Raw genomic sequence first — 48,152 nt, forward strand, 5'->3', positions numbered from 1 at the left:
GGACGGGAGAGTGGCGAATCCGCCTATCCCCCAATAGGTATCGGCTCTGAAACCCATGTTGGCCCCGTGGACGTGACCATGACCCCCACCTCGGCGGTGCGACTTGGCCCGGTAGGCGGCCAGATAGCGCTGCATGGATGACGCCGAGAAGTGCCGCCAGTTGGTCACGCGGACGACGCCGAGCACCATGTGGGCATCGGCCTCCATCTGGCGCACCAGCCAATCGGCGTCGACCCGGCTGTCCGCGTCGGTGGTGGCGTACCAGATGCGCGCCTCGTCGGATACTTCGATGCCACACACCGAACGCGCGTAGGCGAAGCCGGCAGCCCGCGACGCCCCGACGTTCTTGGCGTCCACCTCGACGAAATGGACGTCGTCGCCGAATCGGCCTGCCAGATCGGCACTTCGGTCACTGCAGGCATCCAGCACGACGATCGTCAACACGGGCATGGCTGCACATGCCGCGGCGGTGAGAATCGCCTTCAGGCACAGCGGAAGACTCTTCGCCTCGTCGTGTGCCGGGATGACGACCACCGCACTATCGAAGGTCTCTGCGCTGGGTTTCACCCTGACCACCTACCCGACCGGATGCTACCGAAACCACATCGAGCTAAAGGGAGCTAAAGGTGCGGCGCTTCCTTGATCTTGCTGTCCTCCTTGCCGGCGGTCTGACAGAAGGTCTGAACCGACAACTTCGTTCCGGTGATCTCGAGCTGGGCTGCGTCGGTGCCCTTCTCGTCCTTCAGCATCTTCGACACTGCGGTCTGCTGGTCGGCGTCGTTGGCCGCCATGTAGTCCTTGCACGAGGTGTCGCCACCCTCGACCTTCGCACCGCAGCCGCTCAGGGCACTCAGGACCACGCCCGCCGCCATCACGCTCGTCATCACCTTCACGCGCTTCAAGGTCAAATCCTCCTGCATGGTTGCTGTGACCGCCATGGTCCACGTCCATGTGCCCCAACGGGGCCGCGTCGAAACGTCTGGCTGCACCGACCGGCACGGTTCAGCCCGCTATGACGCCTTCTACCCCGACTTGCCGAACTCGTCGACGACGGGCTCATCGTCATCGCCGCGGTCATCTTGTTCACGACCTTCTGAGCCGGGTCACGAAACGTCGACACGCCCATCAGTGCGGGCTGGTCGAGAAGCAAGGACGGTAGGGTGTCGTCCTCCATCGCCTGCTCGGAAACGTCCTTAAAAACGTCGTTGACGCGGTTGAGGTCCGATGACGCGGGGACGGGGATGTCTACGACGGCACGCGCCCAATCCTTGGCCAGGTTAGGCGTTTTCGCGATCTGCCCGTTGGGCACGGTGAGCATATCTCCATCACTGGTCCGCAACTTGGTCACCCGCAGCGTGACGTCCTCCACGGTTCCCACCGCGTCATTGTTGGCGGCGACCGTGAGCTGGACGAGATCACCGAGGATCCGGCCCGCGAGGTGACGTATGACGCGGGTCGCCACGATCGCGACGAAGATCACCACCACGATGTGCACGCCCCTGGTGAGAAGCCAGTGGCCGAACTCGGACGACCACAGCCCGTCCCAAGTCTCTCTGAACTGAAGTGCGTTGTTGGTGTTGGTCATAACGAGATTCACCCTGACTCGAGCCAGTGTTCCGGTCTCCTTCGTAGCCGTCGTTCCGTGCTCCGTCAGCGTTCCCGACCGCCACGGCGACAAACACCTCGATGGCGGAAACTCGGCGCATTCTGCGTTTCACCCGGGCAGGCATGGGAATTCGGCACGCGGTCGCCGTCTTCGAGAATCCCGGCGACCTCGCCGCTCGACTCGACGAGTCGCCGATCGGCCGTCTCGTCGCAAGCGCGTCCGACGGCGGGTGAACGCCGTACCTCAATCCTTCCCCTTGCGAACGGCTTCCGGGTGATGCACCGCCTCACCGCCGCTCTTGTCGCTGCGGAAGAGATACTGCGGATCGTCCTTCGACGCGCGGACCGTGCGCTTGGCCGCCTTCGTGTCGCTGGTGATCTTCTTCTCGACCTTGTCTTCGGCCGTACCGCCGTGGCTCTTCCATCCAACCTCGTCGCCCTTTGAGAATTCGTCGATCTGCCATGCCGCGGTATTACCCACCGTCGGGGCAATGAAAGCTCCGAATTCAGTGGGTGAGGATCGATCGCCGCCGCGGGGTGGCGTCGTGGAAGGATGGCCGGGTGGACGTGCGCACGAGGAACAACGTGACGTTCGCTGGCCCCGAGTCGGGAACGACTGTGATGCTGGCTCACGGGTTCGGCTGCGACCAGAGCCTCTGGCGTCTGGTCACCTCCAGGTTGCAGGACCAGTTTCGGCTCGTCCTGTTCGACCACGTTGGATCCGGGCAGTCCGAACCAGGAGCGTGGAACGCCGAGCGCTACTCGTCGCTGCAGGGTTACGCCGACGATGTTCTCGAGATCGTCGAGAGGCTCGATCTGACGGACGTCGTCTTCGTCGGCCACTCGGTCGCCGCCATGATGGGCGTGCTGGTCGTCGCCAAGGATTCGACTCGCGTCGCGAAGCTGGTGCTCCTGACGCCGTCGCCCTGCTACCTCGACCACGACGACTACACCGGCGGTTTCTCGCGCGCTGACATCGACGAGCTTCTCGAGTCGATGGAGAGCAACTACCTCGGCTGGTCACGTGCCATGGCCCCGAACGTCATGGGCACACCCGATCGACCGGAGCTACAAGCGGAACTGACCGATGCCTTCTGCCGCAACGACCCCGCGAGGGCTCGGGTGTTCGCCCGCACGACGTTCCTCTCCGACAACCGCGCCGATCTTCCCCTGGTCCGCATACCCGCGCTGGTGATCGAGTGCACACACGACACCTTGGCGCCCCGTTCGGTCGGCGCGTACACGCACGAGCACATCGCGGGCAGTGAACTCGTCACGATCGACGCCACCGGGCACTGCCCGCAGCTCAGCGCACCCGACGAGACCGCGGCAGCGATTGCCGCGTTCGCGGTCGCTCCGTGACGGGCGGCATCGACGACCTGCAGGACGCGTTCGACAACGCGCCATGTGGCTACGTCGTCACCACTCCCGACGGGGAGATCCGCGCGGTGAACGCGACCATGGCGTCGTGGCTGGGGCGTCGGCGAGAGGCACTGATCGGCACTCCGTTCACGACGTTGCTCACCGTCGGCGGCCGCATCCACTACGAGACGCACTTCGCGCCGATGCTCTTGGCGTCGGGCGTCCTGAGTGGCGTCACCGTCGACCTCGTCGCGTCGGATGGGCGGCGGATCCCCGTTCTCCTCACGGCGAACGTCAAGGCGGGCCCCAAAGGGCGCCCCGCCCTCGTCCGCATCATCGCCGACGACGCCACCGACCGTCGGTCCTACGAACGTGAACTGCTCGCCGAGCGCAGGCGCGCCGAGGAGGAACGCGGCCGGGCCGTGAGTCTTGCCGAGACGCTTCAGCTTTCGCTTCTTCCGCCGTCGTTGTCTCCGCCGCCCGGTCTCGAGGCCGCGGCGCACTATTACAGTCCCTCGGCCGGCGACGTCGGCGGCGACTTCTATGACCTGTTCCCGCTGTCCCGTGAGAGGTACGGCTTCTTTCTCGGTGACGTCTGCGGAAAGGGGGTCGCCGCAGCCACCTTGACGTCACTGACCCGCTACACGTTGCGGGCCGCCGCCGTGAACGACCAACATCCCGTCGGTGTCCTGCAGACCCTCGACAGCGTCCTCAAGCAGGACACCCACGCCGAGAGGGGATGGTTCTGCACCGTACTTTTTGGCTTGATCACCCTGTGCGCCAACGGTTTCGACGTCGAGATCGCCACCGGTGGTCACCCACCACCCCTCCTGCTACAGCGCGAAGGTAGCGCGCGCTACGTGCCGACCGACGGCGGTCAGGCCGTGGGACTGTTCGCCAAGCCGACGTTCACGTCCGTGCGGATCACGTTGGTGCCCGGCGACACCCTGGTGGCCTATTCCGACGGGTACACCGAGGCACGCACGGGTGTCGGATCGGAACGCTTCGACGACGAGGGCGAGCTCCTGCGGTTCGCCACGACGCATTCACCCAACGACGCGCACGGAATCGTGGCGGCCATGCAAGCCCTCGTCGACGATCTCGGTCCCGGGGTCGAGGACGACGCCGCCGTTCTCGCCCTCGGGGTGCCCCGCAACTAGTCGAGCTCGAAGGTCATCGTCACCGTCGTGCCCGTCGAGGTCCCATTGAGGGTGACGTCGCCACTCACGGCCCGCATCAGGGGCACCCCTCGGCCGCGCACCCGAGGGTTGACATCGGGCAGCTTCCACGAGCCGAAATCGGTGCAGCGGATGCAGATTCCGCGCCCCTTCGCTTCGGCGTACACCAGCATGCGCCCCGGTTCGGTGGCGCGATACCCGTGTTCGATGCTGTTGGTGCACGCCTCGTTCACGACGAGCACGATGTCCCCGGCGAGGTCGTCGGGGATGCCGGTCGCCCTCAGCCACCTGGTGATCTGGCCTCTGACGTCGCTCAGCTGATCGGGCGTCGCCAGCACGTCGATCTCCAGCGGTGCGGGTGGCCGTCGATAGACCACGATCGCGACGTCGTCGTCGAACCCGTCCTTCGGCGCCAATTGGCTCAGCACGGCGTCCGCGACGACCTCCGCCGGGGATTCGATGGTTTCGCCAAGCACTTGGCCCGCTTGGTGAATCCCGTTGTCGATCAGGTCTTCTCGACGCTCGACGAGTCCGTCGGTGTACAGCATCAACGTGGCACTCGGCGAGAGGAACTTCGAAGCCTGCGGTCGTGGGCCCGACTTCTGCACCCCCAGCGGCACCGAAGTGGCGCCCGTCAGCGTTTCCGGTGTCCCGCCGGGCACGGCGAGCAGAGCGGGAACGTGGCCCGCGCTGCTGTAGGTCATCTCCCCCGAGTCGGTGTCGATGATGCCGACGAAGACGGTCGTGCAATACGCACCGGCGATGAGCGCCGCCGCCGAGTCGAGTTCGTCGAGGATTCGGCCGGGGGCGGCTCCGTTGATCAGCAACACCCGGGCCGAGCTGCGAAGTTGCCCCATCACCGCGGCCGCCGACAGGCCGCTGCCCACGCAGTCGCCGACGATGATGCCGATGTGGTGGTCACCCACGGCGAGCACGTCGTACCAGTCGCCGCCGATCTCGAACGGAGAGACCGCCGGGTCGTACCGGACCGCGAAGCCGACCGGTGGCTTCGTCGTCGGCGTCATCGTCCGCTGCAGGGTCAGCGACGCCTCCCGGGCGTTCTCGAACTGGCGGACGTGCTGAACGGCCAAGCTCAGGTGCCCGACGAGAGCCGTGACGAGCAGCCGATCGTCCTCCCCGACGAAGCGCGGTGTGCGATGTTGCAGCCACAAGGCGGTGGGCCCCGACCCGGACAGCACCACCATCAGCCCCAGCCAGGGCCCGGACGGCTCCGCCGTTCCGATCGCCCGCACCGACAGCGGGGGCCAATCCAGCGCCTCCTCGAATCTCGCCTGCAGTAACGGGTCGAGATCGCCCCAGCTGGTCGGTTCCGGCGACTCCGCAACCTGAACCTCGGGATCGGTACCCGACTTCGTCCACATGACGGCGATGACCCGCTGGAGATCGATCGCCGTTCGCAACTCTTCGAGCACGATGTCCAGCACTTCGGCGACGCTGGTGGCTACTCCCACCGCGGTGGCCAGCCGCACGACTGCATTCTCGCGGGCAGCCAAGGCCCGCGCCGCCGTGACGTCGCGGATCGTCCCGACGTACGCGTCCCGGTCGTCGCCGTCTGCAGTGACCGAGTTGATGCTCACCGCCGCCCACGTGATTCGACCGTCACGGTGTCGAACCGGCGTTTCGGACTGAAGGCTGCCGTTCTCGACGAGTTGGGAAAGCCGCCCGCTCGCGGCGTCCTCGTCGACCAGCCACGGGTAGGGCCACTCGTAGGGCAACCCGTCGGACCCGCAACCGGTGATGGCGGCGAAGGCCTCGTTGACCTCGATGACGGTGCCCGCGCGGTCGACGACGAAGAACCCCTCCTGCAAGGAGTTCACCAACGCGGTGCGGAACGCGGTGCGGTCCTCGAGCTCGTCGGCCCTGGCGCGTTGCTGCTCATAGCGCTTGGCCCGGTCGATGAACCCGCGGGTGGCGGCGTCCAGGGCGGCCAGCGTTCGGAGGAGGAACGGCAAGGCAGTCATGGCAGACGACGCGGGCGTCTCCTCGAGGAGTTGGAAGTGACTCTCGACGATCGCCGCAGTGCTGACCCGGTCCTGTGAGGCCCTGCGGCCGAGATCGTGGCCCGCCGCGAGACTGGCCTCGCCGCCCTTGTCGAGATGCCGTCGCAGCGCTGCGGAGTAGGCGGCGAGGAAGTCGTCAGCGACCATCAGGTGGAGCCCCGGCGGCGGGCAACCGGAACCAGCGCGTCAACGATCACTTGCGTGTGTTCCCGGAGAATGCCATTTGCAACCGTTTCTGCCGAAGTTGCACGCTCACACCACTCGGCGAGTCACTGATCTTGACATTAACCTCACGGGTGAAGCAGTCGCCGCAAACCGGTTTCGTGTCCAGCGGAACGATCGCGGGCACTAGGCTCATCGTGCGCGACGACGATGATCAACGAGGTTCGTTAGGGAGGGATGGCCGTTGTCACCAGCCGATGCGATCTCGACGTCGGTCGAGCGACGGGACGGGTACACCGTGTTGTCGGTGGACGGGGTGGTGGATCTCGCCACCTCACCGTCACTCGAGGAGGTCTTGGCCGATCTTCTGGGCGAGCGGCCGAACGCACTGGTCATCGACTTGACGGCCGTGACGTTCCTCGCGTCGGTTGGCCTGCGGATACTTGCCGAGACCCACGAAGGAATCGGCGGCACGGGAAAATTCGCGGTGGTGGCCAGCGGACCGGTCACCGCCCGCCCCATCCAGTTGACCAAGCTCGACGAGTTTCTGGCGCTGTATTCGACGGTCGACGACGCCGTCGCCGCCCTCCGCGGCTAGGTCGGGTTTCGACGGGCCCGCTCGGCGCAGTGTCCGCGGTAGCGGGGCGTCCCCGGTACTGTCACGTGACTGTCAAGCAGGGGCAGCACCTCATTGCGACGTTCGAAGGATGTGGTTGCCGGTGGGTTCCCTGCGCGGCCCCGACCCGACGGGTGGGGCAGCGGTCGGCGTCCAGACTCGGCCCCTTTCGTTGCTCCTGGTCGAGGACGACCGCGGAGACGCCCTGCTCGTCGAGGAACTGGTCACAGACGCCGACATCGACATTCGGATGGCCTGGGCTTCGTCGATGGCCGAGGCGGAGCGCGAACTGGCCCGGCTGCGGCCCGATTGCGTGCTGCTCGATCTGAATCTGCCCGACGCGAACGGGATCGTCGCACTCGACCGGATCACGAAGTGCGACCCCGACATTCCGATCGTCGTGCTCACTGGCCTGAACGACGAACACTTCGGCACCTCGGCCCTCGCCTCCGGCGCGCAGGACTATCTGGTCAAGGGTCGCGTCGACGCCGACGTGCTGCGCCGGGCCCTGCTCTACGCGATCGAACGCAAGAGGGCCGAGCTCACGTCGGCGGATCTGCGCTCCAGCGAGCTTCGAGCCCAGGAGAACGCGCGCCTCGAGCGCGGCCTGCTGCCGTCACCGCTACTCCTTGACGACCCGGGCGTCGACATCGTGGCCAAGTACCGCCCGAGCCGGGAGAACGCCCTCCTCGGCGGCGACTTCTACGACTTCGTCCAGACCCCGGACCGGACCGTGCACGTGATAGTCGGCGACGTCTCCGGGCACGGACCCGATGAGGCTGCCCTCGGCGTCGCGTTGCGCATCGGCTGGCGGGCGCTCACGTTCGCCGGCCTTCGCGGGAACGAACGCATGCGCCAGCTGGAGCGAATCCTTCACGCCGAGAGTCCTGGCAGCGCCATCTTCGCGACGGTGCTCAGCATCGCCATCTCTCCCGACGACCTCGGCTTCACCGCGGTCCGCGCAGGGCATCCCGGCATGTTGGTGCACGGCGCGGGCTCGGTGGAATGGCTCGAGCCACCCGCGGGACCGGCCCTTGGCATCGGCGGCACCAAGTGGCCGCTGACTAGATTCGAACTGCCGGCGGGACACGGTCTGGTGCTGCTGACGGACGGATTGTTCGAGGGGCACGCCGGAGTCGGCAACGAGCGACTGGGCGAGGACGGCCTGCTCCAGTTGGCGCGGTCGAAGGCGAATCTGCCGGGTGAGGCGTTCGTCGATGCGCTCATCGAGGGTGCCGAGGAACGAGCAGGACTACACGGAGGGCTCTCCGACGACGTCGCCGTCGTGCGAGTGGAACGGACCGTGCGGTGACTGAGGCGGTGACGAAGGGGGTGATCCCACCGAGCGAATCGCCGGCTCCGCGACGCGTTTCCTGGCTCACCGTGCAGGGCTGGCAGACCCTGGTGCTGTCCATCATGGGCGTACTCGTCCTCGGTGCCGGGATAGCGGGTGCGCTGTTGTTGCACCGGTACGACGAGGTGTCCCGCGAACTGATCGACGAAGTGCAGCCGTCGCGTTCGGCGGCGTATCGGCTGCAGGCGGCGCTGCGCGACCAGGAGACGGCGATCCGGGGGTACGCGATCTCCGCCGATCGCCAATTCCTGGACCCGTACTACGCGGGCCGGGAAGCCGAAGCCACGGCAGCGCAGGAGATTCGGCAGCGCGCAGGCGATCGCTCCGCGCTGATCGACGATCTCGATGCGATCGAACGGGCGTCCGCGTCGTGGCGCTCGTCGTTCGCCGAACCACTCATCGCCAGTGTCGAACCCAATACTCCGGCCGTGCTCGACGCCGGTGTCGCCGAACGCGGCAAGACCGAATTCGACCGGCTTCGCGGACTCTTCGACACCCAGAACGACCACCTCAGCGAAGCCCGCGCGGCGGGCATACAGAACCTGGATGAGATTCGCTGGTGGCGCAACGGTGTTCTCGGGGCCATAGTGGCGGTGCTGGTGGCGATGGCGGTCGCTCTCGCGATCGTGATGCGAACTGCGGTCACCCGCCCCCTGGCCTCGCTCGCGGCGTCGTGTCGGCGGATCACCAAGGGCGACTTTGCGGCGAAAATCGTCCCGCAGGGGCCGAAGGACATCCGCGCCATCGCCGTCGACGTCGAGAACATGCGGCAGCGAATCGTGGTCGAACTCGACGCATCGCGCTCGGCCGAGTCGCAATTGAACGAGCGGACCATCGAGTTGCGCCGGTCGAACGCAGAGCTCGAACAGTTCGCCTACGTCGCATCGCACGACCTGCAGGAACCACTGCGGAAGGTCACGGCGTTCTGCCAGCTGCTCGAGAAGCGGTACGGTGACAAGGTCGACGAACGCGGCATCGAGTACATCGACTTCGCCGTCGACGGCGCCAAGCGCATGCAGGTGCTCATCAACGACCTGCTCACTTTTTCGCGCGTCGGCAGGCTCAACGCGGCGCAGACCGAGGTCGATCTCGACACCGCGTTGAACGATGCGATCGCCAACCTCACGGTGGCGATCGAGGAGTCAGACGCCGAGATCGTCCGTCCCGCCGAGCCGCTGCCCCGCGTCGTCGGGGATCCAACCGTGCTCGCGATGCTGTGGCAGAACCTGATCGGCAATGCCATGAAGTTTCGGCGGGACGGCGTCGCGCCCCTTATCGCGATCGAGTGCCGACGGGACGATGACGAGGACCTATGGTTGTTCACCTTCTCGGACAACGGCATTGGCATTGCGCCGGAATTCGTAGACAAGGTGTTCATCATCTTTCAGCGCCTGCACGGGCGCGAGGCCTACGGTGGAACGGGCATCGGTCTGGCACTGTGCAAGAAGATCGTCGAGCACCACGGCGGCTTGATCTGGATCGACACGTCCTACACCGAGGGAACCCGGTTTCGCTTCACCCTGCCCGTGCCCAAGCCCACCGCCGCCTCGGACGACCAGTCCGCGGCAACCCTGGAAGGAACACCCGAATGACACCTGCCGGTCGCCCGATCGACGTTCTGTTGGTGGAGGACGACCCCGGTGACGAGCTCATCACGCGGGAGGCCTTCGAGCACAACAAGATCAAGAACAACCTTGCACGTCGCACATGACGGCGAGGAGGGGCTGGACTTTCTCTACCGGCGCGGCGCCTTCGAGAACGCGCCGACGCCCGACCTGATCCTGCTCGATCTGAACCTGCCGAAGTACGACGGCAGGCAACTGCTCGAGAAGATCAAGTCCGACCCCGACCTCAACCACATCCCGGTCGTCGTGCTCACCACCTCAGCCGCTGAGGAGGACATCCTGCGCAGTTACAAACTGCACGCGAATGCGTACGTCACGAAGCCCGTGGATCTCGACCAGTTCATGAACGCGGTTCGTCAGATCGACGAGTTCTTCGTCCAGGTGGTGCGACTTCCGCAGGGCTGAGCCGTCAAGGGCTGCATGCTCATTGGAGATCTAGACCTCCGCGTCCAGCCCGAGCAGTCGCGGGATGAGCTCGACCAGATTGGCGCGTAACACGTCGTCGTCGAGGTCGGTGACGATGGGGTTGACCACGGATCCCGGTGGCCGCCGACATGATCGCCGCGGCAACCCTGGCCTGCGTGTCGTCCCGCTGGTCGAGGAGCACGCCGTAGAGCCTGCTCATGAACCGTTGGAACGGCGGGTGTTCAACGAGGATGCGCACGATGACGGGGTCGCTGGTCAGGGTGCCGACCCATTGACGCCGGGTGACTGCCCGATCGATCAGCTGGATCAACAGGGTCCTGCGGGCCTGCTGACGCCGTTCGTCTGCCTCCGCGGCGACGAGCGCGTCCTCGAGGATGGCCAACTCGTTCTCGGTGACCGCGATGACGATCTGGTTCTTGGACTTGTACTGGTGGTAGACGGCGGCCTTGGTCACCCCGATGGCGTCAGCGATCATCTGCAGCGAGGTGCCGCTGACGCCGTGGGCGCCGATGAGGTCCAGGGGCGGCGGTCAGGATGCGTTGCTGAGGACGAGTCCGCACGATCGTGCTGAATGGCCTGTCAACCAGTTCATCCTCGGTCCCCACCCGGCCAGATTAGTCGAGGCGGTCAGTTGCACTCCGCGCCAAGACCCTTCGCCGGTGACGATCCGCCACGCATTTGCCGGTGCGACGAGTGAATCACAGGAGGTGTGGGTACCGTCACGTCCATGAAGCTGATCTCGCCGACCGACTCGATGTTCCTCATCGGCGAATCCCGTGAACACCCGATGCACGTCGCGGGCCTGCAGCTGTTCAAGCCGCCCGAGGGCGCCGGGCCGGAATTCATCCGCGACATGTACGAGACGATCGTCGAGGACGACGACTTCCAACCGACGTTTCGCAAGCATCCCGGTAGGTTGCTCGGCGGCATCTCCAACCTCGCGTGGGCGTTCGACGACGTTGTCGACATCGACTACCACCTCCGCCGCTCGGGGCTTCCGCGGCCCGGCCGGGTGCGCGAGTTGCTCGAGTTGGTCTCGCGGTTGCACGGCACCCTGCTCGACCGGCACCGGCCATTGTGGGAGGCGAGCCTCGTCGAGGGCCTCGAAGACGGGCGCTTCGCCGTCTATACGAAGGTTCACCACTCGCTGCTGGATGGAGTCTCGGCCCAGCGCCTCATGATCCGGTCGTTGACGTCCGATCCCGACGACCACGAGATCCGGGTGCCGTGGACGCTCGGCCCGAAGCGCAGGAGCAAGGATTCCGGCGGGGGCCAATCCACTCTGCAGTCGATCACCGGCACCGTCGGAGCACTGGCGTCGCTGGCGCCGTCCGGTCTCTCGATCGCCAAGGCCGCGCTGCTGGAACAGCAACTCACCCTGCCGTTCCGTGCGCCCAAGACGATGTTCAACGTCCCCATCGGGGGAGCCCGGCGGGCGGCCGCGCAGTCGTGGCCGCTGGCGCGGATCCGGGCCATCAAGTCCGCCGCGGGCGTCACCGTCAACGACGTCGTGCTAGCCATGTGCTCCGGCGCGCTGCGCGCCTATCTCATCGAGCAGGATGCGTTGCCGGACACGCCGCTGGTCGCCATGGTGCCGGTCAGCCTGCGCGGGGACCACGAGCAGGACGCCGGCGGAAACATGGTCGGCACGATCCTCTGCAACCTGGCCACCGACATCGAGGACCCGGCCAAGCGACTCGACGCGATCAGCACGTCGATGCGTGACAACAAGAAGGTGTTCGCCGACCTTCCGCGGACACAGGCTCTCGCACTGTCGGCCTTCCTGGTGTCCGGCATCGCACTCGGCGTGGTGCCGGGATTCGTGTCGACGGCGCCGCCGCCGTTCAACATCGTCATCTCCAACGTGCCCGGTGCGCGAGAGCCGATGTACTGGAACGGCGCCCGCCTCGACGGCAACTATCCACTGTCGATCGCGCTGGACGGCCAGGCCCTGAACATCACGCTGACCAACAATGCCGACAATCTCGACTTCGGCCTCGTCGGCTGCCGGCGCAGCGTGCCACATCTGCAGCGACTGCTGATGCACCTGGAGGACTCGCTCACCGACCTCGAGAAGGCCGTCGCCGTCTGAGGCCGAGGACGCGCCTCAGTACTTGCCGAAGACCAGCACCACGTTGTGCCCCCCGAAGGCGAAGGTGTCACTCACCGCATGGCGGTAATCGGACCGTCTGGGCCGGCCGGTGACCACGTCCAGGTCGATCCGCTCGTCGAGCTGCTTCAGGTTCAAGGTCGGGGGCACGACGCCGTCGCGTAGCGCCTGCACGGTCAGTACCGCTTCCACGGCGCCGGCGGCTCCAAAGGTGTTGCCAAGCGCAGCCTTGGGCGCATACACCGCGGGGTGGTGTTCACCGAACGCCTTGCGCAGGGCGGTCGCCTCGACGAGGTCGCCGTCCACGGTGCCTGCCGCGTGCGCGTTGACGAGGTCGATGTCGCCGGGTGCGAGGCCCGCCAGTTCGATGGCCCGCACGAGGGCGTGGGCCTCCTGTTCGGCGTCGGGGTCGGAGGCCATGACGTCGAAGCCGTCGGAGGTGGTCGCCGCTCCGAGCATTCGGGCCAGGATGCGTGCGCCCCGCGCCTTGGCGTGAACCTCGGTCTCCATGATCAGCAGCGCGCCGCCCTCACCGAGGACCATGCCGTGCCGGTCCCGGTCGAACGGTCGACAAGCGCCCGCAGGATCGTCGTTGTCGGTCGACATCACGCCGTCGATCTGGGAGTACGCCGCGATGGGCACGCCCTCGATCGGCGACTCGACGGCGCCACAGATGACGACGTCGGTGTCGCCGAAGACGATCTGCTGCCACGCCTGGGCGATCGCACCCGCGCCGGAGGCGTCGGCCATCATCGGCGCCTGTACGCCGCCACGGGCGGCTCGATCCAGGCCGATCGCCGCGGCGGGCCCGTTCGGCATGAACATCTGGACGGCCAGGGGCGACACTGCCTTGAGCCCCCGGTTCCGCATCTCGAGGTAACCGAGGATCATCTCCTCCCCGTTCCCGAAGCCGGCGCCCACCGACACTGCGAGCCGGGTGGGGTCCATTTCGGGCGCACCACAGTTGGCCCACGCGCGGCGACTCAGCACCACGGCCATCTTCTGCAGGTAGGACAGGCGGCGCAGTTCCACCCGGCTCAATTCGGTGTCGAAGTCCTCGAGTAGCTGGCCGCCGATCGTGACCGGCAGTCCGAGCTCCTCGACGAACGAACCCGACAGTTGGCGGATGCCGCTGCCGCCGTCGAGCAGCGCAGCCCAGGTGTCTTCGGCGTCGCTCGCGAGCGCGTTGGTCATCGCGAAACCCGTGATGACCACGTCAGGAAAGTCGCTCAGCATGTGAACCTCCCTTTCGAGTGTGGAGACCGATTCTCCCGCCCGCACTGGCGGAGGCGCACACGGGGATGGCATTCCCCGCGTTCGGCCCATCATCCTGACACCCGCGGACGGCCGAGCCGCTACGGGAATTGCTCGCGGCAACGCCTACCAGCGGTACCGACCGAAGCCATCCCTCGACTCGAGGCCAGTCACGTTTGCGGGTCGCCACTTCCCCGCTCCTAGCGGGCTGGTCCTGAGCAAGACTGCCAGGTGACACCTGCTCAGCCAGGCAGTCCCTGCTCTTCCACGGGCAGAGGCGCGGGACCCTTGATGCTGGGCTCCGCCATGGGAATTGGACGGGTGCCAGGTGCAGTGGTGACGGTACTGGTGGTCCCCGTCGACATCGTCGAATCGGCAACGGCACCCGGTGCAGCCTGGGCGATGGTCGCCCCGACGATCCCGAGCGTGACCATGGCGCCTCCGGCGATGGCGGCGAACGTCCTCCTTCTCCAACGTGCACTAGTTCATCGACTAGCTCGACGAAGAGAAGGTGCGTTTAATTCGAAGTCCGTCAGCGCGAGTGCGCTGTCACCACACGCGAACCCAGTCGACGAGCATGTCCGCCGGATAGGTACCAACGCTGGGATCGCCGCCACCCGAGCCGGCGACCGCGAGGTTCAGCATCGGGGTCAGCTGGTAGCCGGGGTCGTTGAACGGCCAGTCGTCGAGGGAGTTGGCGGGAACCGAGAAGTAGGGCTCTGCGCCGTCGACGTAGTCGCGCCAGAAGTACATCCCGGCGTCGTTCCACGTGCAACGCCAGACGTGCCACGCGTTGTCCACGTCGAACGGCTGGGTGGCGAACGACGTCCCGTCCAATCGAGCGTGGACGGTGCTTCCCGACGGCCAGTTGCCGTTTCCGTACCACTCGACGAGGTCGACCTCACCGCCGCGAACGGGATCGTTGTTCAGCAGCCACCAGGCGGGCCAACACCCCAGCGTCAGGCAGTCGAACTTCACCCGCGCTTCCCAGGTGAGGCCAATACCGCCCCTCCAATTACCGGTGAGCTTGCCGCCGAAGTACTTGCCGTTCTCCCTCGTGGCGCGGATGACCAGGTTGGACTTGCCGTCGAGGAAGACGTTACTGCGATCGTTGCGGTACTGCCCCATGTTCTCGGGGCGGTCCCAGAACACCGGATTCTTGATCATCTCGCGGGCTGTCGAGATGGTCCACTTCGACGGATCGGGAGCCGAACCCGCCGGGCCGTCGAACTCGTCGTGAAAGAGGAAGGCCGGCGTGGCCGTCTCGGGCGGCGGCACCAGCGGGGGCGTCCGAGTTCCCGAGGGCAGCGCGCCGGCCACGGGAGCGGGGATGGCTGCGGCCAGCAGGCCGAGCCCCGACATGAACAGAAGGTTGCGACGATCCATCTCTGGCACAGCGACACAATAAAGCCCAAACGTCGAATCACGCGCGATTCGCGACAGCCGAATAATTCGGCGGCCCGGCACTGCGGTCCGCAACAGGGCTCTTCAACGCCCCGACCGTGGATCCTCCTCGAACTCGATATCACCGGCGATGTCAAGACTTCGGCGTCACAGCCGGAGCACCGCAACGGCGTTGGCTTCGGCGGCGCACACGAGAACGCTCACGCGGTGGGCTCGTGTCGTGCGACAGTTCCCCGATGACGGGGAGCGTCGCCGTGATCGGGGCCGGACCGGGCGGGCTGGTCGCAGCACGATGGCTGCAGTCGCAAGGGTTCGAGCCGACGATCTTCGAACGGGATTCAGTGCTCGGCGGGCAGTGGGCGGGGTTGCCCGGCCGCAGCGGCGTGTGGCCCGGCATGCACACCAACACCAGTCGCGTCCTCACGGCGTTCAGCGACCTCGAGCCCCAGAGCGACGCGGTCTTTCCCTCGAGCCGCGACATCCTCGACTACCTGCACCGGTATGCCCAGACGTTCGGCCTGATCCCACGCATCCGGTTCGACACCAGGGTCGACCACCTCGGCCGGTACGACGGGGGATGGCTCGTGCGTCACGCCGGTGCCGACGAGCAATTCGACCGAGTCGTGGTGGCCACTGGCAGGTTTCATAACTCCGTCATCCCAACCGTCGTCGGGCTGGACACCTTCGGTGGATCGGCCGGGGTGTCGTCCACCTATGACTACCGGGGCCCCGGTTCCCTTCGCGGCAAGCGGGTCCTGGTGGCCGGCGCCGCCGTCAGCGCCCTGGAGGTAGCGGCCGAACTCGCCCAACTCGGCGCCGCCAGGGTGGTCGTCACCCAGCGGCGCCAGAGATACGTTCTTCCCAAGTTCGCCGCCGGCGTCCCGTCAGATCACCGGATCTTCACGCGATACGGAGTGCTCGCGAGCGAGACCCTGCCCGCAGCGGAGATCGACCGGCAGCTGAAGGAGATCGTCGTCGAGGCGGGGGGCAGCCCGGAGCAGTATGGGGCACCGGCACCCGACCCGTCCCTGTTCGCCGCCGGGGTCACGCTCAGTCAGCAGCACCTGCCGCTCGTCGCGGAGGGCCGGATCACGGTGCGGCCGTGGATGACGTCGATCGCGGGCACGACGGTGACCTTCGCGAATGGGACCGCCGACGACTTCGACGGCATCGTATGCGGCACCGGTTTCGAGCTCGGCCTGCCGTTCCTGAGCGAAGAGGTCAGGACCGTCCTCGACCTCGACGCCGTGCACCTGGACGCCGACCGGTACACGTTTCACCCCGATCTCCCGGGGCTGGCGTTCATGGGAATGTGGGACCAGTCCGGCGGATACTTCGTGCCGCTGGAGTTGCAGGCCAGGTGGATCGCCTACGCGTGGAGCGGCGCAATTGCCGCGGCGACCGATACCGAGCAACGCAGCGCGGTCGACGCGTACCGCGCTCGGCGGGGAGCAACGCAGAAGAGCCGAATGAACTTGGCAGCGCTCACCTTCGCGCGCGCCGCAACTGTCGAGCCTCACCTGGACAACTGGCCCGACTTGCGTCGCGCCCTGTTGTTCGGCCCCCTCGCGCCGAGCTGCTTCCGCCTGGAGGGCCCCGACGCGCAGCCCGACGCCCCGGCACGATTCGCGCGCGACGCCGCCGCCTTCGGCGCCATCACCTCCAACGAGCCAACCGAACGCGAACGTCGCTACTGGTCGCTGGTGGAGACCCAAGCCGCCGGTCGGCGCGACTAGTCGGAGAGGTGGCGCAGCTGCGCGGTGAACATCCACCGCTGCTTCTCCAGCCCCTCGAGGACGGTGTGCAGAATGTCGGCACTCGTCGAATCCTGCGCGTCGACTTCGTCGTGTACGGCACGAATGACGTTGACGACGGCCAAGATTCGTTCGGCGATCACCGCGACCGCTCGCTCGACGCTGACCTCTCCCTCGGGAAACTCGTCAAGCGTGCTCGTACTGGCGACCGTGCCAGTGCGCCCGTCCGGCACCGCTTCGAGTGCACGCATGCGCTCGGCCACGGAGTCCGCGTACTCGCGGACGGTATCGACGACCTCGTCGAGCTCCAGATGAGTGGAACGGAACTGCGGACCCACCAGCGTCCAGTGCGCCTGCTTGGCCTGGTTCTGCAGCTCCAAGAGCCCGACGAGGATTGCCTGTAAATCGGCGGCGAGCGTCGGCGAGGCAACGAACTCGTTGGTGAGGACTTCGTGGTTGGTAGTGGTCATGGCTCTACGATACGCCGTGTTTTGATCTAGTCAATAAACGGACAAGCTTATTATATTGGTTAGGTCATGCTAAGCTCGCCTCATGAGCGTCGGCGATGCGATCACCCGCTACAAGCAGGAACTCCGAGGTGCCGCACTGCGTGCGACGTCGGGTCGGGTGGCGGTGCTCAGGGCGCTCGAGACGTCTCCGCACTCGAGTGCCGACACCGTGTTCGACCTGATCTCAGGTGACCTCCCCGGCACCTCGCCGCAGGCGGTGTACATGGTCCTCAACGACCTGACGCGAGCTGGGCTGACTCGGCGATTCGAGCCGGCGGGTTCGGCGGCCCTCTACGAGCGCCGCGTCGGCGACAACCATCATCACCTCGTCTGCGAATCGTGCGGAGCGGTGCACGACGTGGACTGCGCCGTCGGCCGGGCGCCCTGCCTCACCCCGAAGGACGCCGGCGCGTTTCACGTCCGCGAGGCGGAGGTCACCTTCTGGGGCCTCTGCGAACGGTGCCAGTCCGACTGACCGATCTCGTCCGCCCCATCGAGGGTCGGGACTACGGTTGGCACGGGGTATAGCCCGTCCAACGACACAAGAGGATCTCGACACATGACGGTGACCGTCGGGATTGGACCGGTCGGCTTCGACGACGTGGTTGCAGTCGCCCGCGAGGACGCCCAGGTGGTGCTCTCCGAGGAGTCCGCGGCGGCCATCCACGCCAGCCGCATCGCGATCGAGGCTCTCGCCAACGAACCCATGCCGGTGTACGGCGTCTCGACCGGCTTCGGCGCGTTGGCGACGCGACACATCCCCAAGGAGAGCCGCACTCAGCTGCAACGCAGCCTGATCCGCTCGCACGCGGCGGGCTCGGGGCCGGAGGTCGAGCGCGAGGTCATCCGCGCGATGATGCTGCTGCGCCTCTCGACGCTGGCCACCGGACGCACCGGCGTCCGCCTCGACACCGCACGGGCCTACGCCGGCCTGATCTCGACCGGACTGACGCCGGTGGTGCACGAGTACGGCAGCCTGGGATGCTCCGGCGACCTGGCGCCCTTGGCGCACGTGGCGCTCTCGGTCATGGGCGAGGGTTACGTGCGGACGCGCACCGGTGAACTCAAACCGTCCGCCCACGCCCTCGCCGAACACGGCCTGTCCCCCGTCACGCTCGCCGAGAAGGAGGGTCTCGCGCTGATCAACGGGACCGACGGGATGCTCGGTCAGCTGGTCCTCGCGTTGGCCGACCTCGACGACCTGCTGCGACTCGCCGACATCGCCGCCGCCATGAGCGTCGAGGGCCAGCTCGGCACCGACCGCGTGTTCGCCGCCGACCTGCAGCAGCTGCGCCCGCACCCGGGCCAAGCCGTCGCCGCCGCGAACATGACCCGCCTGCTCGCCGACTCCGCGATCGTCGCCAGCCACCAGACCCCCGACTGCGCGCGCGTGCAGGACGCCTACTCGCTGCGCTGCGCACCGCAGGTCGCCGGCGCGGTTCGGGACACTATGGAACATGCACGGACGGTCGCCGAGCGGGAACTGGCCAGCGTGATCGACAACCCGGTGGTCACCCTCGACGGCCGCGTCGAGTCCAACGGCAACTTCCACGGCGCGCCCGTCGCCTACGTGCTCGACTTCCTCGCGATCGGGGTGGCCGACCTGGCCGGCATCAGCGAGCGACGGACCGACCGGTTTCTCGACGTCAATCGGAGCCACGGCCTCAACCCGTTCCTCGCCCACGATCCCGGCGTCGACAGCGGTCACATGATCGCCCAGTACACGCAGGCCGGCATCGTCTCCGACCTCAAACGACTGGCCAACCCGGCGAGCGCAGACTCGATTCCGTCGTCGGCCATGCAAGAGGATCACGTCTCCATGGGGTGGTCGTCGGCGCGCAAGTTGCGCCGCGCCATCGACGGATTGACGACCGTGCTCGCGATCGAGGTGCTCACCGCCGCAAGGGGTCTGGACATGCGTCGCCCGTTGACGCCCTCGCCTGCCACGGGCGCGGTGATCGGTGCGCTGCGTGAGCGCGTCGAAGGACCAGGCCCTGACCGCTTCCTGGCGCCGGAGATCGCCGCAGTCGTCGGAATGGCCCGATCCGGCGCGCTGGTCCGAGCCGCCGAACGTGTCGTCGGCCCCCTGGCCTGAGACCGGTAACCGCCCGAGGATGGGAACGCCATGACAGCCAACACCTCTCAGTCCCGCACCGTGCGCGCCGCCCGGGGCACGGACCTCACGTGCAAGGGCTGGCAGCAGGAAGCCGCGTTGCGGATGCTGATGAACAACCTCGACCCCGAGGTCGCCGAACATCCGGAGGACCTGGTGGTCTACGGCGGGACCGGACGCGCCGCGAGGAGTTGGGAGGCGTTCGACGCGATCGTGGCCACCCTGCGCAGCCTAGAGAACGACGAGACGATGCTGGTCCAGTCCGGCAAGCCCGTCGGCGTCTTCCGCACCCACGAGTGGGCGCCCCGGGTGCTCATTGCGAACTCCAATCTCGTTGGCGACTGGGCGAATTGGGAGACCTTCCGCGAACTCGAGGCAGCCGGGCTGATGATGTACGGCCAGATGACGGCGGGCTCGTGGATCTACATCGGCACCCAGGGCATCCTGCAGGGCACCTATGAGACGTTCGGGGCCGTGGCCAAGAAACGCTTCGGAGGTACGTTGGCCGGGACCATCACGCTGACCGGCGGCGTCGGCGGTATGGGCGGTGCGCAGCCACTGGCCGTCACCATGAACGACGGCGTCGCGATCTGCGTGGACTGTGACCCGACCAGGATCGACCGGCGCATCGAACAGCGCTACCTCGACACCAGGGCCGAGTCGATCGACGAGGCACTGCGGATGGCCGTCGAAGCACGGGATGCCAAGCGCGCGTTGTCGATCGGGCTCCTTGGCAATACCGCAGAAGTCTTCCCCGAACTCCTCGAGCGCGACGCCCCGATGGACATCGTCACCGACCAGACGTCGGCCCACGACCCCCTTTCGTATCTTCCCATCGGGATCGCGTTCGACGACATGAAGAAGATGGCCGACAAGGATCCGGGCTACTTCACCGAGCAGGCCGAGGCGTCGATGGCCAAGCAGGTCGCCGCGATGGTCGGTTTCCAGGACAAGGGCGCCGAGGTGTTCGACTACGGCAACTCGATTCGGGACGAAGCGCGCAAGGCCGGCTACGACAGGGCATTCGACTTCCCCGGCTTCGTGCCCGCCTACATCCGACCGCAGTTCGAGGAAGGGCTGGGCCCGTTCCGATGGGTGGCGCTCTCGGGTGACGCCAAGGACATCGAGGCGACCGACCGGGCCATCCTCGAACTCTTCCCCGACAACGACCACCTGCGCCGCTGGATCTCGATGGCCGAGGAGCGCGTGGCGTACCAGGGACTGCCGGCCCGGATCTGCTGGCTCGGCTATGGCGAACGACACAGGGCCGGAATCAAGTTCAACGAGATGGTGGCCTCCGGCGAGGTGTCCGCTCCGATCGTCATCGGGCGCGACCACCTGGACTCCGGCTCCGTGGCCTCCCCGTACCGGGAGACCGAGGCGATGGCCGACGGTTCCGACGCCGTCGCCGACTGGCCCCTGCTCAACGCGCTGGTCAACACCGCTTCGGGAGCATCATGGGTGTCGATCCATCAAGGCGGCGGGGTCGGGATGGGCCGGTCCATCCACGCCGGGCAGGTATGCGTCGCCGACGGAACCGCATTGGCCGCAGAGAAACTCGAGCGCGTCCTGACCAACGACCCCGGCATGGGCGTCATTCGGCACGTCGACGCCGGCTACGAGCACGCCACGCAGGTCGCCGCCGAACGCGGCGTCAGAATACCCATGCAGGATCGGGCGTGACGACCTTCGACTCGCTGTGGGAGTCCATCCTCGACGTCGGTCGCGACCCCCTCAGCGGCGGTTACCGCCGATTCGCCTGGACCACTGCGGATTTCACGCTGCGCGAATGGTTCGCCGGCGAGGCTCGGCGTCGCGGGATGACGGTCGAAGAGGACCGCAACGGGAACCTGTGGGCGTGGTGGATGCCCGCCGGGTGGGCGGGTGATCCCCGAGGAGCCTTCGTGACCGGCTCGCACCTCGACTCGGTACCCGACGGCGGTGCGTACGACGGCCCGCTCGGCATCGTGTCGGCGTTCGCGGCCATCGACCTGCTCGCCGCACGCGGCGTCAGTCCCGAGATCCCGGTGGCCGTGGTGGCCTTCGTCGACGAGGAGGGCGCCCGCTTCGGTGTCGCCTGCATCGGGTCTCAGCTCTCCACCGGTGCCCTGACGCCCGAACGCGCGTTGAACCTGCGCGACGGGGACGGCACCACGTTGGCCGACGCCCTGATGGCGGCCGGGCGCAACCCGGCGCAACTCGGCGCCGACGACCGGCTCGCCGAACGGGTGGGGGTGTACGTGGAGTTGCACGTCGAGCAGGGTCGCGCCCTTGACCTGGTCGACCGGCCGATCGCCGTCGCGTCGTCGATCTGGCCACACGGCCGCTGGCAGTTCACGTTCGGCGGTGAGGCCAACCATGCGGGCACCACCCGTCTCGTCGACCGGCGTGATCCGATGCTCACGTTCGCGTCGGCCGTGCACGCCGCGCGCGCCCAGGCCACCTCGCATCAGGCCGTGGCGACCTTCGGCAAGGTGCGTGTCACGCCCAACGGTTCGAACGCCGTCCCGTCCCGGGTGCAGGCGTGGCTCGACGCGCGCGCCTCCGACGAGAACACGCTGTCGGCGTTGGTCGCCGCCATCACCGCCGACGCCACCAACTGCGCCGCCGACGATCGGACCGAGCTGGCCGTGGAGGCCGAATCCGTCTCTCCCGCAGTCCTCTTCCCCGACGCGCCACGCCGGCGTATCTTGCGTGCCCTGGCGGCTCTCGGCGACGTTCCCGTCCTTCCGACCCAGGCCGGTCACGACGCCGGCATTCTGTCGACCACGGTTCCCACCGCAATGTTGTTCGTGCGCAACCCCACCGGCATCTCCCATTCTCCGGACGAGTACGCCGAGATCGGTGACTGCCGACGCGGTGCCGAGGCGCTCGCCGACGTGATGGCCGATTGGGTCACCGGATGAGCGCAGACTCGCCGACGTCTCAGTGGTGGTGTGAACACGCCTGGCTCGGCGGGGATCACGTCGCCGAGGGTGTCCGGGTCACGGTGGCCGACGGGATCATCGAAGGCCTCGAACCGAACAGTGCACCGGCCGATGGCCGGCGGCTGCGCGGCCTCGTCCTTCCCGGGCTCGCCAACGCCCATTCGCACGCGTTCCACCGTGCCCTGCGATCCCGGACCCAGCGCGATCGCGGGTCGTTCTGGAGCTGGCGCCGGCTGATGTACCAGGCCGCCGCGCGACTGACCCCCGACCTGTATCGCGATCTCGCCCGCGCGGTGTACGCCGAGATGGCGCTGGCCGGGATCACGGCCGTCGGTGAATTCCACTATCTGCATCACGACACCGGGGGCACGCCCTACGCCGACCCCAACGAGATGGGCCACGCCCTGATCGCCGCCGCCGCCGACGCGGGCATCCGGATCACGCTGCTGGACACGTGTTACCTCGCCGCCGGCGTCGACGGTGCTCCACTTGCCGACGGGCCTCAACAGCGGTTCGGCGACGGCAACGGATCTCGCTGGGCCCAGCGCGTCGATGCGCTGCTCCGCCAGGCATCGGACTGGGATCACGTAATAGTGGGCGCGGCAATACATTCCGTCCGGGCCGTACCGGTCGACGACATGTCGTCCGTCGTCGCGTGGGCGACCGCGGCATCGGCACCGGTGCACGTTCACTCCTCGGAGCAGACGGCGGAGGTCGAACAGTGTCAGGCCGTTCACGGGTGCACCCCGACCGCCCTCATGCGCGACCACGGGGTACTGGGCGCTCGCACCACCGCGGTGCACGCCACCCACCTGACCGACGCCGACGTCGCCGACCTTCGAGACAGTGGCACCGGGGTCTGCTTCTGCCCCACCACCGAACGCGACCTCGGTGACGGCGTCGGGCCCGCACCCGAGCTGTTGGCCGGGCCGGGACCGTTCAGCCTCGGGTCGGACAGCCATGCCGTGATCGACCTGTTCGAGGAGGCGCGTGCCGTCGAGCTCGACGAGCGGCTCGTCCGCCGGGAGCGAGGCGTCATACCGGCGTCCCGACTGCTCGAATCCGCGACCCGCGAAGGTCATTTGGCGCTCGGCTGGGCCCATGCCGGTGAGTTGCGCGTCGGCGCGCGCGCCGACCTGGTGGCCGTCGACCTGAACTCCGTGCGTACCGCGGGAGGTGGGCCGACCGTGGAGAACGCCGTCTTCGCCGCCACGGCGGCGGACGTGACCGACGTCGTGGTCGACGGACGGGTCGTGGTCACCGACCGACGCCATCACCAGGTGACCGATCCGGGACGCGAACTGGCCGAGGCGATCTCCGCGGCGTTGGGGGCACGATGAGCGTCCGGTACGACAACATCGGCGAGCTGGTCACCAATGACTCTTCGCTTGGCGACGGATCCCCGCTCGGCATCGTCACGGATGCGGCGATCGTCGTGGACGACGGTCTCGTCGCGTGGGTAGGACCGCGGACCGCCGCTCCCGACGCCGACCGTCGGGTCGACTTCGGCGGATGCAGCGTGCTGCCGGGGTTCGTCGACAGCCACGCCCATCTCGTCTTCGCAGGCGACCGTTCCGCGGAGTTCGCCGCGCGGATGAGTGGCCGCCCGTACGACGGCGGCGGCATCACCACCACCGTCGAAGCCACCAGGAACGCCACCGATATCGCGCTGTCGGACAATCTCGGCAGACTCGCGAGCGAGTTGGTCGCCGGCGGCGTCACCACGTTCGAGACCAAGAGCGGCTACGGCCTCGACGTCGGCAACGAGGTGCGATCGCTCGAGGTCGGCCGCCGGTTCACCTCTGAGACCACGTTTCTCGGCGCACACGTGGTCCCCCTCGAGTACCGCGGCGCACGGGATGACTACGTCCGGCTCGTCGCCGGAGAGATGCTCTCCGCGTGCCGACCTCATGCCCGCTGGATCGACGTGTTCTGCGACCGCAGCGCCTTCGACGTCGACGAGACGCGGTTCATCCTCGAGGCGGGGATCGAGGCGGGCCTCGAACCGCGGCTGCACGCGTCGCAACTGGGCCCCGGCGACGGCATTCGACTGGGGGTCGACCTTCGGGCCGCGTCCGTCGACCACTGCACGTACGCCACCGGTCCCGACATCGAAGCGTTGGCAGCCGCGGCGGGCACCACGGTCGCCACGCTGCTGCCCGGTGCTGAATTCTCAACGCGGGCAACCTGGCCCGACGCCCGGCGGTTCCTCGACGCCGGTGTCACGGTCGCGATCGCCACCGACTGCAACCCCGGCAGCTCCTTCACGACGAGCATGGCGTTCTGCATCGCCGTGGCCGTCCGCGACATGGGGTTCACGCCGGCGGAGGCGGTGTGGTCGGCCACCGCGGGCGGCGCCGCCGCGCTGCGACGCGAGGACGTCGGGACCCTCGGAGTCGGCATGCGCGCCGACTTCATCCGCCTCGACGCCCCGTCGTACGTTCACCTCGCCTACCGGCCCGGCGTCCCGATCGTTTGCGAGGTCGTGGTGGAGGGAAGACATGCTCGATAAGTCGATCGAATCGAAGGACTTCCAGTGACGGATCGAACCATTGTCATCACCGGCGCGAGTGACGGGATCGGCGCCGCCGCGGCCAAGAGGCTGAGCCGGAGCGGCGAAAAGGTCGTCGTCGTCGGACGCTCGCCGCAGAAGACGGCGGCAGTGGCCAACGGCATCGGCGCCGACTACCTCGTGGCGGACTTCAGCGAGCTCGCTCAGGTCCGCGATTTGGCGGAGCAGCTGCTCGAGCGCTACCCGCGCATCGACGTGCTGGCCAACAACGCCGGCGGCCTCATGGGTCAACGCCAGGTCACCGTCGACGGTCACGAGAAGACTTTTCAGGTCAATCATCTGGCCCCCTTTCTGTTGACGACGCTGCTCCTGGATCGGCTCGTCGAGTGCCGAGCCAGTGTCGTGAACACCTCGAGCCTCGGCAACAAGCTGTTTGGCCACGTCGACATCGACGACCTGGAAGCCGAACGCGGCTACCGACGGCAGAAGGCGTACGGCGACGCCAAGCTCGAGAACATCTTGTTCACGAAGGAACTCCACCGCCGTTACCACTCGTCCGGAATCTCAACGGCCGCATTCCATCCGGGCAGTGTCGCCTCCAACTTCGGCGCCGAGTCCGAGTCGCGGCTCCTGCGCATCGTCTACCACACGCCGTTGAGACATCTGGCTCTGGTCACCCCCGAACAGGGCTCCGATCTGTTGGTCTGGCTGGCGTCGGCCACGCCGGGGCAGGACTGGACCTCCGGTGAGTACTACTCCGGTCATTCCGTCGGCAAGGCCAACAAGCAGGCCTACGACACCGAACTGGCGCGCCGACTCTGGGACCGCAGTGCCGCCATGATTGCCACCACGTCGCAAGGAGCGGGCTCGTGACCGTCACATCCATCTCCGTCGTCGATGCCGGCCCCAACCAGGTGAGTCGATCGGTCGACGTAAATGCGCCCGCCGCCAAACTCTTCGCGATCGTTGCGGACCCGCGTCGTCACCACGAACTGGACGGCTCCGGCACGGTCGGCGCCAATATAGAGGCGCCTTCGAAACTCGTGGCAGGCGCCCGTTTCTCCACCAAGATGAAGATGTTCGGCGTGCCCTACCGCATCACCAGCGTCGTCACCGCGCTCAAGCCCGACGAACTCATCGAGTGGCGCCACCCGGTCGGACACCATTGGCGCTGGGAGTTCACCGCCCTCACGCCCACCACCACCAGGGTCACCGAGACGTTCGACTTCTCCGACGCCGGAGCGGTGAAGGATGCGTTGAAGTACTACCGCCGAACGGGTTTCGTGAAGAGCAACGCCAAGGGCATCGAGGCCACGCTGACGCGACTGCGCGACCGCTACTCTCACGGCGGCCCGTAGAGGTTCCCCCGCCGAATGTCCTCGCGGCACTCGATGCGCGACTGCCCCGTCTGCTGGACGCAGACGCGGACCTGGTCTTCGATACCCGCGGCATAGACCTGATCGTTGGGTCCGGGGGTGGCAGTGGGCGACGGAACCACACCCGCCACCAGGGACCACATGACGTCGTCGCTCGGGGGCAGGCGGGCGCAGTAGGCCTTCTCCCCGGTCTCGGTGACGCCGGCAGCGCCGAGCACCTGGCAGTCCGCGCCGACGAGCACGACGGGTACGGCAGGCGTGGTCGGAGGTGGCTGTGCGACGACCTCACTCTGGTGACGCGCGATGAGGATGGCCGCGACGACGCCACCGATGAGGAATAGCCCCAACAGAATTGCGGAGGCTACGCCGAGCCACCACATCCGGCTCTTCGGGCCCGAGCCGGCGGGACGCGCCGACGAGGCAGGGGTCGCCATCATCGTGTCATCGACGTCGAAGGCGTCGAGTTCTCCGTTGAGATGCCGAGTGAGCGCGTTCGCGAATTCGGTGCACGAGTCGTAGCGGTCACCGGGAGACTTCGCGAGCGCCTTCGACAGCACGGGCCCCAGACCGGACAGTTCGGGTTTGCGGTCCGCGATCGCCGGTGGCGGTGCGCTCACGTGCTGGCTGATGACGACGGCGGGATTCCGGTCCAGATACAGATGCTGGCCGGTCAGCAACTCGAATGTCGTTGCGGCGAGTGAGTATTGGTCAGCCCGCCCGTCGAGCGTCAGACCCATCAGCTGTTCGGGTGCGGCGTAGGCGACCGTACCGACGGCCATGTTGGTCTCGGTCAGCCCGCTTGAGTCGTCAACCCGCCGCGCGATGCCGAAGTCAGCGAGCAGCACACGCCAGCCGCCGGCGTCCTGCGGAGCCAGCAGGATGTTGGCGGGCTTGACGTCACGGTGCAGCAGCTGACGCTGGTGGGCGTAGTCCAGCGCGTCGGCGACCGCTCTGATGATACGAACCACGTCGGCAGGCGGCATTCCGCTGCGGTACTGCCTCTCCAGCAGCAGTTGACCGGCGTCGGTGCCCTCGACGTAGTCCATCGCGATCCACAACCGGCCCTCGTCCTCGCCGCGGTCGTGAACGGTGACGATGTTCGGGTGCCACAACCCGGCGACGTTCTGCGCCTCACGATTGAATCGCTCGCGATACTCCGCATCGGTCGACACCTTGAGCGCCATCACCTTCAGCGCGTCGCGACGCGGCAACCGCGGGTGCTCCACCAGGTAGACCTCGCCCATGGCCCCTGCACCGAGCAGCCCTGTGATCGAATATCCGGCGAACGTCTCCCCGGTGGCTAGTGGCATGCGAGGCATCCTACTGAGACCGCCCGGCGGGCCTACTCGAACGGCGAGGGCATCACTTCAACGGCGCGGTGAGGTCGTACACGGTGCCGTTCCCCACCGTCGTCGCCGTGAAGTTGGCGGCCACCCACGCCCTGATGTCGGCCACAGCAGTGTCAGCACGACGTACCAGCCCGCGGAGACTCCGAACGCGACGAGGGATCCGAGCAGGTGTAGCAGCCTCTTGCGGACCGACGTCGGCGCGGCGACCAGGTATACGAGGCCGATCGCGGGCATCACCAACAGCACCATCACCGCGTCGGGGTTGTTGTAGGGGAACATCAGCGCCGCGACCGGAGTCAACGCGAAGGCCGCTCCCGCGAGCAACGCCGCGTTCGGTCCGCTGATCCGGCGGACCGCGCCATACAGCAGCGCCACCGTGGCGACCGCCATCAGCGCCTCGGGGACCAGCATGCTGGCACTGCTGAATCCGAGGATCTGCCCCGACAGGCCCATGACCCACTGCGACACGGGTGGCTCGTCGACGGTGATGTAGTTCTGCGTGTCCAGCGACCCGAACAGCAAGGCCTCCCAGTTTCTCGAGCCCGCTTGCGCGGCGCCCGCGTAGAACTGGTTGCCCATCCCGTTGACGGTGATGTCCCAGAGGTAGGTGACCAACGTGGCGATCAGCAGGACACCGAAGCCGAAGCGGTCCCAGGTCCGACGTGTGAACCGGCGCGGCGGTGCCGCTTCGACCGTTTCGTCGCTCGCCGGTACGGGCGATTCCAATGTCGTTGTCACACTGCCAGTTAGGCAGCCGCACCGTGGGTAGACCCGTGAGGACCGGGTGAGACGCCTGGGATACACGCATTTGGACGGCGAGATGCCGATTCGAAACTCCACGCGCGACGTGCGCCATACACTCGCACCATCAGAGCAAACGGGCTCAACGAGGAGCGTAAACACATGACGATCACCGAACCGGACGTCCAGGCAAACACACAGTTCGAGGAGGACCTCGCCGCCACGCAGCAGTACTTCGACAGCCCTCGCTTCGACGGGATCGTCCGCCTGTACACGGCGCGCCAGGTCGCCGAGCAGCGCGGCACGATTCCCGCCGACTACCCGGTGGCTCGCGAAGCGGCCGCGGCCTTCTACGCCCGCCTGCGCGAGCTGGCTTCCCAGCAGAAGAGCATCACCACGTTCGGTCCCTACTCGCCGGGGCAGGCCGTGACCATCAAGCGGATGGGCATCGAGGGCATCTACCTCGGTGGGTGGGCAACCTCCGCGAAGGGCTCCATCAGCGAGGATCCGGGACCCGACCTCGCCAGTTATCCGCTGAGCCAGGTGCCCGACGAGGCCGCCGGGTTGGTGCGCGCGCTGCTGACCGCCGACCGCAATCAGCAGTACCTGCGCCTGAAGATGACCGACGCGCAGCGCGCCGCCACCCCCGCAACCGACTACCGGCCGTTCATCATCGCCGACGCCGACACCGGCCACGGCGGAGACCCGCACGTGCGCAACCTGATCCGCCGCTTCGTCGAGGCCGGCGTGCCCGGCTATCACATCGAGGACCAACGCCCCGGCACCAAGAAGTGCGGACATCAGGGTGGCAAGGTCCTGGTGCCGTCGGACGAACAGATCAAGCGACTCAACACCGCGCGCTTCCAGCTCGACATCATGCGGGTGCCCGGCATCATCGTGGCGCGGACCGATGCCGAGGCGGCCAGCCTGATCGACAGCCGCGCCGACGAGCGGGACCAGCCGTTCCTCCTCGGCGCGACCAACCTGAAGGTTCCGCCCTACAAGGCCTGCTTCCTGGCCCTGATGCGCAGCTTCCACCGGCAAGGTGTCACCGACCTGCGAGGTCACCTCCTCTACGCGCTTCCCGACGGCGAGTACGCGGCCGCCGATGCATGGCTCGAACGTCAGGGCATCGCGACTCTCGTCACCGAGGCGGCGGCGTCGTGGAAGGACGACAAGCATTCGTCGGTCGACGACCTGTTCGACACGGTCGAGTCGCGGTTCGTCGAAGCCTGGCAGGCCGACGCCGGCCTGGAAACCTACGGTGAGGCGGTGGCCGAGATGCTCGCATTCCGCGAGCGCGAGGGCGAACCGCTGGCGATGATGCCTGCGGAGTGGCGCGAGTTCGCCAAGGGTGCGTCTCTCTTTGCCGCGCGCGAGAAGGCCAGCGAGTTGGGGGCCGACGTTCCGTGGGACTGCGAACGGGCCAAGACTCCGGAGGGCTACTACCAGGTCCGCGGTGGCATCCCGTACGCGATCGCGAAGTCGCTGGCGGCCGCGCCGTTCGCCGACATCCTCTGGATGGAGACTAAGACTGCCGACCTCGACGACGCCAGGAAGTTCGCGACAGCGATCCGCGCCGTCTACCCGGACAAGATGATGGCCTACAACTTGTCCCCCTCGTTCAACTGGGACACGACCGGCATGACCGACGATCAGATGCGGGCCTTCCCCGAGGAGATCGGCAAGATGGGCTTCGTCTTCAACTTCATGACCTACGGCGGCCATCAGATCGACGGCGTCGCCGCCGAGGAGTTCGCCACCGCGCTCCGGCAGGACGGCATGCTGGCGCTGGCGCGTCTCCAGCGCAAGATGCGTCTGGTGGAGTCGCCCTACCGCACGCCGCAGACGCTGGTCGGCGGGCCGCGAAGCGACGCCGCCCTGGCTGCCTCGTCGGGGCGAACTGCGACCACCAAGTCGATGGGCAAGGGGTCGACGCAGAGCCAGCACCTGGTCCAGACCGAGGTGCCCAAGAAGCTGCTCGAAGAGTGGCTGGCGCTATGGGCTGAGCACTATCAACTGGGCGAAACGCTGCGCGTGCAGCTGCGACCGCGGCGGGCGGGCGGTGAGGTCCTCGAACTCGGCATCTACGGCGCCCGCGAGGGTGGTGAGGAACTGCTCGCCAACGTGCTCGTCGACCCCATCAAGGATCGGCACGGCCGCAGCATCCTGACGGTGCGTGATCAGAACACCTTCGCCGCGGCGTTGCGGCAGAAGCGGCTGATGACCCTGGTTCACCTGTGGCTGGTGCACCGCTTCAAGGCCGAGGCGGTGTACTACGTCACGCCCACCGAGGACAACGTCTATCAGACCGAGAAGATGAAGTCCCACGGCATCTTCAGCAACGTGCACGAGGACGTCGGGGAGATCGTCGTCGCCGACGTGAACCAAACGCGCATCGAAGAATTGTTGGCGCCCGGCCGCGAGGCATTGATGAGGCTGATCCGCAAGGAGGACTAGCGGGTCCGTTCCGGCTTTCATAGGAACTTCATAGCGTCAGCTTGGGCGCACATTAGGTCGGCCGAGCACCATGGATCCATGAACGCTTTCGCCAACCCGCGCGTCGCGTTGGCTGCCATGCTCGCGCTGGCCGGCGCGTCGTCGCTGCTGCTGCTGCTGAGCGACCTTCAGGTCGGACCGGCGTGGGTGCACTGGATCGGGTCGCTGGTGGCCGTCGCCGCAGCACTCGGCGTGGTGGTGATCGCCGAGCTGAGTTGGCATCGTGCGATCAACACCGCGAAGTCGGCGGGCCTGGTAGCACCCGAGACGGACAATTAGGCCGTCGCCGCCTCGGCTTCGTTGAGTCGGCGTTCCTCGTCGACTCGTTCGCTGCGGGCCTGCGCGCGGGTGTTCGCGCGCCTGGGCATCGTCAGTCCGCCGTTGCGGATGTCTTCGGCCCGGGCGTGGTCGAGGATGACCGATGCGGTGGGCACGCACAGTGCCGGGAACAGCAGGTGGCTACCGGGACGGGTGACGTGGGTGAGGCCCTCCGGTGATGTCCAGATGACTGTGGCATCGGGGAGTTGTCGATCGCGCCAGCCACCGCCCCCTCCCCAGAAAGTTTTGACCAGGTGGTGTTTTCGGCAGAGAATTTTCAGGTTGGACGCTTGGGTGGGTCCGACCGGATAGGCGATGGTGTGGTCGATGTCCGAGCGGTCGGCCGGCTCGTCACAGCCGGGGAACCTACACGTCAAGTCGCGGCAGCGAACGAAGTCCGCCAACGCTCGTGATGGCACGTAGCGCGGGTCGGGCGCGCTGTTCCCGGGGTGGATGATCGCCTTGATCGTCGCCTGCAGCGCCGCACGCCGCACCATCGGACCGGCGAGCACGGGCCCGCCGATCATCACGCCTGGCGACGTCGCGGCAGGTCCGGTGGGCGGCGGATCGGCCAGCGCTTCGGCCAGGGTCTGTTCGCGAAGAGGTCTGCACCGTGGGCGAGGCGGTGCGTCGCCGTCGAGGGCAGCCGTGTCATCGGCCGCGGTCACCAGACCGGTCTCACTGACCGCGTCCGAGTTGGCCACGACGTGTATCACCAACGAGCTCGCCACCGAACCGGCCGTCGTGGTGGCTGCGCAGTCGGGACGACCGCATAGACAGGCCAGCTGCTCGGCACCGTTGGCCAGGGCGCCCATCGCATCGGCACGGCGCTGATCGAGCGTTCTCGGATCGGCCCGACACGTCGTCGCCGCCAAGGCATCCAACCGTCGATCCAGCGCCACCGCGTCGTGGGCGAAAAGGCTGCCCCACAGCGAGGCGGTACCGCTCGGACCGTCGACGTCGATCTCGATGCAGCGTGACCGGGCCTGGGTTTGGTTGCGCCTCAGGGCATGTCGGTCGAAACGGTCAACCCAGTAGTCGATCGCCTGGACGGTCTTGCGCTCGGACATCGGCTCCCAGTTCAGTAATGCCGATGCGAGAGCAGAGTCGACTTCACGCAACGCCTCGGGATCCTTGATGAGCGCCGTGCGCCACACGATCGTCGAGACCAACCGGTAGGAAACGCCTCCAGCAGCGAACACGGCAGCGACGCACGGCAGCCGGTCGCGCAGTGCCGTGGCCACCAGCAGCTGATGTGACGCCGCACCCGAGGTGACCTGCTGGGCGGCGGCGATCTCGGCACACACCGCACCCCAGTTGTCGAGGTACCACTGCTCACGCTCAGCTGAACCGTCGGCGGCGTGGCACCGATCCAGGACTGCGACCATCGCGGCCAGCCGGCGGGCACAGGCAGCGGCTTCCACACGGGCCCATGCACCGATTGCCGCCGCCCCGGCAGAGGCTTGCGCATTGGTCGTCAATTCATCGAACACATGTGCGAATCTAGCGAGCCAACCCGGCCACCGACACCGCCAAGACCCAATCTGTGGATGAACTCGCAACTCTGAATAACTCGTAGACCGATGGCGTCAGTACGGTGGGACACATGAAGTATCTCGAGTTCGACGGGCTCGGACGGGTCAGCCGGATCGGCCTCGGCACGTGGCAGTTCGGCGCCAAGGAATGGGGCTACGGCGACGAGTACGCCTCGGGTGCGGCCCGCGACATCGTGGCCCGCGCCCGCAGCCTCGGTGTCACCCTGTTCGACACGGCGGAGGTGTACGGGTTCGGCAAGAGCGAGCGAATCCTCGGCGAAGCGCTCGGCGACGAACGAGCCGACGTCGTGGTGGCGAGCAAGATCTTCCCCGTCGCCCCGTTCCCGCCGGTGATCAAGCGACGCGCACACGCCAGCGCCCGCCGATTGCAACTCGACCGCATCCCCCTCTATCAGATCCACCAACCGAATCCGTTGGTCCCCGATTCGGTGATCATGCCCGGGATGCGCAGCCTGCTCGACGACGGCGTCATCGGTGCGGTCGGTGTCTCGAACTATTCACTCGACCGTTGGCGCAAGGCCGATGCCGCGCTCGGCAGACCGGTGATCAGCAACCAGGTGCACTTCTCGCTCGCCCACCCTCAGCCGCTCGACGATCTGGTTCCCTTCGCCGAGCGCGAGAACCGGATGGTGATCGCCTACAGCCCACTGGCACAGGGGCTCTTGGGCGGCAAGTACGGCGTCGACAACCGGCCGGGCGGAGTCCGGGCGACCAACCCGCTGTTCGGTGCCGAGAACCTGCGACGGGTAGAACCGCTGCTGAACACCTTGCGCGAGGTTGCCGCCGAGGTCGACGCCAAACCGGCGCAGGTGGCCCTGGCCTGGCTGATCAGCCTGCCGGGCGTGGTCGCGATTCCCGGTGCGTCCAGCGTCGAACAACTCGAGTTCAACGTCGCAGCTGCCGACATCGAATTGAGCACGCAGACCCTCGACGCGCTGACCGCGGCCGCACGCGCGTTCCGGCCGGTGTCGATCGCCCGCTTCGCCGCAGACACGATCCGCGAGAAGCTGGGCCGCTGAGCGCATCTGCCGCAGTTGGGCAAACATGCACCAGCTACGCCACATCGCCGGATAACGTCGAGTCCCATGGGCCCGAAAGTCTTTCCGTTTCCGGCGACATCACCCGTGGGCGCGGGCAACCAGCGGGCCATCTCGTTCGGCGGCGGCGGCGAATGGTTCGTCTGTTGGATGCTGGGTTACGGCATGGCCGCGAAGGCTCGGGGCGTGGACCTCGAGAACGTCGACGTGACGATCGGCACCTCGGCAGGCAGCATCATGGGCAGTTACGTGAGCGCGGGGATGATGGAGCCGGCGTTCGCCAGGCTGTCCCAACTCGCGGCGAATCCCGAGGCCATGGCCAAGATGGTCGTCACCGACACGGGAGCTGATTCGCAGAAACGTGCCACGCGAATTCTTGCCACGGTCACGTCCACCGATGATGCCGACGTCCTGGCGATCGGCCGCGCGGCGATGGCGGCGCAGAACGCTCCCGTCGCCAACTACATCGCCTCCTTGAACCAGTTACTGGGCGGGGTGCAGTGGCCGAGTCCCAAGCACCACACCACCGCCGTCGACTGCTACACCGGGGAACTGGTGGTCGTGTCCTCCGACAGCGGCATCGACATCGCCACCGCGTGTGCGGCGAGCTCCGCGCTCCCCGGCGTGAATGGCCCGGTGTGGCTAGGCGACCACTTCTGCATGGATGGTGGCATCAGCCCGTCCAGCACACACTCCGACATTCTGGCCGGCGCCCAGCGCGTCATCATCTTCTCGATGATGAGCAGGCCGCCGAAGTCGGGTTCCTTCGGATTGACGATGCGGACCAACCCGAACGAAATTCACGATGAGGTCGCCTACCTCGAGTCCGAAGGTTCGACGGTTCGACTCGTCTGCGCCGATCCGGAAGACGGCATCGACTTCATGGATCCGACGCAACTCGCGAACGCGCTCGCCCTCGGTGCCGCTCGCGCGCAGGCCGACGTCGCCGACCTCACCTCGTTCCGGAGCGACTGAGCAGCGGGCACGAAACGCGAGTCGAGCGGCGCCTGCGCCGTATCCTGGCGAGGTACGACGGATTACCTTCGCGATGGGGAGGGCGACGTGGCGAACTGGGCAACTGCGAAGTTCGCCGCCGCGTTGGACGCAATCAAAGACGCCGCGAGCCATCTCGTCCGGCGGAAGGTCAAGTCGACGGCATTCCGCGAGAAGAACGGCGCGACAACGTTCAACGCGTCGGGCGTCGCACTAGTCGGTCGACGGCGGTTCGTCTTCATCGACAACAACGACCCGTCGGCCTTCTTCGAGTTCGAACTGGACGCCGACGGCGGAGAAGTCGAGCGAATTCGGCGGCGAAGATTGGTGGGCCTTGCTGAGGGACGGCTGCGCGATCCCGAAGGCCTGTGCCGCGTCGACGTGAACGGCGAAATCCTTCTCATCGCCGCTTCCTCGCTCAGCGTCGCAGGCACCAGCCGGACCGGACTGCGACAAGTCAGCGACGGGTTGGTACGCGTTCGCTATACGCCCGAGGGTGACTTGCGCGCCGAGGCGATGGACGGATTCCGCGCGTGGCTACTCCAGCAGGCGCCGTCGCTCGCCGCGCCTGCCGAACAAGAACCCGACGCCGGCGGGCTGAACATCGAGGGGCTGGCCTGGGACCCGCGCGCGAGCGCACTCCTGTTCGGTCAGCGGGGCCCGGCAAGTCCCGGTCGGATCTCCGTCGTCAAGATTCCCATCGACGCCGGTGTTGCCCCGTGGACGACATCGTCATTGGGACCCCCGTCGATCGTGCAGGCCAAAGTCCCGCAATCGACTGTGACACAGGGGATTCGGGATATGTGCTACGACGATCGGAATGGAGTCTTCCTGATCGTGATCGGGCGGTCCAGCAGCAGAGGCGACGAACCGTTTCAGCTCTGCACCTGGGATGGCGAAAGCGATGACGTAAGACTGCTCGACGTCAGGTTCCACCGTTCCATGAAACCCGAAGGTATCGGTACATTCTCGACCGGCGACAGGAAAAAGGTCATCATCGTGGACGACGGCGGCGGCTACGCGATCCTCAGCGCCCACCAAGAGTGGTGGTCACACACCTAGTAGAAGTAGAGAGTAGCCCGGCCATGCCGAGCAATCGATAACCCAGCGGCTGCCGAATAAAGGACCGATCCTGAACGGAGTGTTCAGCGTCAGGTACCTACCGCGATCCGATCAGTGCCTCGACAGCGGCGAGGTTGGCATCCCCGAACCTACCGAAATCAACATGGAGGCAGGGCTTTTCGCTGTCGAGAGAGCCGCAGAAGGACTTCTTCTTGACGCCCACGTTGGTGAACGTGGTGCGGGCCGGGAAGTGCGTGCCCGAGATTTCCACCCAGGTGGCCCTAGCCCACGTGTACCAGCCCCCCGGTCAACTCGAAGTTGCACGCGCCGCCCTTCGGCGACTCGGTTCGTAGCGCATCCCAATCAGCCGGCGGCATGAAGATTTTGATCGTCAATACGTTGTCGAGTGCATACAGCGAATCGAGTGCGTGTTGCTGCTGAACGGTCATCGTCAAACCTCCCCCGCGCCGACCCACGGCAATGGCACTTCAGCGACTCCCCGTGAGGGGTCAGAAGCGATCCCCTGGTCAGTGTGCACCTTGAATGGCAGCGTTATGACGAATTCACCGTTTGGGGCCGCCCGGCCAATTCATGCAGTCGCGACAGTTGACTACGTCATTGGTCGTTCAGATGATTAACCATTAGTTGGGCATCTCAGCTATGGTTTTAGCGTGCAATTCGGCCGTCACCTTGAGCCTTTCTTCGTGGGACTTGGCCCCGACTCTCCGCCACGGACCTGACCATGGTGGCCGCAGCGAGACGCTGGCTCCGATCCGAGGACCATTACTACTGGATCACGTCGTACCTGGCGACCAGGGGACTTCAGCGCGCCACCTGCCGACTGACCGCGGCCAACTTGCTCGGGTTGGGCATGATACCGCTGATCCTGATGCTCAGTGATCTCGGGCCGACGGGGGCGCTCAACCGTTGGTTCGCCATCGGGGTGACGGTCTGCTGCGTCGTGATGGCGTCGTTGTGGTTGAGGTCCGGCTGGCCCACCCGCCTGCAGTCACAGCTGTGCGTGGGGGCTGGCAGCATCTGCATCGCCGTGGCCTGTCTCATCGACGCCGATCCCGCCATCGGCCTGATGGGGACCAGCACGTTCGTCGTGGTGTCGGCGTTCACCGCTCTCTTTCACGACGGGCGCTTGTTGGCGTACACGTGGATCGTCGGGGCCGCCACACTCATCGCGCTGGCGGTTAGGCTCGGTGAATTCGAACCCGCGATCGCCCTGACCGGGATCGCGCTCGTCGTACTGATCAACCTATTCGTGGTATTCGTCTGCCGCAACGTGATTCGCCTCGTCAACACCGACGTCCACTACGGCGAACTCGAACCGCTGACCGGATTGCTGACTCGCGACGCGTTCTCCGACCGCGTTGCGACCATCGCGGCCCGTGACAGGGACGGCGACCGCTTCCTGGCGATCGTAGTCGTCAGTCTCGACAGTTTCTCGCTGCTGAAGGCGATGGGGGGCGACGCCGACGGCAATCAGGCCCGGGTGGCGATCGGGCACCGAATCAGCGAGACGCTTCGGCGCGACGCCGTTCTGGCTCACGTCGGCGAATCCGAGTACCTCGTCGCCGACACGTTCGACAGCACGGACGCCACGATGCTCACCGAGCGACTCCAACACAGCGTTCGGACTGCTCCGTATCGGCTGACCGCGAGCATTGGCGTGGCGGTGACACCGCTGGCCCGGCTCGTCGGCCACCCGCCGCACGACGTCGTCGAGGAACTCATCACGATCGCCACGACCAACGTGTACACCGCCCGCAGGGACGGCGGGCAACGCACCCGGGCCACGGCGAACCCGCGACTTACCTCGCTTGAGGACCTTCAGTCCGATGACTGGGACGACGACCTGACGGCGTAGTTCCAGTGCGCGTCAGTGTTCTTTGACGACCTGCTGGTGGCACTCGATCGTGAAGCGCATCGTATCGCACCCTTCGATTTGCTGGACTACTTCACACTCTCCTCGACGCGCATCGAATCGGCTGGGTAACAGTGTGTTTGAAACATCTCGGATGGTTCGTGGCGTGGCTGCCACCCGGAAGCCCGTACCGGAGCGGTGACCGCGCTGCCGACGACCCCACCGCCGAAATGGATGACAACGCGCACCAGTGTGCTCCCGTCTCACACTGGTTGGTGAGAGTGAAAACGGCATTTGTGCAACGGATTTGAGGAGCATCCGGTTGGAGGGTCTGCGCGACGACGCAGTCACCTGGTTCGGCGTCACACGGCCGAACCCAAATGGCGGTCGCGTTCTGGTGAGGGGACCCGGCGCCCGGCGCGGCGACCGCCGGGAGGTCGAGACGGCGGCGGCCCGCCGCAGAGTCACCCCCGAGTTCCTGCCTCGCGTAAAGGATGTTCACCGGTCCGCACCAGAGGGTCGCAAGTTGGCCGCGGTGAAGGAGGAGTTCAACGTGGAGGAGAGACAGGCGCTGCGCTACATCAAGCGGGCGAACGCCATGAGGCCGATCGAAAAAAATTGCGCGACAACATGACTGGACCGGAAAGGGTCCAGGACGACTGGACCAAGACCGTCCGCGATCCTGACGGCACCACCCGCACTGTGCCCAGCGCCAGGAACGGACGGGGCATGCGCTGGAGGGCGCGATACGTCGATGACACCGGCCGAGAGCACACCAAAGCGTTCGCCCGGAAGGTCGATGCACAGGCGTGGCTCGACAACGAGATCACCCCGAAGCTGGCGGCCTGCACGTACGTCGCACCGAAGGCCGGCCGGGTCACGGTCGCCGCGATCTACGCGTCGTGGGCCGCGTCCCAGGGCCACATCGCGCCCAAGACGGCCGCGACTCGGCGCAGCACGTGGAACACCCGGGCGGAGCCGCACTGGGGCGACGTCGCCGTGGTCGACGTCAAGACGTCCGCGGTCCGGGCGTGGGTGTCGAAGATGGCCGGCGACGAGGTGGGCGCCCCCACGATCGAGAATGCGTTCGGGCTGCTGCGGCAGATACTCGGCGCCGCGGTGGAGGACAGCCGAGTCCCCCTCGGAACCCGTGCGACGGCGTGAAGCTGCCGAAGCGTCGGCACGCTGACCGCGGCTACCTGAGTCACGCCCAGGTGGCGGCGCTCGCCGCGGCGAGATGGCCGCGCTGCGGGTGCAGGACTTCGACATGCTGCGGCGCCGGGTCAACGTATCCCGATCGGTCACCGAGTCGGGCGGCCTTGTCTGGTCAACGCCGAAGTCGTGGGAGCGTCGACCGGTGCCGTTCCCCGCGGTGCTGGCCGACGAGCTCGCCGCGTTGATGGTGGGCAAGGGTCGCGACGATCTGGTGTTCACCGATCTGCGCGGCGGGGTGCTGCGGAACTCGAACTACCGCAGCCGGGTGTTCGAGCCGGCGGCGGTCACGTGCCAGAAGGCCGACGAGACGTTCCCCCGACGGTCAGCCCGCACGACCTTCGGCACACCGCGGCATCGTTGGTTTCAGCGCCGGCGCCAACGTGAAGGCCGTGCAGCGGATGCTGGGGCACGCCAAGGCGTCGATGACGCTCGACGTGTACGCCGACCTATTCGACGAGGATCTCGACGGGGTTGCGGACCAGTTGGATGCGGCGATCAGAATTGCTGCGGACCCACTGCGGACCGGTCTCGGCACTGACCTCTCGCCATCGCTCTGACCTGCTAATTACTGGTGGAGCTAAGGGGAATCGAACCCCTGACCTTCTCGATGCGAACGAGACGCGCTACCAACTGCGCTATAGCCCCTTGTACCGGTAGCACAGGCTACCAGTGACGGTGTCGCCCTAGAAATCCGATTTACTGACCAGCGGCGCGGGGCAGGTCGTACTCGCGCGCGAACGGCGCGTAGTCCAGGTGCTCGAAGATCGGATCCTCGTCGTCGATCTCCAGCACCACCGCACCGGGCCGCCGCAGCCGCGCCGGAACGACGTCGAACTCCGGATCGTGGGTGTTCTCGACGCCGAGGTGCGACCGCAACATCCGCTGCGCACGCCTGCGGCGCACCTGCTCCTCGATGCGCGTCTGCCGTCGCAGGTAGCCGAGGTACAGCACGGTCACCGTTCCCACCGTGCCGCAGACCCACCAGAAGGTCGGCGACACCACGTACGCGGCAACGGCGCTGGCGAGCAGCAGCGCCGACATCGCCATCAGCATCCGCTTGCGGAACCGGAACTTGCGCGCGCTCACCGCCGCGGCGGTCTTCGACTCGTAGTTCCGGCGGCGTTCCTGCGACTTAGTCCCTGCGACGTGAAGGTCGGGGTCGGGCGCCGCCTCCAGTCCGGAGGAGTCGTCGACGTAGTCGTAGTCGTAGTCGGTGTCGTCCTCGGAGACGGAGGCGAACTCGTCGGTCATCGCCTCGTCGTCCGCCTCGAACTCGGCTTCGGCCTCGCCTTCGTCTTCGATCTCGTCGTCGATCTCCATGTGGTCGTCGACCTCCTGCAGGTCGTCGACCGTGAACGTCGCGGTGTTGGCGTCGAACTCCAGTGGCAGCTCGGGCTCTTGATCGAAGGCCAGCTGCGCGGACGCGCCGATCGGCAGGGCGCCGGAGTCCTCCTCGACGACGTCGACGTCGAGGTACTCGGATTCGGTCTGCACCTTCGCAGCGGTCATCACTACGACGGTCTTGCGTGGCGCCGTGACGGGCTCGCGGTCCTCGTAGCGGTCATCGTCGTCGTACTCGTCGAGGTCGTCGTGCGCCGGACGCCAGTCCGGGTCGCTGTGATGGCCGGCGGCCGGCTTGCGGCGGCGCAGCAGTCGCGCGCCACTGCCGGTGTTCAGCACGCGCGTCGCGAGCGCCACGTCGCTCGTGCGGCGAACGGTGTCTCGCTTGCTGATCAGCATCGGAACGAGAACGAACAACCAGAGCACGACTAAAGAAATCCACAAAAGGGATTGGGGGATGCTTGGCATGTCGCCGGCTCCTTTCCCCGTAAGGCTAGGTCCGTGACCAGCGCATCCGGGGGCGACGCGCCGAGATCAATTACACACCTGTAATTCGCCCCTGACAAGCACATCCGTCCCACATGTCACAACTGCCACACGGCTACGCCCAATTTGCACGGCCGTCGCGCACCAGCGTCGACGTTGCCGAGCCCGCCAGCTCCTCGATCGTGATCGCGACCAGAAGGTGGTCGCGCCATGCCCCGTCGACCTCCAGATAGCGTTCGAGCAGACCCTCCTCGCGGAAACGGGCCTTGGCCAGCACGGCCCGGCTCGGCGCGTTCTCGGGCCGGACCGTCGCCTCGATTCGGTGCAGGCCGACCGGGCCGAAGCCGTGGTCGAGGCCCAGCGCCAGCGCCGCCGTCGCCACCCCGCCGCCGTTGCGCTCCTTGGCCACCCAGTACCCGATCCAGGCCGACCGCAGCGCTCCGTGCGTCACGTTGCCAATCGTCAGTTGACCGCAGAACTCGCCATCGAGCTCAATCGCATACGGCAGCATGCGCCCCTTGCGAGCCTCCGCGCGAAGCCCGGAGCAGATTGATGGCCATGACGAAAGGGCATGGCGCACTTCCCAATTCACTTCGGCGACGGGTTCCCACGGCTCGAGGTGAGCCTGGTCGGCCAGCCGGATGCGGCTCCACACCGCACCGTCACGCAGCCGCACCGGACGCAGCCGAACGAGACCCGCGGGTACCCGCAGCGGGCCGACGGACTTCGGCCATCCGGGATGCATGGAAGGCGAACGCCAGAGGTTCATGTCGATGCTTCGTCAGCCGCGTTGGGCTAGGAACGCCACGTCCACGATCTCGCCGGTGCGGATCTGCTCTGCGTCACTGGGAATCACGACCAGGCAGTTCGCCTCGGCGAGCGTCGCCAGCAGGTGCGACGACGCACCCGGCGCCCCGCCGAGTGCCTGCACCAGGTATTCACCCGTGTCCTGATCCCGCATCAACTGACCGCGAAGGTAGCCCTTGCGCCCCGCCACCGACGAGATCGGCGACAGCGTGCGGGCCTGCACGACGCGCCGCAACGGCTGCCGCTTGCCCAGCGACATGCGGATGAGAGGACGCACCATCACCTCGAACACCACCAGCGCGCTCACCGGGTTGGCCGGCAGCAGGAACACCGGCACGCCGTCGCGCCCCAGCTGCCCGAAGCCCTGGACCGACCCGGGGTGCATCGCGATGCGCGCCACCTCCATGTCGCCGAGCTCGGACAGCACCGCGCGCACGCTCTCGGCGGCGGTGCCACCCACCGCGCCCGCGATCACCAGCACCTCGGCGCGGTTGATCTGCCCCTCGACGACGTCGCGCAACGTCTTCGACTCGGTGTCCACGATGCCGACGCGGTTGACCTCGGCCCCGGCGTCGCGGCCTGCCGCCGCGAGCGCATAGGAGTTGACGTCGTAGACCTGGCCGTTGCCCGGCGTGCGCGAGACGTCGACCAGCTCACCGCCGACACTCATCACCGACAGCCGCGGTCGCGGATGCACCAGCACCCGCTCGCGTCCGACCGCGGCGAGCAATCCCACCTGCGCCGCCCCGATGATGGTTCCCGACCGCACGGCCACGTCACCCGGTTGAACGTCGTCGCCGGTACGACGGACGTAGGCACCCGACCGCACGCCGCGCAGCACCCGCACCCGGGAGTCACCACCGTCTGTCCAACGCAACGGAAGCACCGCGTCGGCCAGCGTCGGCATGGGTGCGCCCGTCTGCACCCGGGCCGCCTGGCGGGGCTGCAGTCTGCTCGGCGTCTTGGCGCCCGCCTCGATCAGACCCGTTACCGGCAGGCTGACCTCGCCGGCGCTCTCACCCTCCTCGCCGTCGTCACCGGGGTCGACGCCGAGGACGTCGACGCTACGCACCGCGTACCCGTCGATCGCCGCCTGGTCGAAGCCCGGCAGCGGGCGCTCGGTGACGACCTCCTCGGCGCACATCAGTCCCTGCGCTTCGGCGATGGCCACCCGTACGGGTCTCGGCGCCACCGCGGCGGCAGCCACTCGGGCCTGCTGCTCCTCCACCGAACGCACTCATGCGCCTTTCTTCAGTCGCGGAGCCTCCACGCTAGTCAGTTGGCGCTCAGGCCCAATCGCTCGACCAGCCAGCGCCGCAGCTCGGGTCCGTAGTCGTCACGCTCCAACGCAAAGTCAACCGCAGCCTTGAGGTACCCGCCGGGATTTCCCAGGTCGTGTCGGGAACCTCGATGCACCACGACGTGAACCGGGTGGCCCTCCTCGATCAGCAGGGCGATGGCGTCGGTCAGCTGAATCTCGCCGCCGACGCCCTTCTGAACCCGACGAAGCGCGTCGAAGATCGCACGGTCCAGAACGTAGCGACCCGCGGCGGCATACAGAGACGGGGCGTCCTCGGCCTTCGGCTTCTCCACCATGCCCTTGACGCGCAACACATTTGGGTTGACGGCGTCGGGCACCACTTCGACGTCGAACACGCCGTAGGCGCTGATTTCGTCGGCGGGCACCTCGATGGCGCACAACACCGATCCCCCACGCTTGGCGCGCACCTTCGACATGGTCTCCAGCACGCCCGTGGGCAAGACCAGGTCGTCGGGCAGCAGCACCGCGACGGCATCCTCGTCCGGCAGCAGACTCGGCTCGACACAGCTCACGGCATGGCCGAGGCCCAGCGGCTCGTGCTGCACGACCGATTCGACCTTGATCAGGGCGGGCGCGCGACGCACCTTCTCCAACATCAGGTGCTTGCCGCGGGCCTCCAGCGTGCCCTCGAGAATGAGGTCCTCGACGAAGTGCGCGACGACGCCGTCCTTGCCCTCGGAGGTGACGATGATGAGCCGTTCGGCGCCCGCCTCGGCCGCTTCGGCGGCGACGAGTTCGATGCCCGGGGTGTCGACGACGGGCAGCAACTCCTTCGGCACTGTCTTCGTCGCAGGGAGAAACCGCGTTCCCAAACCCGCTGCGGGAACGATCGCGGTGCGTGGGATCGGCACCAGTGCGCGTGTCGTCATCGTTCACACCATAACGTCAACGACGGGTCCCAAACGGGGAAGCCCTGCATGTCTCACGTGACATCGTGGAGCCGTGCCACCGACGAAGGCCGAACTGCGTGCTTCCATCCTGTCCGCCCGCCGCGCGGTCACCGCCCACGTGCGTTGCGCCGAGACCGATGCCCTTCGCGAACGTCTGGCCGAGCTGGCACGACCGGGGGACACCGTCTGCGCCTATGTCCCCGTCGGCTCCGAGCCCGGTTCGCCCGCAATGCTCGATGCGCTGGTTGCGGCCGGCGCCAGGGTGTTGCTGCCCGTCGCCCGCGAGGACGACGCGGGCGTACCGCTGCCGCTGAACTGGGGTGAATATCGCGGCGAGCTCATCGCGGCCCGGTTCGGACTGCGCGAACCGCCCACACCCTGGCTACCCGCCGAGGCGATCCGCGCGGCAGCGACGGTCCTCGTCCCCGCCCTGGCCGTCGACCGCGCCGGAGTCCGGCTCGGCCGGGGCGCGGGTTTCTACGACCGTTCGCTGGGCCTGGCCGACCCCGCCGCGCGGCTGATCGCGATGGTCCGCGACGACGAGGTCGTCGACCGCCTCCCCGGTGAATCGCACGACGTGCCGATGACGCATGCGCTGACTCCCGGCCAGGGGCTGGTCCGGTTGGGCCGGCACTAACAGCCGGCGAGCACCTCCTGCATGGCCCGCTTCTCTTGCGCCGAGACCCACAGTCGGTATGCCGTCTTCACCGCCACCTGACGCGCCACGAACTCACACCGGAACGCCAAGTTGGGCGGCAGCCACCTCGCGGCATCCCGAAACGCCTTGTCGAAGTTGTCGCCTCCCCCGACGGCCAGCAGGTTGCGCGGGTCGTTGGCGAAGTCGCTTCGGCGCCGGTCGTCCCAGTCGCGGGCACCCTTGTACCAGGCGTCGGACAGCGAGACGACGTGGTCGATCTGCACGGCATTCGAGGTGTCGGGGCCACGCACGAACTCGATCGACTCATTGCCGTACGGGTCGAGCAGCGTCCCGCTCTGGACGAAGCAGGTGCCTGGCCGCACGACCAGGTCGGCGAGGTCCCGACGCAAGACGTCGTCGCGGGTGTTGCAGCCGTTGTGCCCGAACTCGACGTCGACGTCGTCGCTCCAGGCCTCGCCGAATCGCGACCGTGCGAAGTCCGACGTCAGATCCCACCCCTTGACCGGCAGGCGTTGCGCGTCGGCACTGGCCTGGTCGTATCGGAGGGTGCCGGTGCCAGCCCGAGGCGTCTGGCCGGAGTTCGGTGGCGCCGGCTGCTGTGGGCCCGGGTGGACACGCGGCCATCCGACGGTGCCGACCACGACGGCGACGGCGACGGCGATCGCGACCAGCGCCAGTGACGCGGGAATGGCACGGCCCACGTAGCGGTTCTAGCACTTGAGCCGCTAGAGTGCTAACAAGTTTCGTCATTTCTCGGAGGTTTTGGTGCCGACCTATTCGTACGCATGTACCGAGTGCGACAACCGCTTCGACGCGGTGCAGGCGTTCACGGACGACGCCCTGACGACCTGCCCGAAGTGCTCGGGCAGGTTGCGCAAGCTCTTCGGCTCCGTGGGCGTGGTGTTCAAGGGCAGCGGTTTCTATCGCAACGACAGCCGCGACTCCTCGAAGAGCACCGTCAACGGCTCCAGCGGTAGCAGCGAGCCCTCCTCGTCGTCGCCGTCGGAGAAGCCCGCCGAGAAGCCGAAGTCGGCGGAGAAGTCGTCGAGCTCCTCGAACGGCTCGGACAAGTCGAGCTCCAGCTCGGGTTCCTCGGGCAAGTCGAGCTCTACCGCTGCCGCATCCAGCTAGAAGTTATCCACAGGCGACCGCACGCCCCCTGCCGCTCGGCGCACCTGCTGCCTAGCGTGGCGGCATGGGGGAATCACTCAATCCGTCGTTGACGTCGCGCGTGGTCCATGGGCTGCGGCCGGACTGGACTCGGACGGTGATGGCCCGACGCGTGGCCGCCGGAGCGCTGGTCCTGTTGGCCGCCGTGGCCGCACTGCGCCCGGATCCGTCCGACGGCCGGGCTGACGTCGTCGTCGCTGCACGTGACCTGGCTCCGGGAGTCGAACTTGCGGCCGGTGATCTCCGCGTCGAATCTCGTTCGGCGACAACCATTCCGGATGGGTCTCAGACGAACACCGGCGATCTGGTCGGTGCGACGCTCACCGGTCCTGCGCGCCGCGGCGAGGTGCTCACCGACGTCCGGGTGCTCAGCTCGCGTCTCGCCGACGCAGCCGCCGGGCCGGATGCGCGCATCGTGCCCGTACATCCGACGGATGCCGCACTGCTCGACCTGGTGCGTCCGGGCGACGTGGTCGACGTGCTGGCCTTGTCGGCGCCGTCTGGTGCATCGCCGGCCGGCGACCCCGCCGAGGAACGGCCGCGGGTGGTGGCCACGAACGCAGTGGTGGTCCTGGTGTCCGCCAAGACGAAGGACGTGGGCCGCGACGGGGTCGTGCTGATTGCGCTACCCGTGTGGGCGGCCAACGAGGTGGCCGGCGCCTCGTTGTCTCAAGCGATAACGCTGACGTTCCACTAGGGATCAGCAGGTCGCGGACACGCTACGCGGCTACCGTTGACCACCTGAGGTTCAGGCACATGGCCAAACCACACACAGGAAGGGATCCGCGTGCTGAAGGGTTTCAAGGAGTTTCTCTCTCGCGGCAACATCGTCGATCTGTCCGTCGCGGTGGTCATCGGCACCGCATTCACGGCGCTCGTCACCAAGTTCACCGAGAGCATCATCACCCCGCTGATCAACCGCATCGGCGCCGGGGGCACTGACGTCGGCGTCCTGAAGATCGACATCGGCGGCGGGCAGACCATCGACCTGAACGTTCTGGTTTCCGCGGCCATCAACTTCGTTCTGGTCGCCGCCGTGGTCTACTTCCTGGTCGTCGCGCCCTACAACCGGCTCCGGAAGAAGGGCGAGGTCGAACAGGCCCAGGACACCGAACTGAGCCTGCTCACCGAGATTCGCAACCTGCTCAAGGACGGAAGCAGCGCCGAGACCGTGACGGGACCTGGTACGGGCCCCAGCCCCGACACCGCCGAGACCACCAGCGCCGACCGGTAGCGCCGCACCCCCCGAGATACGAAGACAGCCCCCGGCCGAGGCCGGGGGCTGTTCTCGTTGAACTAGGGAGTTAGTTCATGTTCCACGGATCGCCGTAGGTGGTGACGCTGTCACCGGTGGAGGCGATGAGCCGTGCGAACGGACGCAGGAGCACGCCGCCGGCAGCGCCGGTGACCGTTCCGTGAGCGTTCGAGACCGCGACTCCGCCAGAGGGGCCGGCGACGTCGACCGAGAAGGTTGCGACTTCCTGAATGCCGGGGCCGTTGCCGAGGTCAGCGCTGATGGACACACCCGGGAACAGGTTCGGGGTGATTACCTGCAGCGTCTGCGGGGCCCCATCACCGCCACCGGTGAATGCACCGGGGCCGATGTTTGTGTCATCCAAGAGGATGTTGGGGGTGGTGTAGCTGAAGTTGATGCCCACACCCAGCGACCAGGGGAAGCCGATCTGGTAACCCAGCTCCAGCGTGCCCTCGAACTCATCGGCGCCGGGACCGGCGACGATGAACTTGGCCCGACCCGAGTGGAACCACTCGCGGGTGAGGCGGTTGCGGTCAAGCGGAAACACACCGTTGAGGAAGGTGTCCCATTGCTGGACCGTCAGGGTCCGGTCCTGGCCATCGACCAGGCTGATCTCGTTGTCCAAACCTGCTTGAGAGGTGCCCGTGCTCGTGAAGAGAGCAGCGAGGGCCGCGATCAACGCGACCAGCACCCGACTGATTGCCTTCATGTTCTCCCTAGCTTGTCGTGACGGACCCAAAAGCCCGCCGTTTCCTGTGAGTGCCCGGCTCTACCGCTAAACCTGACACCCCGCAAGGCCTCGATGTGAGGGGAATTAGAAACCTCACATGCTGTTCTTACGAATTGCTCATCGTTGACAGCAGAAACATAACGGTGAGGCATCCGCCGGGCAACGCGTGCACATCTCGGTGGCGAGCCGACTCACGCGTCCGGTGAAGTTTGCCCGACGCATTCGGTCGGAAACGCGGGGGGGTCGGTGACCTTGCGTCGGCGAGAGGAACCGGGTTGACCCCCGCATATCAGGGGGTGCCGGGAGAGTTGTTCGGCCGGTTGACATTTCCCGCGCTTGATGCGAAATGACAGCTCAGCCGTGGTGCGGCGGCACGTTCTCCCGCAACCAGTCGTCCCGGTCAGCCTCGCCGTCGGACGGGGAATCGTCCCACTCGTCCTTGGTGGTTTCGGGAAGGGAATCGCCGAAAATCTTGTTAACTGCGCGACCATTTGCGGGTGGCTGACCGCTCACAGTTGCCTCCCGGTGTGACGAAGATCACAT

49 protein-coding genes, 1 tRNA gene and 2 pseudogenes (1 of these 52 running past the window's edge) are annotated in these 48,152 nt (G+C 67.0%); 30 read left to right on the forward strand and 22 right to left on the reverse strand.

Annotation, left to right across the window (positions count from 1 at the left end):
- The 3 genes in view from VET27_RS17890 to VET27_RS17900 are tightly spaced (at most 53 nt apart) and all read right to left on the reverse strand, a layout consistent with a single transcriptional unit that may run on beyond the window.
- Window positions 1–567: the 5' portion of a glycosyltransferase family 2 protein gene (locus tag VET27_RS17890; protein WP_526520488.1), read on the reverse strand. 162 nt of this gene lie to the left of the window's left edge; the window shows 567 of its 729 coding nt (coding positions 1–567); its start codon is at window positions 565–567; its stop codon lies off the left edge, out of view.
- 53 nt (window positions 568–620) lie between these two features.
- A complete protein-coding gene (locus VET27_RS17895; protein ID WP_526520593.1) occupies window positions 621–920 on the reverse strand; it encodes a hypothetical protein in 300 nt (99 codons plus the stop codon).
- Window positions 905–1,585, reverse strand: a complete 681-nt coding sequence (locus VET27_RS17900; RefSeq protein ID WP_526520490.1) for a mechanosensitive ion channel family protein — start codon at window positions 1,583–1,585, stop codon at window positions 905–907. Before VET27_RS17900 ends, VET27_RS17895 begins: the two co-directional genes overlap by 16 nt.
- Window positions 1,586–1,686: 101 nt before the next feature.
- On the opposite strand from VET27_RS17900, the gene VET27_RS17905 reads away from it, so the two are divergent.
- Window positions 1,687–1,839 carry a hypothetical protein gene (locus VET27_RS17905; RefSeq protein ID WP_526520492.1) on the forward strand — a complete coding sequence of 51 codons (153 nt, stop codon included), beginning with the start codon at window positions 1,687–1,689 and terminating at the stop codon, window positions 1,837–1,839.
- 10 nt (window positions 1,840–1,849) lie between these two features.
- On the opposite strand, the gene VET27_RS17910 is transcribed toward VET27_RS17905, so the two are convergent.
- Window positions 1,850–2,086 carry an HVA1 family protein gene (locus tag VET27_RS17910; protein ID WP_526520494.1) on the reverse strand — a complete coding sequence of 79 codons (237 nt, stop codon included), beginning with the start codon at window positions 2,084–2,086 and terminating at the stop codon, window positions 1,850–1,852.
- An 80-nt stretch (window positions 2,087–2,166) separates the two neighbouring features.
- On the opposite strand from VET27_RS17910, the gene VET27_RS17915 reads away from it, so the two are divergent.
- Window positions 2,167–2,967, forward strand: coding sequence for an alpha/beta fold hydrolase (locus VET27_RS17915; RefSeq protein WP_526520496.1), 801 nt, complete (start codon window positions 2,167–2,169; stop codon window positions 2,965–2,967).
- The gene (locus VET27_RS17920; protein WP_526520498.1) at window positions 2,964–4,127 is read left to right on the forward strand and encodes a PP2C family protein-serine/threonine phosphatase; all 1,164 of its coding nucleotides are present in this window, start codon (window positions 2,964–2,966) and stop codon (window positions 4,125–4,127) included. The genes VET27_RS17915 and VET27_RS17920 overlap by 4 nt, the downstream gene beginning before the upstream one ends.
- Here VET27_RS17920 and VET27_RS17925 read toward each other — a convergent pair.
- Window positions 4,124–6,313: an ATP-binding SpoIIE family protein phosphatase gene (locus VET27_RS17925; RefSeq protein ID WP_526520500.1), complete on the reverse strand. Its 2,190-nt coding sequence runs from the start codon at window positions 6,311–6,313 to the stop codon at window positions 4,124–4,126. The two genes, VET27_RS17920 and VET27_RS17925, sit on opposite strands and share 4 nt — an antisense overlap.
- A 259-nt stretch (window positions 6,314–6,572) precedes the next feature.
- Between VET27_RS17925 and VET27_RS17930 the strand changes: the two genes are divergently transcribed.
- The 4 genes and pseudogenes from VET27_RS17930 to VET27_RS17945 all read left to right on the forward strand — a co-directional run bounded on the left by VET27_RS17930 (window position 6,573) and on the right by VET27_RS17945 (window position 10,328).
- Entirely contained in the window at window positions 6,573–6,926 is a 354-nt protein-coding gene (locus VET27_RS17930) for an STAS domain-containing protein (protein WP_526520502.1), read from the forward strand.
- 190 nt (window positions 6,927–7,116) lie between these two features.
- Window positions 7,117–8,256, forward strand: coding sequence for a PP2C family protein-serine/threonine phosphatase (locus VET27_RS17935; protein ID WP_526520595.1), 1,140 nt, complete (start codon window positions 7,117–7,119; stop codon window positions 8,254–8,256).
- Between the two features lie 104 nt (window positions 8,257–8,360).
- Window positions 8,361–9,890 (forward strand): sensor histidine kinase, encoded by a 1,530-nt coding sequence (locus tag VET27_RS17940; RefSeq protein WP_526520597.1) that lies wholly within the window; start codon window positions 8,361–8,363, stop codon window positions 9,888–9,890.
- Window positions 9,887–10,328 (forward strand): annotated as a pseudogene (locus VET27_RS17945) (response regulator). The gene VET27_RS17940 and the pseudogene VET27_RS17945 overlap by 4 nt, the downstream one beginning before the upstream one ends.
- Window positions 10,329–10,347: 19 nt before the next feature.
- On the opposite strand, the gene VET27_RS17950 reads toward VET27_RS17945, so the two are convergent.
- Window positions 10,348–10,824: a TetR/AcrR family transcriptional regulator gene (locus tag VET27_RS17950; protein ID WP_526520504.1), complete on the reverse strand. Its 477-nt coding sequence runs from the start codon at window positions 10,822–10,824 to the stop codon at window positions 10,348–10,350.
- A gap of 252 nt (window positions 10,825–11,076) precedes the next feature.
- Here VET27_RS17950 and VET27_RS17955 point away from each other — a divergent pair, with 252 nt between their 5' ends.
- Complete coding sequence (locus tag VET27_RS17955; protein ID WP_526520506.1) at window positions 11,077–12,441, forward strand: WS/DGAT/MGAT family O-acyltransferase; 1,365 nt, start codon at window positions 11,077–11,079, stop codon at window positions 12,439–12,441.
- A 15-nt stretch (window positions 12,442–12,456) separates the two neighbouring features.
- Here VET27_RS17955 and VET27_RS17960 read toward each other — a convergent pair whose 3' ends face one another.
- From VET27_RS17960 to VET27_RS17970, 3 genes are all read right to left on the reverse strand, one after another.
- Window positions 12,457–13,695 (reverse strand): KasA/KasB family beta-ketoacyl-ACP synthase, encoded by a 1,239-nt coding sequence (locus VET27_RS17960; protein WP_526520508.1) that lies wholly within the window; start codon window positions 13,693–13,695, stop codon window positions 12,457–12,459.
- Window positions 13,696–13,955: 260 nt separating this feature from the next.
- Window positions 13,956–14,147 (reverse strand): hypothetical protein, encoded by a 192-nt coding sequence (locus tag VET27_RS17965; RefSeq protein ID WP_526520510.1) that lies wholly within the window; start codon window positions 14,145–14,147, stop codon window positions 13,956–13,958.
- A 115-nt stretch (window positions 14,148–14,262) separates the two neighbouring features.
- Window positions 14,263–15,099 carry a glycoside hydrolase family 16 protein gene (locus VET27_RS17970; RefSeq protein ID WP_526520599.1) on the reverse strand — a complete coding sequence of 279 codons (837 nt, stop codon included), beginning with the start codon at window positions 15,097–15,099 and terminating at the stop codon, window positions 14,263–14,265.
- A gap of 254 nt (window positions 15,100–15,353) precedes the next feature.
- On the opposite strand from VET27_RS17970, the gene VET27_RS17975 reads away from it, so the two are divergent.
- Window positions 15,354–16,853 (forward strand): flavin-containing monooxygenase, encoded by a 1,500-nt coding sequence (locus VET27_RS17975; protein WP_526520512.1) that lies wholly within the window; start codon window positions 15,354–15,356, stop codon window positions 16,851–16,853.
- Here the strand turns inward: VET27_RS17975 and VET27_RS17980 are convergent.
- Entirely contained in the window at window positions 16,850–17,341 is a 492-nt protein-coding gene (locus VET27_RS17980) for a Dps family protein (protein ID WP_526520514.1), read from the reverse strand. The two genes, VET27_RS17975 and VET27_RS17980, sit on opposite strands and share 4 nt — an antisense overlap.
- An 82-nt stretch (window positions 17,342–17,423) precedes the next feature.
- On the opposite strand from VET27_RS17980, the gene VET27_RS17985 reads away from it, so the two are divergent.
- From VET27_RS17985 to VET27_RS18020, 8 genes are all read left to right on the forward strand, one after another.
- A complete protein-coding gene (locus VET27_RS17985) occupies window positions 17,424–17,855 on the forward strand; it encodes a Fur family transcriptional regulator (RefSeq protein WP_526520516.1) in 432 nt (143 codons plus the stop codon).
- Window positions 17,856–17,939: 84 nt separating this feature from the next.
- Complete coding sequence (gene hutH, locus VET27_RS17990) at window positions 17,940–19,475, forward strand: histidine ammonia-lyase (protein ID WP_526520518.1); 1,536 nt, start codon at window positions 17,940–17,942, stop codon at window positions 19,473–19,475.
- Between the two features lie 30 nt (window positions 19,476–19,505).
- On the forward strand, window positions 19,506–21,176 hold the full coding sequence (gene hutU, locus VET27_RS17995) for a urocanate hydratase (RefSeq protein WP_526520520.1): 1,671 nt from the start codon (window positions 19,506–19,508) through the stop codon (window positions 21,174–21,176).
- Window positions 21,173–22,399, forward strand: coding sequence for an allantoate amidohydrolase (locus VET27_RS18000; RefSeq protein WP_526520522.1), 1,227 nt, complete (start codon window positions 21,173–21,175; stop codon window positions 22,397–22,399). Before hutU ends, VET27_RS18000 begins: the two co-directional genes overlap by 4 nt.
- Complete coding sequence (locus VET27_RS18005) at window positions 22,396–23,760, forward strand: formimidoylglutamate deiminase (RefSeq protein ID WP_526520524.1); 1,365 nt, start codon at window positions 22,396–22,398, stop codon at window positions 23,758–23,760. Before VET27_RS18000 ends, VET27_RS18005 begins: the two co-directional genes overlap by 4 nt.
- Window positions 23,757–24,932 (forward strand): imidazolonepropionase, encoded by a 1,176-nt coding sequence (gene hutI / locus VET27_RS18010; protein ID WP_526520526.1) that lies wholly within the window; start codon window positions 23,757–23,759, stop codon window positions 24,930–24,932. The genes VET27_RS18005 and hutI overlap by 4 nt, the downstream gene beginning before the upstream one ends.
- Before the next feature lie 24 nt (window positions 24,933–24,956).
- The gene (locus VET27_RS18015; RefSeq protein ID WP_526520528.1) at window positions 24,957–25,805 is read left to right on the forward strand and encodes an SDR family NAD(P)-dependent oxidoreductase; all 849 of its coding nucleotides are present in this window, start codon (window positions 24,957–24,959) and stop codon (window positions 25,803–25,805) included.
- Window positions 25,802–26,290: an SRPBCC family protein gene (locus tag VET27_RS18020; protein WP_526520530.1), complete on the forward strand. Its 489-nt coding sequence runs from the start codon at window positions 25,802–25,804 to the stop codon at window positions 26,288–26,290. Before VET27_RS18015 ends, VET27_RS18020 begins: the two co-directional genes overlap by 4 nt.
- Here the strand turns inward: VET27_RS18020 and VET27_RS18025 are convergent.
- Window positions 26,275–27,618, reverse strand: a complete 1,344-nt coding sequence (locus VET27_RS18025) for a serine/threonine-protein kinase (protein WP_526520532.1) — start codon at window positions 27,616–27,618, stop codon at window positions 26,275–26,277. The two genes, VET27_RS18020 and VET27_RS18025, sit on opposite strands and share 16 nt — an antisense overlap.
- 126 nt (window positions 27,619–27,744) lie before the next feature.
- Window positions 27,745–28,395 (reverse strand): annotated as a pseudogene (locus tag VET27_RS18030) (ArnT family glycosyltransferase); the annotation flags it as partial.
- Window positions 28,396–28,560: 165 nt separating this feature from the next.
- On the opposite strand from VET27_RS18030, the gene aceA reads away from it, so the two are divergent.
- Complete coding sequence (gene aceA / locus VET27_RS18035) at window positions 28,561–30,858, forward strand: isocitrate lyase ICL2 (protein ID WP_526520534.1); 2,298 nt, start codon at window positions 28,561–28,563, stop codon at window positions 30,856–30,858.
- Between the two features lie 78 nt (window positions 30,859–30,936).
- Complete coding sequence (locus tag VET27_RS18040; protein WP_526520536.1) at window positions 30,937–31,176, forward strand: hypothetical protein; 240 nt, start codon at window positions 30,937–30,939, stop codon at window positions 31,174–31,176.
- Here the strand turns inward: VET27_RS18040 and VET27_RS18045 are convergent.
- On the reverse strand, window positions 31,173–32,708 hold the full coding sequence (locus VET27_RS18045) for an HNH endonuclease signature motif containing protein (RefSeq protein ID WP_526520538.1): 1,536 nt from the start codon (window positions 32,706–32,708) through the stop codon (window positions 31,173–31,175). The two genes, VET27_RS18040 and VET27_RS18045, sit on opposite strands and share 4 nt — an antisense overlap.
- A 113-nt stretch (window positions 32,709–32,821) precedes the next feature.
- On the opposite strand from VET27_RS18045, the gene VET27_RS18050 reads away from it, so the two are divergent.
- The 3 genes from VET27_RS18050 (at window position 32,822) to VET27_RS18060 (ending at window position 35,863) form a co-directional block, all read left to right on the forward strand.
- On the forward strand, window positions 32,822–33,790 hold the full coding sequence (locus VET27_RS18050) for an aldo/keto reductase (protein WP_526520540.1): 969 nt from the start codon (window positions 32,822–32,824) through the stop codon (window positions 33,788–33,790).
- Between the two features lie 66 nt (window positions 33,791–33,856).
- Window positions 33,857–34,783, forward strand: a complete 927-nt coding sequence (locus VET27_RS18055) for a patatin-like phospholipase family protein (protein WP_526520542.1) — start codon at window positions 33,857–33,859, stop codon at window positions 34,781–34,783.
- An 87-nt stretch (window positions 34,784–34,870) separates the two neighbouring features.
- The gene (locus tag VET27_RS18060; RefSeq protein ID WP_526520544.1) at window positions 34,871–35,863 is read left to right on the forward strand and encodes a YjiK family protein; all 993 of its coding nucleotides are present in this window, start codon (window positions 34,871–34,873) and stop codon (window positions 35,861–35,863) included.
- 97 nt (window positions 35,864–35,960) lie between these two features.
- On the opposite strand, the gene VET27_RS18065 is transcribed toward VET27_RS18060, so the two are convergent.
- Both VET27_RS18065 and VET27_RS18070 read right to left on the reverse strand, forming a co-directional pair.
- Entirely contained in the window at window positions 35,961–36,134 is a 174-nt protein-coding gene (locus VET27_RS18065; protein ID WP_526520546.1) for a hypothetical protein, read from the reverse strand.
- Window positions 36,135–36,144: 10 nt separating this feature from the next.
- Complete coding sequence (locus tag VET27_RS18070) at window positions 36,145–36,312, reverse strand: hypothetical protein (protein ID WP_526520549.1); 168 nt, start codon at window positions 36,310–36,312, stop codon at window positions 36,145–36,147.
- Between the two features lie 293 nt (window positions 36,313–36,605).
- On the opposite strand from VET27_RS18070, the gene VET27_RS18075 reads away from it, so the two are divergent.
- From VET27_RS18075 to VET27_RS18090, 4 genes are all read left to right on the forward strand, one after another.
- Entirely contained in the window at window positions 36,606–37,739 is a 1,134-nt protein-coding gene (locus VET27_RS18075) for a GGDEF domain-containing protein (RefSeq protein ID WP_526520551.1), read from the forward strand.
- A gap of 319 nt (window positions 37,740–38,058) precedes the next feature.
- The gene (locus VET27_RS18080; protein WP_526520553.1) at window positions 38,059–38,370 is read left to right on the forward strand and encodes a hypothetical protein; all 312 of its coding nucleotides are present in this window, start codon (window positions 38,059–38,061) and stop codon (window positions 38,368–38,370) included.
- Window positions 38,367–38,900 (forward strand): hypothetical protein, encoded by a 534-nt coding sequence (locus VET27_RS18085; protein WP_526520555.1) that lies wholly within the window; start codon window positions 38,367–38,369, stop codon window positions 38,898–38,900. Before VET27_RS18080 ends, VET27_RS18085 begins: the two co-directional genes overlap by 4 nt.
- Before the next feature lie 431 nt (window positions 38,901–39,331).
- Entirely contained in the window at window positions 39,332–39,508 is a 177-nt protein-coding gene (locus VET27_RS18090; RefSeq protein WP_526520557.1) for a hypothetical protein, read from the forward strand.
- A 12-nt stretch (window positions 39,509–39,520) separates the two neighbouring features.
- On the opposite strand, the gene VET27_RS18095 is transcribed toward VET27_RS18090, so the two are convergent.
- The 5 genes from VET27_RS18095 to VET27_RS18115 all read right to left on the reverse strand — a co-directional run bounded on the left by VET27_RS18095 (window position 39,521) and on the right by VET27_RS18115 (window position 43,775).
- Window positions 39,521–39,596 (reverse strand) — tRNA-Ala (locus VET27_RS18095).
- Window positions 39,597–39,647: 51 nt separating this feature from the next.
- Window positions 39,648–40,760: a divisome protein SepX/GlpR gene (gene sepX / locus VET27_RS18100; protein ID WP_526520559.1), complete on the reverse strand. Its 1,113-nt coding sequence runs from the start codon at window positions 40,758–40,760 to the stop codon at window positions 39,648–39,650.
- A gap of 133 nt (window positions 40,761–40,893) precedes the next feature.
- The gene (locus tag VET27_RS18105) at window positions 40,894–41,547 is read right to left on the reverse strand and encodes a GNAT family N-acetyltransferase (protein WP_526520561.1); all 654 of its coding nucleotides are present in this window, start codon (window positions 41,545–41,547) and stop codon (window positions 40,894–40,896) included.
- Window positions 41,548–41,559: 12 nt separating this feature from the next.
- Window positions 41,560–42,822, reverse strand: a complete 1,263-nt coding sequence (gene glp, locus VET27_RS18110; protein ID WP_526520563.1) for a molybdotransferase-like divisome protein Glp — start codon at window positions 42,820–42,822, stop codon at window positions 41,560–41,562.
- Window positions 42,823–42,860: 38 nt separating this feature from the next.
- Window positions 42,861–43,775, reverse strand: coding sequence for a UTP--glucose-1-phosphate uridylyltransferase (locus VET27_RS18115; protein ID WP_526520565.1), 915 nt, complete (start codon window positions 43,773–43,775; stop codon window positions 42,861–42,863).
- A gap of 73 nt (window positions 43,776–43,848) precedes the next feature.
- On the opposite strand from VET27_RS18115, the gene VET27_RS18120 reads away from it, so the two are divergent.
- Window positions 43,849–44,433 (forward strand): 5-formyltetrahydrofolate cyclo-ligase, encoded by a 585-nt coding sequence (locus VET27_RS18120; protein ID WP_526520567.1) that lies wholly within the window; start codon window positions 43,849–43,851, stop codon window positions 44,431–44,433.
- Here VET27_RS18120 and VET27_RS18125 read toward each other — a convergent pair.
- The gene (locus VET27_RS18125) at window positions 44,430–45,155 is read right to left on the reverse strand and encodes a GmrSD restriction endonuclease domain-containing protein (RefSeq protein WP_526520569.1); all 726 of its coding nucleotides are present in this window, start codon (window positions 45,153–45,155) and stop codon (window positions 44,430–44,432) included. The genes VET27_RS18120 and VET27_RS18125 overlap by 4 nt on opposite strands.
- Before the next feature lie 64 nt (window positions 45,156–45,219).
- On the opposite strand from VET27_RS18125, the gene VET27_RS18130 reads away from it, so the two are divergent.
- The 3 genes from VET27_RS18130 (at window position 45,220) to mscL (ending at window position 46,858) form a co-directional block, all read left to right on the forward strand.
- Entirely contained in the window at window positions 45,220–45,585 is a 366-nt protein-coding gene (locus VET27_RS18130) for an FmdB family zinc ribbon protein (protein ID WP_526520571.1), read from the forward strand.
- Between the two features lie 64 nt (window positions 45,586–45,649).
- Window positions 45,650–46,321 (forward strand): SAF domain-containing protein, encoded by a 672-nt coding sequence (locus VET27_RS18135; RefSeq protein ID WP_526520573.1) that lies wholly within the window; start codon window positions 45,650–45,652, stop codon window positions 46,319–46,321.
- Between the two features lie 90 nt (window positions 46,322–46,411).
- Window positions 46,412–46,858: a large-conductance mechanosensitive channel protein MscL gene (mscL, locus tag VET27_RS18140; RefSeq protein ID WP_526520575.1), complete on the forward strand. Its 447-nt coding sequence runs from the start codon at window positions 46,412–46,414 to the stop codon at window positions 46,856–46,858.
- 70 nt (window positions 46,859–46,928) lie between these two features.
- Here mscL and mspA read toward each other — a convergent pair whose 3' ends face one another.
- On the reverse strand, window positions 46,929–47,588 hold the full coding sequence (gene mspA, locus VET27_RS18145) for a porin MspA (RefSeq protein WP_526520577.1): 660 nt from the start codon (window positions 47,586–47,588) through the stop codon (window positions 46,929–46,931).
- Between the last annotated feature and the right edge of the window lie 564 nt (window positions 47,589–48,152).

The sequence above is a fragment of the Mycobacterium sp. genome (genome assembly GCF_035633495.1).
Taxonomy (GTDB): Bacteria; Actinomycetota; Actinomycetes; order Mycobacteriales; family Mycobacteriaceae; genus Mycobacterium.

Coding starts and splice junctions, on each gene's coding strand:
- VET27_RS17925 (WP_526520500.1), bottom strand. CDS start 6,313: ATGGTCGCTGACGACTTCCTCGCCGCCTACTCCGCAGCGCTGCGACGG.
- VET27_RS17900 (WP_526520490.1), bottom strand. CDS start 1,585: ATGACCAACACCAACAACGCACTTCAGTTCAGAGAGACTTGGGACGGG.
- VET27_RS18085 (WP_526520555.1), top strand. CDS start 38,367: ATGACTGGACCGGAAAGGGTCCAGGACGACTGGACCAAGACCGTCCGC.
- VET27_RS18135 (WP_526520573.1), top strand. CDS start 45,650: ATGGGGGAATCACTCAATCCGTCGTTGACGTCGCGCGTGGTCCATGGG.
- VET27_RS17905 (WP_526520492.1), top strand. CDS start 1,687: ATGGCGGAAACTCGGCGCATTCTGCGTTTCACCCGGGCAGGCATGGGA.
- VET27_RS17895 (WP_526520593.1), bottom strand. CDS start 920: ATGCAGGAGGATTTGACCTTGAAGCGCGTGAAGGTGATGACGAGCGTG.
- VET27_RS18115 (WP_526520565.1), bottom strand. CDS start 43,775: ATGACGACACGCGCACTGGTGCCGATCCCACGCACCGCGATCGTTCCC.
- VET27_RS18050 (WP_526520540.1), top strand. CDS start 32,822: ATGAAGTATCTCGAGTTCGACGGGCTCGGACGGGTCAGCCGGATCGGC.
- VET27_RS18075 (WP_526520551.1), top strand. CDS start 36,606: ATGGTGGCCGCAGCGAGACGCTGGCTCCGATCCGAGGACCATTACTAC.
- sepX (WP_526520559.1), bottom strand. CDS start 40,760: ATGCCAAGCATCCCCCAATCCCTTTTGTGGATTTCTTTAGTCGTGCTC.
- VET27_RS17965 (WP_526520510.1), bottom strand. CDS start 14,147: ATGGTCACGCTCGGGATCGTCGGGGCGACCATCGCCCAGGCTGCACCG.
- VET27_RS17960 (WP_526520508.1), bottom strand. CDS start 13,695: ATGCTGAGCGACTTTCCTGACGTGGTCATCACGGGTTTCGCGATGACC.
- hutU (WP_526520520.1), top strand. CDS start 19,506: ATGACAGCCAACACCTCTCAGTCCCGCACCGTGCGCGCCGCCCGGGGC.
- VET27_RS17940 (WP_526520597.1), top strand. CDS start 8,361: ATGGGCGTACTCGTCCTCGGTGCCGGGATAGCGGGTGCGCTGTTGTTG.
- VET27_RS17955 (WP_526520506.1), top strand. CDS start 11,077: ATGAAGCTGATCTCGCCGACCGACTCGATGTTCCTCATCGGCGAATCC.
- VET27_RS17980 (WP_526520514.1), bottom strand. CDS start 17,341: ATGACCACTACCAACCACGAAGTCCTCACCAACGAGTTCGTTGCCTCG.
- mspA (WP_526520577.1), bottom strand. CDS start 47,588: ATGAAGGCAATCAGTCGGGTGCTGGTCGCGTTGATCGCGGCCCTCGCT.
- aceA (WP_526520534.1), top strand. CDS start 28,561: ATGACGATCACCGAACCGGACGTCCAGGCAAACACACAGTTCGAGGAG.
- VET27_RS18070 (WP_526520549.1), bottom strand. CDS start 36,312: ATGACCGTTCAGCAGCAACACGCACTCGATTCGCTGTATGCACTCGAC.
- hutH (WP_526520518.1), top strand. CDS start 17,940: ATGACGGTGACCGTCGGGATTGGACCGGTCGGCTTCGACGACGTGGTT.
- VET27_RS17975 (WP_526520512.1), top strand. CDS start 15,354: ATGACGGGGAGCGTCGCCGTGATCGGGGCCGGACCGGGCGGGCTGGTC.
- hutI (WP_526520526.1), top strand. CDS start 23,757: ATGAGCGTCCGGTACGACAACATCGGCGAGCTGGTCACCAATGACTCT.
- VET27_RS18040 (WP_526520536.1), top strand. CDS start 30,937: ATGAACGCTTTCGCCAACCCGCGCGTCGCGTTGGCTGCCATGCTCGCG.
- VET27_RS18105 (WP_526520561.1), bottom strand. CDS start 41,547: ATGAACCTCTGGCGTTCGCCTTCCATGCATCCCGGATGGCCGAAGTCC.
- VET27_RS17985 (WP_526520516.1), top strand. CDS start 17,424: ATGAGCGTCGGCGATGCGATCACCCGCTACAAGCAGGAACTCCGAGGT.
- VET27_RS18055 (WP_526520542.1), top strand. CDS start 33,857: ATGGGCCCGAAAGTCTTTCCGTTTCCGGCGACATCACCCGTGGGCGCG.
- VET27_RS18025 (WP_526520532.1), bottom strand. CDS start 27,618: ATGCCACTAGCCACCGGGGAGACGTTCGCCGGATATTCGATCACAGGG.
- VET27_RS18005 (WP_526520524.1), top strand. CDS start 22,396: ATGAGCGCAGACTCGCCGACGTCTCAGTGGTGGTGTGAACACGCCTGG.
- VET27_RS17970 (WP_526520599.1), bottom strand. CDS start 15,099: ATGGATCGTCGCAACCTTCTGTTCATGTCGGGGCTCGGCCTGCTGGCC.
- VET27_RS17950 (WP_526520504.1), bottom strand. CDS start 10,824: ATGATCGCTGACGCCATCGGGGTGACCAAGGCCGCCGTCTACCACCAG.